General features: G+C 62.6%; 59 protein-coding genes. 11 read left to right on the forward strand and 48 right to left on the reverse strand.

Annotated elements, in window-relative coordinates:
* Positions 1-281 precede the first annotated feature (281 nt).
* From NKH04_RS25040 to NKH04_RS25135, 20 genes are all read right to left on the reverse strand, one after another.
* Positions 282-1,778: a sugar ABC transporter ATP-binding protein gene (locus NKH04_RS25040; protein WP_353023483.1), complete on the reverse strand. Its 1,497-nt coding sequence runs from the start codon at positions 1,776-1,778 to the stop codon at positions 282-284.
* Entirely contained in the window at positions 1,778-2,836 is a 1,059-nt protein-coding gene (locus NKH04_RS25045; RefSeq protein ID WP_353023481.1) for a hypothetical protein, read from the reverse strand. The genes NKH04_RS25040 and NKH04_RS25045 overlap by 1 nt, the downstream gene beginning before the upstream one ends.
* Entirely contained in the window at positions 2,833-4,956 is a 2,124-nt protein-coding gene (locus tag NKH04_RS25050; protein WP_352819337.1) for an ABC transporter permease, read from the reverse strand. The genes NKH04_RS25045 and NKH04_RS25050 overlap by 4 nt, the downstream gene beginning before the upstream one ends.
* 217 nt (positions 4,957-5,173) lie before the next feature.
* A complete protein-coding gene (locus NKH04_RS25055; protein ID WP_352503657.1) occupies positions 5,174-6,199 on the reverse strand; it encodes a sugar ABC transporter substrate-binding protein in 1,026 nt (341 codons plus the stop codon).
* Between the two features lie 57 nt (positions 6,200-6,256).
* Positions 6,257-7,243, reverse strand: coding sequence for an ABC transporter permease (locus NKH04_RS25060; protein WP_352819336.1), 987 nt, complete (start codon positions 7,241-7,243; stop codon positions 6,257-6,259).
* A gap of 280 nt (positions 7,244-7,523) precedes the next feature.
* Positions 7,524-8,966, reverse strand: coding sequence for a DHA2 family efflux MFS transporter permease subunit (locus NKH04_RS25065; RefSeq protein ID WP_352819967.1), 1,443 nt, complete (start codon positions 8,964-8,966; stop codon positions 7,524-7,526).
* 226 nt (positions 8,967-9,192) lie between these two features.
* Positions 9,193-9,993 carry a 3-methyl-2-oxobutanoate hydroxymethyltransferase gene (locus tag NKH04_RS25070; protein WP_023675787.1) on the reverse strand — a complete coding sequence of 267 codons (801 nt, stop codon included), beginning with the start codon at positions 9,991-9,993 and terminating at the stop codon, positions 9,193-9,195.
* 37 nt (positions 9,994-10,030) lie between these two features.
* Positions 10,031-10,345 carry a MocE family 2Fe-2S type ferredoxin gene (locus NKH04_RS25075; protein WP_023675786.1) on the reverse strand — a complete coding sequence of 105 codons (315 nt, stop codon included), beginning with the start codon at positions 10,343-10,345 and terminating at the stop codon, positions 10,031-10,033.
* Positions 10,346-10,389: 44 nt separating this feature from the next.
* The gene (locus NKH04_RS25080) at positions 10,390-11,478 is read right to left on the reverse strand and encodes a fatty acid desaturase family protein (protein ID WP_352452737.1); all 1,089 of its coding nucleotides are present in this window, start codon (positions 11,476-11,478) and stop codon (positions 10,390-10,392) included.
* Between the two features lie 91 nt (positions 11,479-11,569).
* Positions 11,570-12,751 carry an aldose 1-epimerase family protein gene (locus NKH04_RS25085; RefSeq protein WP_352686245.1) on the reverse strand — a complete coding sequence of 394 codons (1,182 nt, stop codon included), beginning with the start codon at positions 12,749-12,751 and terminating at the stop codon, positions 11,570-11,572.
* A gap of 34 nt (positions 12,752-12,785) precedes the next feature.
* Positions 12,786-13,568: an ATP-binding cassette domain-containing protein gene (locus NKH04_RS25090; RefSeq protein WP_353045159.1), complete on the reverse strand. Its 783-nt coding sequence runs from the start codon at positions 13,566-13,568 to the stop codon at positions 12,786-12,788.
* A complete protein-coding gene (locus NKH04_RS25095; protein WP_352922148.1) occupies positions 13,565-14,569 on the reverse strand; it encodes an ABC transporter permease in 1,005 nt (334 codons plus the stop codon). The genes NKH04_RS25090 and NKH04_RS25095 overlap by 4 nt, the downstream gene beginning before the upstream one ends.
* 61 nt (positions 14,570-14,630) lie before the next feature.
* Positions 14,631-15,572, reverse strand: a complete 942-nt coding sequence (locus NKH04_RS25100) for a sugar ABC transporter substrate-binding protein (RefSeq protein WP_352922150.1) — start codon at positions 15,570-15,572, stop codon at positions 14,631-14,633.
* A 37-nt stretch (positions 15,573-15,609) separates the two neighbouring features.
* Positions 15,610-16,524 (reverse strand): sugar phosphate isomerase/epimerase family protein, encoded by a 915-nt coding sequence (locus NKH04_RS25105; protein ID WP_352772987.1) that lies wholly within the window; start codon positions 16,522-16,524, stop codon positions 15,610-15,612.
* Between the two features lie 26 nt (positions 16,525-16,550).
* A complete protein-coding gene (locus NKH04_RS25110; RefSeq protein WP_353045160.1) occupies positions 16,551-17,639 on the reverse strand; it encodes a Gfo/Idh/MocA family protein in 1,089 nt (362 codons plus the stop codon).
* A gap of 50 nt (positions 17,640-17,689) precedes the next feature.
* The gene (locus NKH04_RS25115; protein WP_352836241.1) at positions 17,690-18,751 is read right to left on the reverse strand and encodes an ABC transporter ATP-binding protein; all 1,062 of its coding nucleotides are present in this window, start codon (positions 18,749-18,751) and stop codon (positions 17,690-17,692) included.
* A gap of 1 nt (position 18,752) precedes the next feature.
* Positions 18,753-19,844, reverse strand: coding sequence for an ABC transporter ATP-binding protein (locus tag NKH04_RS25120; protein WP_352686258.1), 1,092 nt, complete (start codon positions 19,842-19,844; stop codon positions 18,753-18,755).
* Positions 19,841-20,800, reverse strand: a complete 960-nt coding sequence (locus NKH04_RS25125) for a carbohydrate ABC transporter permease (protein ID WP_352836236.1) — start codon at positions 20,798-20,800, stop codon at positions 19,841-19,843. The genes NKH04_RS25120 and NKH04_RS25125 overlap by 4 nt, the downstream gene beginning before the upstream one ends.
* Positions 20,797-21,657: a carbohydrate ABC transporter permease gene (locus NKH04_RS25130; RefSeq protein ID WP_353045154.1), complete on the reverse strand. Its 861-nt coding sequence runs from the start codon at positions 21,655-21,657 to the stop codon at positions 20,797-20,799. The genes NKH04_RS25125 and NKH04_RS25130 overlap by 4 nt, the downstream gene beginning before the upstream one ends.
* A 78-nt stretch (positions 21,658-21,735) precedes the next feature.
* Positions 21,736-23,349, reverse strand: coding sequence for an extracellular solute-binding protein (locus NKH04_RS25135; RefSeq protein WP_352771393.1), 1,614 nt, complete (start codon positions 23,347-23,349; stop codon positions 21,736-21,738).
* Positions 23,350-23,722: 373 nt separating this feature from the next.
* On the opposite strand from NKH04_RS25135, the gene NKH04_RS25140 reads away from it, so the two are divergent.
* From NKH04_RS25140 to NKH04_RS25150, 3 genes are all read left to right on the forward strand, one after another.
* Complete coding sequence (locus NKH04_RS25140) at positions 23,723-24,754, forward strand: LacI family DNA-binding transcriptional regulator (protein ID WP_352772999.1); 1,032 nt, start codon at positions 23,723-23,725, stop codon at positions 24,752-24,754.
* Positions 24,755-24,995: 241 nt separating this feature from the next.
* Positions 24,996-27,128, forward strand: coding sequence for a TonB-dependent hemoglobin/transferrin/lactoferrin family receptor (locus tag NKH04_RS25145; RefSeq protein ID WP_352771395.1), 2,133 nt, complete (start codon positions 24,996-24,998; stop codon positions 27,126-27,128).
* A 2-nt stretch (positions 27,129-27,130) separates the two neighbouring features.
* The gene (locus NKH04_RS25150; protein WP_352541118.1) at positions 27,131-28,213 is read left to right on the forward strand and encodes an SIP domain-containing protein; all 1,083 of its coding nucleotides are present in this window, start codon (positions 27,131-27,133) and stop codon (positions 28,211-28,213) included.
* Here NKH04_RS25150 and NKH04_RS25155 read toward each other — a convergent pair.
* The 3 genes from NKH04_RS25155 to NKH04_RS25165 form a co-directional block, all read right to left on the reverse strand.
* Positions 28,210-28,632, reverse strand: coding sequence for an aconitase X swivel domain-containing protein (locus NKH04_RS25155; protein ID WP_352474226.1), 423 nt, complete (start codon positions 28,630-28,632; stop codon positions 28,210-28,212). The genes NKH04_RS25150 and NKH04_RS25155 overlap by 4 nt on opposite strands.
* Positions 28,629-29,879: an aconitase X gene (locus NKH04_RS25160; RefSeq protein WP_352922163.1), complete on the reverse strand. Its 1,251-nt coding sequence runs from the start codon at positions 29,877-29,879 to the stop codon at positions 28,629-28,631. The genes NKH04_RS25155 and NKH04_RS25160 overlap by 4 nt, the downstream gene beginning before the upstream one ends.
* A gap of 200 nt (positions 29,880-30,079) precedes the next feature.
* Positions 30,080-30,334: a hypothetical protein gene (locus NKH04_RS25165; protein WP_352474222.1), complete on the reverse strand. Its 255-nt coding sequence runs from the start codon at positions 30,332-30,334 to the stop codon at positions 30,080-30,082.
* A 275-nt stretch (positions 30,335-30,609) separates the two neighbouring features.
* Here NKH04_RS25165 and NKH04_RS25170 point away from each other — a divergent pair, with 275 nt between their 5' ends.
* The gene (locus NKH04_RS25170) at positions 30,610-30,942 is read left to right on the forward strand and encodes a hypothetical protein (RefSeq protein ID WP_352922165.1); all 333 of its coding nucleotides are present in this window, start codon (positions 30,610-30,612) and stop codon (positions 30,940-30,942) included.
* Positions 30,943-31,083: 141 nt separating this feature from the next.
* Here the strand turns inward: NKH04_RS25170 and NKH04_RS25175 are convergent, their stop codons facing one another.
* Positions 31,084-31,830 carry a hypothetical protein gene (locus tag NKH04_RS25175; protein WP_502896519.1) on the reverse strand — a complete coding sequence of 249 codons (747 nt, stop codon included), beginning with the start codon at positions 31,828-31,830 and terminating at the stop codon, positions 31,084-31,086.
* A gap of 380 nt (positions 31,831-32,210) precedes the next feature.
* Here NKH04_RS25175 and NKH04_RS25180 point away from each other — a divergent pair, with 380 nt between their 5' ends.
* Positions 32,211-32,525, forward strand: coding sequence for a hypothetical protein (locus NKH04_RS25180; protein WP_352922166.1), 315 nt, complete (start codon positions 32,211-32,213; stop codon positions 32,523-32,525).
* Between the two features lie 137 nt (positions 32,526-32,662).
* On the opposite strand, the gene NKH04_RS25185 is transcribed toward NKH04_RS25180, so the two are convergent.
* From NKH04_RS25185 to NKH04_RS25200, 4 genes are all read right to left on the reverse strand, one after another.
* The gene (locus tag NKH04_RS25185) at positions 32,663-32,890 is read right to left on the reverse strand and encodes a DUF2934 domain-containing protein (protein WP_352474214.1); all 228 of its coding nucleotides are present in this window, start codon (positions 32,888-32,890) and stop codon (positions 32,663-32,665) included.
* Positions 32,891-32,976: 86 nt separating this feature from the next.
* A complete protein-coding gene (locus NKH04_RS25190) occupies positions 32,977-33,189 on the reverse strand; it encodes a hypothetical protein (protein WP_352452715.1) in 213 nt (70 codons plus the stop codon).
* A 124-nt stretch (positions 33,190-33,313) separates the two neighbouring features.
* Positions 33,314-33,619 carry a DUF1236 domain-containing protein gene (locus NKH04_RS25195; RefSeq protein ID WP_352474210.1) on the reverse strand — a complete coding sequence of 102 codons (306 nt, stop codon included), beginning with the start codon at positions 33,617-33,619 and terminating at the stop codon, positions 33,314-33,316.
* A gap of 343 nt (positions 33,620-33,962) precedes the next feature.
* Positions 33,963-34,259, reverse strand: coding sequence for a hypothetical protein (locus tag NKH04_RS25200; RefSeq protein ID WP_352474209.1), 297 nt, complete (start codon positions 34,257-34,259; stop codon positions 33,963-33,965).
* A 168-nt stretch (positions 34,260-34,427) separates the two neighbouring features.
* Here NKH04_RS25200 and NKH04_RS25205 point away from each other — a divergent pair, with 168 nt between their 5' ends.
* Positions 34,428-34,703 (forward strand): hypothetical protein, encoded by a 276-nt coding sequence (locus NKH04_RS25205; RefSeq protein WP_352474207.1) that lies wholly within the window; start codon positions 34,428-34,430, stop codon positions 34,701-34,703.
* A 14-nt stretch (positions 34,704-34,717) separates the two neighbouring features.
* Here the strand turns inward: NKH04_RS25205 and NKH04_RS25210 are convergent, their stop codons facing one another.
* The 6 genes from NKH04_RS25210 to NKH04_RS25235 all read right to left on the reverse strand — a co-directional run bounded on the left by NKH04_RS25210 (position 34,718) and on the right by NKH04_RS25235 (position 36,980).
* Positions 34,718-35,017 (reverse strand): hypothetical protein, encoded by a 300-nt coding sequence (locus NKH04_RS25210; protein WP_352474206.1) that lies wholly within the window; start codon positions 35,015-35,017, stop codon positions 34,718-34,720.
* Between the two features lie 171 nt (positions 35,018-35,188).
* Positions 35,189-35,512, reverse strand: coding sequence for a hypothetical protein (locus NKH04_RS25215; protein ID WP_036245970.1), 324 nt, complete (start codon positions 35,510-35,512; stop codon positions 35,189-35,191).
* Positions 35,512-35,715, reverse strand: coding sequence for a hypothetical protein (locus NKH04_RS25220; RefSeq protein ID WP_352491004.1), 204 nt, complete (start codon positions 35,713-35,715; stop codon positions 35,512-35,514). Before NKH04_RS25220 ends, NKH04_RS25215 begins: the two co-directional genes overlap by 1 nt.
* Positions 35,700-35,969: a hypothetical protein gene (locus NKH04_RS25225; RefSeq protein ID WP_352773023.1), complete on the reverse strand. Its 270-nt coding sequence runs from the start codon at positions 35,967-35,969 to the stop codon at positions 35,700-35,702. Before NKH04_RS25225 ends, NKH04_RS25220 begins: the two co-directional genes overlap by 16 nt.
* The gene (locus NKH04_RS25230; RefSeq protein ID WP_352474200.1) at positions 35,969-36,181 is read right to left on the reverse strand and encodes a hypothetical protein; all 213 of its coding nucleotides are present in this window, start codon (positions 36,179-36,181) and stop codon (positions 35,969-35,971) included. The genes NKH04_RS25225 and NKH04_RS25230 overlap by 1 nt, the downstream gene beginning before the upstream one ends.
* 1 nt (position 36,182) lies before the next feature.
* The gene (locus NKH04_RS25235) at positions 36,183-36,980 is read right to left on the reverse strand and encodes an N-acetylmuramidase family protein (protein WP_352922170.1); all 798 of its coding nucleotides are present in this window, start codon (positions 36,978-36,980) and stop codon (positions 36,183-36,185) included.
* Between the two features lie 152 nt (positions 36,981-37,132).
* On the opposite strand from NKH04_RS25235, the gene NKH04_RS25240 reads away from it, so the two are divergent.
* The 5 genes from NKH04_RS25240 to NKH04_RS25260 all read left to right on the forward strand — a co-directional run bounded on the left by NKH04_RS25240 (position 37,133) and on the right by NKH04_RS25260 (position 39,335).
* Positions 37,133-37,318, forward strand: a complete 186-nt coding sequence (locus NKH04_RS25240) for a hypothetical protein (RefSeq protein WP_352474196.1) — start codon at positions 37,133-37,135, stop codon at positions 37,316-37,318.
* A 133-nt stretch (positions 37,319-37,451) separates the two neighbouring features.
* Complete coding sequence (locus NKH04_RS25245; protein WP_352491000.1) at positions 37,452-37,634, forward strand: hypothetical protein; 183 nt, start codon at positions 37,452-37,454, stop codon at positions 37,632-37,634.
* Positions 37,635-37,812: 178 nt separating this feature from the next.
* The gene (locus tag NKH04_RS25250; protein WP_352922172.1) at positions 37,813-37,980 is read left to right on the forward strand and encodes a hypothetical protein; all 168 of its coding nucleotides are present in this window, start codon (positions 37,813-37,815) and stop codon (positions 37,978-37,980) included.
* Between the two features lie 153 nt (positions 37,981-38,133).
* On the forward strand, positions 38,134-38,307 hold the full coding sequence (locus NKH04_RS25255; RefSeq protein ID WP_352452704.1) for a hypothetical protein: 174 nt from the start codon (positions 38,134-38,136) through the stop codon (positions 38,305-38,307).
* 476 nt (positions 38,308-38,783) lie between these two features.
* Positions 38,784-39,335: an acyltransferase gene (locus NKH04_RS25260; protein WP_353045155.1), complete on the forward strand. Its 552-nt coding sequence runs from the start codon at positions 38,784-38,786 to the stop codon at positions 39,333-39,335.
* Here the strand turns inward: NKH04_RS25260 and NKH04_RS25265 are convergent.
* From NKH04_RS25265 to NKH04_RS25330, 14 genes are all read right to left on the reverse strand, one after another.
* On the reverse strand, positions 39,324-40,037 hold the full coding sequence (locus NKH04_RS25265) for a class I SAM-dependent methyltransferase (protein WP_352819314.1): 714 nt from the start codon (positions 40,035-40,037) through the stop codon (positions 39,324-39,326). The genes NKH04_RS25260 and NKH04_RS25265 overlap by 12 nt on opposite strands.
* A gap of 185 nt (positions 40,038-40,222) precedes the next feature.
* A complete protein-coding gene (locus NKH04_RS25270; RefSeq protein ID WP_352922176.1) occupies positions 40,223-43,426 on the reverse strand; it encodes an SGNH/GDSL hydrolase family protein in 3,204 nt (1,067 codons plus the stop codon).
* Between the two features lie 156 nt (positions 43,427-43,582).
* A complete protein-coding gene (locus tag NKH04_RS25275; RefSeq protein ID WP_352541126.1) occupies positions 43,583-43,933 on the reverse strand; it encodes a hypothetical protein in 351 nt (116 codons plus the stop codon).
* 1,113 nt (positions 43,934-45,046) lie between these two features.
* The gene (locus NKH04_RS25280) at positions 45,047-45,421 is read right to left on the reverse strand and encodes a hypothetical protein (protein ID WP_353045156.1); all 375 of its coding nucleotides are present in this window, start codon (positions 45,419-45,421) and stop codon (positions 45,047-45,049) included.
* 153 nt (positions 45,422-45,574) lie between these two features.
* Positions 45,575-45,871: a hypothetical protein gene (locus tag NKH04_RS25285; protein ID WP_352472061.1), complete on the reverse strand. Its 297-nt coding sequence runs from the start codon at positions 45,869-45,871 to the stop codon at positions 45,575-45,577.
* A gap of 3 nt (positions 45,872-45,874) precedes the next feature.
* Positions 45,875-47,602 carry a hypothetical protein gene (locus NKH04_RS25290; protein ID WP_352922178.1) on the reverse strand — a complete coding sequence of 576 codons (1,728 nt, stop codon included), beginning with the start codon at positions 47,600-47,602 and terminating at the stop codon, positions 45,875-45,877.
* 184 nt (positions 47,603-47,786) lie between these two features.
* Complete coding sequence (locus NKH04_RS25295; protein WP_352922181.1) at positions 47,787-48,500, reverse strand: hypothetical protein; 714 nt, start codon at positions 48,498-48,500, stop codon at positions 47,787-47,789.
* Complete coding sequence (locus NKH04_RS25300; protein ID WP_352922183.1) at positions 48,500-48,991, reverse strand: hypothetical protein; 492 nt, start codon at positions 48,989-48,991, stop codon at positions 48,500-48,502. Before NKH04_RS25300 ends, NKH04_RS25295 begins: the two co-directional genes overlap by 1 nt.
* Positions 48,992-48,993: 2 nt before the next feature.
* Positions 48,994-49,662, reverse strand: a complete 669-nt coding sequence (locus NKH04_RS25305; protein WP_352922186.1) for a hypothetical protein — start codon at positions 49,660-49,662, stop codon at positions 48,994-48,996.
* 205 nt (positions 49,663-49,867) lie between these two features.
* Positions 49,868-52,321 (reverse strand): phage tail protein, encoded by a 2,454-nt coding sequence (locus tag NKH04_RS25310; protein ID WP_352922189.1) that lies wholly within the window; start codon positions 52,319-52,321, stop codon positions 49,868-49,870.
* Positions 52,318-52,920, reverse strand: coding sequence for a phage connector family protein (locus NKH04_RS25315; protein WP_352922192.1), 603 nt, complete (start codon positions 52,918-52,920; stop codon positions 52,318-52,320). The genes NKH04_RS25310 and NKH04_RS25315 overlap by 4 nt, the downstream gene beginning before the upstream one ends.
* A gap of 284 nt (positions 52,921-53,204) precedes the next feature.
* Positions 53,205-53,450, reverse strand: coding sequence for a hypothetical protein (locus tag NKH04_RS25320; protein WP_352750282.1), 246 nt, complete (start codon positions 53,448-53,450; stop codon positions 53,205-53,207).
* 210 nt (positions 53,451-53,660) lie between these two features.
* On the reverse strand, positions 53,661-54,650 hold the full coding sequence (locus tag NKH04_RS25325; RefSeq protein ID WP_353045157.1) for a Coat protein: 990 nt from the start codon (positions 54,648-54,650) through the stop codon (positions 53,661-53,663).
* A 23-nt stretch (positions 54,651-54,673) separates the two neighbouring features.
* On the reverse strand, positions 54,674-54,976 hold the full coding sequence (locus NKH04_RS25330; RefSeq protein ID WP_353045158.1) for a hypothetical protein: 303 nt from the start codon (positions 54,974-54,976) through the stop codon (positions 54,674-54,676).
* Between the last annotated feature and the right edge of the window lie 95 nt (positions 54,977-55,071).

Here is a 55,071-nt window from a genome sequence, read left to right on the forward strand (position 1 = left end):
CTTGTTTGAGATCTCAACGAACTCATTCTGGCACATCCGATGCCGTCGGGCGCCGTCCACCCCATCATGCCGTGACATTAGCCGAGGGGTGCAGCGGAGCAGGATGCTGCACCGCTGCAGCGCTCTGATGTAGCGGCATGGATCCTGGGATCTGCGCCGCGTCGCTTCGCTCCTTGCTTCGCCCCAGGATGACGAAACGACGGGCGCCTCGGCCAATCTCCAAAGTGTACGATCCGCCGGCGCAAAAACCGTCCAAATGTCAACCTTCCGCGCCCGGGAACCTAATGCACCGCAGCGTACATGATCTTCTCCTCCGTCGCCTCGGCAGGCGAGAACTCCTCGACGATGCGGCCTTGCCGGCAGACCAGGATGCGGTCGGACAGGTTCATGATCTCCGGCAGGTAGGACGAGATGACGACGACGGCGAGGCCCTCGTCGGCCAGCCGGTTGATGATCTGGTGGATCTCGGCGATGGCGCCGACATCGACGCCGCGCGTCGGCTCGTCGAAGATGACGATGCGCGGCTTTTGCACCAGCCCCTTGCCGATCACCACCTTCTGCTGGTTGCCTCCGGAAAGCTCGACCACGCGCGCATTATCGTTGATCGCCTTGACGTTCAGCGTCCTGGTCCATTCGGCAGACAGCGCCCGCATCTCCTGCGCGTTGATTACCCAGCTCTTTTCCCGCCCCGCCGCTAAAAAGCCGCCGAACAGGTTCTCGGCGACGTCCATCGTCTCGAAAATCCCCTCGCTCTTGCGATCTTCGGTGACATAGACGATGCCGTCCGCCACCGCCTCGCTCGGCACGAGATAGCGCACCGGCCGGTCGTCCAGCTCGATGGTGCCGCCGCGCAGGAAATCGCGCTTGTAGATGCCGGAGACGATCTTGAATGTCTCGGTGCGGCCCGAGCCGATCAGCCCGAACACGCCGGTGATCTGGCCCTCGAAGATCGAGAAGGAATTGTTGCGCACGACATTGCTCATCGAGATGTCCTGCACCGACAGCACCTTCTTGCCGGCCTTGCGCAGCCTGGTCTCGTCGCGCTGGCTGTAGAGCTGCCCCGACAGCGTGCGCCCGACCATCGCAGCGACGATCCTGTCGCGATCGAAGGCGGCGGTATCGTCGGTGATCACCAGCTCGCCGTCGCGCAGGATGGTGATGCGGTCGGCGATATCAAGCGCCTCCTCGAGCGCATGGCTGATGAAGACGATCGACACGCCCCTTGCCTTGAGCCGGCGGATCAGCGCGAAGAAGTGCCGCTTTTCCTCTGGCGTCAGCGTCGCCGTCGGCTCGTCGAAGATGATGATCTCGGCATTGTGGTGGACGGCGCGCGCGATCTCGACCATCTGCCGCTTGGCCGCGCCCAGCGTCGCCACCATGGCATTGGGGTCGACGGGAAAATTCAGCGACTGCAGGAACTGCTGCGCCGAGATGTAGGTGCCGCGCAGCCGGTTGAGAAAGCTCTCCGTGCCGAGATAGAGGTTCTGCGCCACCGTCATCGACGGCACCAGGCTGGTTTCCTGGAACACCATGGCGATGCCGGCTTCAAGTGCCGCATGCGGCGAGGCGTAGGCGATCTCCTGACCCTTGTGGAACATCTTTCCCGATGTCGCGTCGACAACGCCGGCGATGATCTTGGTCAGCGTCGATTTTCCGGCACCGTTCTCGCCGAGCAGCGCGTGGATCTCGCCCTTGCGCAGTTCGAAGCTGACATTCTTCACCGCGGGCACGCCGCGATAGGTCTTGGTCACGTTCTCCAGGCGGACGATCGGTTCCATCAGCGATGCCCTCCTGAAGTCAGGTCGATGGCCAGCAGGCAATCGCCGCCTTTCGAGGCAATGAACAGGCGACCGTCTGTCTCCGCCACGCTGCAGATGCCGTGGCGCGTGCCGTTGGCGCGGCTGTGCAGGCTGAATTGCGGCCGCATCTCCCGATCGAGCCTGACCACCAGCCCGTAGGAGCGGCTCGGCGACCACGGCTTGTGGATGCCCATAGTGCGGATGCCGCCGCATTGCAGCGGCTCGAGGAAGCTGCGGTTGGAGGCGAGTGCCGGCGCGATCCAGTGTTGCGGAGACACTTGCGCCAGCATGTCGTTCCGATAGTGCGTTTCCTGCAGCACGAATTCGATCAGACGGTTGCGGGGCGCAAACAGCGCCAGCCAGGCACCGCCATCGGCGGCGGGCGATAGCCGCGCGGGATAGCCGGGCAGATGCGCCAGCACCGTCGAGCGGCTGCCTGTCGCGCCGTCGAAGCGGACGAGTTGGTGCCGCCAGCTCTCGCCGACCAGCACGTCCTTGCCGGTTGGATGCAGCCCATAGGGAAAGGCGATGTCACCGGCGAGCTTGCGGAATTCGCTGCCTGCCGGATCGCGCTTCCACAGCGAACCCGACGCACCCTTCTTCATCAGATCGGCGGCCCATTCCGACGGCACGTGTTCGGCCGAGCCATTGGCCAGCCAAAGCGTGCCATCTTCCGCGTAGGCGAGTGCTGTTATGCAGCGGATCTCGGCCGGCAGGGCGGCCTCCTTGCCTGCAATCAGCAGCCTGCCGCTTTCGAGCCCGACCGTCAGTTCGCTGGCGGGCGAGCGCGCGAGCGCTGTGGCCACGGCCGGAAATGTCTCGACCAGAACAGGCGCGCCACCGGCGGCGAGCGCGTAGAGGGCATTGCCGCTGGACGCCAGCAGCCGGCCGTCGGCGACCAGCAGATTGTCGGGCTCGGGCAGTTCGGCGAAGGCCGCAACATCGTCCAGCAGCGTGTTCGGCCTGAAGGCACCGTCGAGCGGCGGGATGGTAACCGCCTTGCCGCGGAAGATGTCGAGGATCGGGTCCAGCATCATGGCTTGGCACCCCAGTAGGAAGCGGGGCTGGTCCAGTTCGGGTCGGCGCCGGCAATCCTGTAGCGGCCGATCCGGTTGTTGAGGATGCCGCCGACGAACAGAAAACCCTTATGCTCGCGCATCGAAGTCACCATCGGATGCGCGGCGCCCGACAGGTCGCCCATCGCCTCGACGATGCCGCCGTTCTCGTTGAATTTTACCACACCGCCGGTGTTGATGTTGGGAAAAAGCCATTCGTCCTGCGGCAGCCGGCGCGTCATGCGCTTGCGCATGTCGGGATGGCGCAGCGACAGGTCGAAGCTCGGCGTGCGCATGCCGAGCCAGGCCATCCAGTAATTGCCGTCGGAGGCACGGTTGATGTTGTCGGGGTAGCCCGGCATGTCGCGGATGACGCATTCGGCAACGCCCGCCTTCGGCCCTTCCAGCCAGTAGCGGTGCACGCGGCAGGCCCAGCTTTCGGCGAAGAACAGCGACTTCCCGTCATGCGCCATGCACACGCCATTGGTGTAACGGTAGCCGTCGAGCAGCGTTCTCGTCGAGCCGTCCCTCGGGTCATAGACAAGCAGCCGCCCGGTGGCGCGGTTCTCGATCGAGTCCAGCGCCCAGTCGTGCGCGTCATAGCGCTTGGTGGAATCGGTGAAGTAGATGCGGCCGTCCGGCGCGATGTCGCAATCATTTGGGTCGCGCAGCCGCGCATCGTCGACGATCGAGGTCCAGGAGCGCGACGTTTCCGCCGAAAGCCGCTTCACCTCGCGCTGCGGCGAAACCGAATAAAGCCCCATCGCGCCGACGCAGCTGATCAGATTGCCTGTCTTGTCGAAGGCCAGGCCGAGTGGAAAGCCGCCAATATGCGCAAAGACCTCCGAGCGTTTGTAGTCCGGCGCGAAGAAGCGGACGATCTCGCCATGCCTGGTGCCGCAATAGAGATGGTCGTCGCGGTCGAGGATGACGTCTTCCGGCCCTTCCAGCTCGCCGAGCCCGATATGGTCAGCCCCAGACAGCCGGTTGTCGAGCTCGTAGGGGGTGCCCGAGCCCGGTGCGGCCGACTGCGTTGCGCCCATTTTCAGATAGACCGGTGCGACGTAGACCTCGTCCAGCACCTTGTGTCGGTTCTTCAGCCAGCGAATGTCGATGGTGACGGCGACGGCCAGCATGATGCCCAGCACCATCTGGTTGGTGCCGGTGCCATAGCCCAGCCGGATCAGCCCGTTGGTCATCGTCAGCACGATGATTGCGCCCATCAGCCCCTTGATCACCGAACCGCGGCCGCCGCCCAGGCTGACGCCGCCGACGACCGCCGCTGTCAGTGCCATGACCTCGAGGTTGAGGCCTGTGCCCGGCCCTGCCCCGCTCAGCCGGCAGGCAATGAGGAAGCCGCCTAGCGAGGCGCAGAAGCCGGAGAACACATAAGTCATGAACACGGTGCGGCGTACGCGGATGCCGGCATTGTGAGCCGATCGCCGCGACCCGCCCACCGCCTGCACATGCCAGCCGGGCCGCGAGCGCGTCAGCGCGACATGCGTAATAATCGCCAGGATAATCGCCGCCCACACCGCAACCGACAGGCCCCAGAAGGTGTCGTCGCCGATGAAGTCCAGCACATCCGATGTGGCATCGGAAAGCTGGACGTCGGCGGCATAGGTGGTGACCAGTATGTCGAACAGCGCCCGCCCGAAGATGAAGGTGACCAGTGTCGTCAGGAAAGCGCGCAGCCTGAAATAGCCGATCAGGTAACCGTTGATCGCGCCGAACAGCAGGCCGGTGGCGATCGAGGCGGCCAGCGCCAGCCACACCGATTGTTCGAGGATGAAGAAGACGAAGACGGCGGAAAAGCAGGACAGCGCGAAGATCGAGCCGACCGAAAGGTCGATGCCGCCGCCAAGCATGACCACCGTCATGCCGGTGACTACCAGCGAGAACTCGCCGAGCTGGCGGGTCGATTCCTGTAGCGACATCGGCTTGAAGAAGCCGGGAATGATCGAACCGAACACGCCGAGCGTCGCCACCAGCGCCAGGAAGGGAATGGCGTTGTCGGTCCAGCGTTTGCTCAATATCTCGCCGACGAGATGGTCGGGCACGAGATTGTAGCGCCAGGACTGGAGGCGTTCGCGAAAGGACATCGGTTGCTGCTATTCGAGAGAAAAGGGAAAAAGGGGCCGGGCTATCCGCAGAACAATCGCCTCAGGTTTGCGCTGCCCCTCACCCTTACCCTCTCCCCGTATAGAGACGGGGAGAGGGGGTCGCCAGCGTTGGAGCGTATCCCTTCTCACCGTCACTATACGGGGAGAAGGTGCCGGCAGGCGGATGAGGGGCAGCGCGAAGCTCAGGAAAGCCGGCCTACTTGGCCGCAGCTTGGGCTTGCAGTGCTTTCAAGTCCCAGCAGCTGTCCGGCTTGAGGTCGGCCTTGGTTGTCGCCTTCTCCAGCGTGTAGATGTAGGTGTGCGAGGTGCCGGCCGGCTGGCCACTCTGCAACAGGAACTTGATGACGGCGTTCATGTCACCCGACTGGCGGGCAAGGTCGGTCATCACCACCGCGCCATAGGTGCCGTCCTGCAGCTTGTCGCAGTCGGCGGTCTTTTCGCCACCGCCGGTGGTGACCAGAAAGACTTTGCCCTCGAGCTTGGCATCGCGGATCGCAGCCGATGCGCCGGTCGCGTCACCATCCCAGAAATCGATGATGGCGCAGATGTCGGGGTTCTGCTGCAGCATCGTCGTCGTCACGTTGCGCGAGGTCGTCGCATCCCAGTTGGAGTCCGGCTTGGCCACGACCTTGAAGTCGGGGTTCTTGTCCAGCACCTTCATGATGCCGGCATACTGGTAGAGGCTCGACGAGTTGGCCTGGTCGCCCTGCACCAGCCCGATCTTCTTGGAGGAGTTCGGCCCACAACCCTTGATCGCCGCTTCGGCTTCCAGCTGGCCGAGCCGATCCCAGTCGCTGCCGACAAAGGCATCGGCCGGGAAGTTCGCCGGATTGTCGACCAAAAGCACATAGGTGCCGGCCGCCTGCGCCTTCTTCATCAGCTTGGCATAGGAGTTGAGGTCCGGCGAGTGGATGATCAGCACGTCCGGCCTGGCGTCCGACGAGATTGCGTCGGTTATCGCCTGCGCGCCGGCATCGACCACCCAGTTCGGGTCACGCGTCTCGAACACGCCGCCCCAGGCCTCGACCTCCGTCTTCAGGTAATGCGCCCAGCCCTGTGCCAGGTCGAAGCCCATCGCCATCGGCACCAGCATCACACGCTTGCCCTTGAGCGCTTGCGAATAGGCGGCCGGACCCGGATCTTCTGCAGCGAAGCCCGGCGCCACGAAGGCGGAGATGGCAAGCGCTGCCGCGGCAGCCATAAATGTCCTGATGATTTTCATGTCACATCCTCTGGTTTGGTATGTCGTTCGCGGCCGGCCCCAACCGTTCGCGTCAGTCTAAATGTCGCCCTGCTGCGCGGTCTGCTCGTCGCGCGGATTGATGAACCCATCGACGATGATCGCCGCCAGCAGGATCGCGGCCTTGATCAGGTTCTGATAGAGCAGCGGAATGTCGATGATGGTCATGGCGTTGAGCAGGATGCCGATCAGCGCGGCACCCACCAGCACGTTGCGCACCCCGCCCCGCCCGCCAGACAGACCGATGCCGCCGATCACCGCCACCAGCACGATGTCGTAGAGCAGCGTGGAATTGACGATGCGGGTGTTGATTGAATGCAGGCTGGCCGCAGTGAGCAGGCCGGCAACCAGCGAGACCAGGGCCGACAGCACGTAGCGCAGCACCAGCATCGGGCGCACTGGAATGCCGATATTGCGCGCCGCGACCGGGTTGTCGCCGGCGAAATAGACGTAGCGGCCCCATTTGGTGTAGCGCAGGAACAGAAAGAAGGCGAAAGCCAGCCCGGCGAAGACAAACACCTCGACCGGGACGTCGAGGAAACGCAGCCCGCCCAGAAGCTCGACCCAATGGCCGGGCGGCACCGGCACGGCGTCCTGCGTGATCAATTGTGAACGCACATAGCCGAAGACGAAGGACGCGGTCGCCAGCGTCACGAAGATCGCCGGGACCTCGGCGTAGGCGACCAGGATTCCGTTCAACAGCCCGATGGCGAGAACACCGGCGAGCACATAGGCGAAGGCCAGCCCGTCGGGCATCCCCGAATTCAGCAGTTGCAGATACCACGCGACCGACATCGCCATGATCGCCACCGCCGACAGGTCGATGCCCCTGCCGATGATGACGACCGCCATGCCGAGCGCCAAGATGCCCAGCACCGAGACCGAGCGCACGATGGCAACGAGATTGTTCGAATTGATAAACCCGGGCAGTCCGATGGCGGCGGCAATGAACAGCACAACCGCGATGGCAAAGACAATGCCCTCCTGGTTAAGGCTTCTCCAGTTTCGCCAGCCGGTCGCGTTCATTGCCCGCTTTCACCCGCGATGGCTACGCCCTGCTCCCTCTGCGGCCATCGGAACGAAAGCTAATCGGCTCAAGACCAATTCGTCAAATGAATCCGCGCATTGCAGGCCGGCTTGCGAGGAAATTCCGCGCTTGGATGCACCGATTGGCGAGGCTGGCGCAATGCCGGGAACTCAAGCTGTTTTGCAATTGATCGCGCCGATCGAAGCGCCGGCAAAGGTTTGCTCCGGAACGAGCGAAGCAGGCATAATTTATGTCCGCGATTGCCGCTGGATTCCTGTGTCAAATCCGCAAAACATGGCCCGAGACCTCGGCGCCGGCAGCCTTCGGCAACGCCAGGAAGCGACACGAGGCGACGAGCCCGATTGCGCCGATCGCCACGAAGGCAAGTCGGAAGTCGACGAGATCGAGCGCCGCAGCGCCCCTGGCGATCTGCGACAGGTTGAGCAGTGCCGCGGCGACCGCTACGCCGAACAGCATCGCCATCTGCTGCAGCATGCTGGACAGCGTCGCCGCCGAGCTGCGCTGCGGTGAGGCCACATCGGCGAAGGCCAGTGTGTTGAGCGCGGTGAACTGCATCGAGCGCGAAAGGCCGGCGATCAGCATCAGCACCACCACCAACGCTTGCGGCGTCTGCGGCGAAAGCGCCGCGCAGGCCATGATCGATAAAGAGGCGATCACCCCGTTGACGATCAGCACCGAACGGAAGCCGAAGCGCCTCAGCATCGGCGTCGTCACCGCCTTCATGCCGAGATTGCCGAGGAAATAGGCCAGGATCATCATGCCCGCATCGACCGGGCTCAGGCCGAAGCCGACCTGGAACAAAAGCGGCAGCAGGAATGGAGTGGCGTTGATGGCGATGCGGAAGATCGTGCCGGCCGAAAGCGTCGAGATGGCAAAGGTCTGCACCTTGAAAGCTGTGAGGTCGAGCAGCGGATGGTTGGCGCGTTGCAGATGCCGCACCGCCAGCCAGCCGACCAAAATGCCCGTGCCGAGCAGTGCCACGGTCGGCAACACACCCTCTTCCGGATGCGCGATGCGCTCGAGGCCATAGAGCATCGCGGCGAGCCCCACCGAGGTCAGCAGGAAGCCCGGCCAGTCGAGCGGCTTGGCTCCGGCTTCGCGGTCGCCGGGAATGAAGCGGGCGACCAGTGCCAAACCGGCAACGCCAAGCGGGATGTTGATGAAGAAATTCCAGTGCCAGGAGAGATAAGTGGTGATGAAGCCGCCAAGCACCGGCCCGACCACCGGCGCAAACAGCGCCGGCCAGGTGATCAGCGCCGTGGCGTTGAGAAGCTCGGATTTCGGCGCGTTGCGCAATACCAGGATGCGGCCGACCGGCGTCATCAGCGCGCTGCCCAGGCCCTGAACCGCGCGTGCGGCGACGAACTCGGCCAAGTTCTGTGAGATGCCGCAAACGAGCGAGGCCAGCGTGAACAGGGCGATCGCCACGAGGAAGATGTTGCGCGCGCCAAAACGGTCGGCAAGCCAGCCGGACAGCGGCACGAACACCGCCATGGTCAGCATATAAACGGTGATGCCGATGCTCATCGCCACCGCCGGCACGCCGAAGGATTCTCCCATCTGCGGCAGCGAGGTCGAGATGATGGTCGAATCCAGAAGCTGCATGAAAAAGGCGACGGCGACGATCAGCGCCACCCGCCGAGCTTGCCGCGCCGCCGGCGCGGTTTCGGGCAAGGCTTTGTTTTCGGGAATGGCGGTCATGCACAGAACTGTCCGAAGGGGAATTTTCACCCGCTCCATCGGCAACCGCACAATTATCCGGCAAACCGATGACCCACCGGTTTCAACAGTATCTGGCCGGTGCCGTCCAGACCTGGTCCAACAAACTTTCGTGTGGCATCGCAGCCGGCCATGCGATGACCCGGCGCTGGCGCCGAACCGGCCTTTTACGATCCGCGATGACGCTTCGTGCCGCTGCCGGGGCGTCTCATGCGGCTTCGATCTTCTCCAGGAACAGGCTGAGCTGGTCCGGGTCCATGTGCACGACGTGCCTGTCTTCGGGATAGGCCAGGCTGTTCACATCGGCGACATATTCGGAGAAGGCAGCGATTCGTTCGGCCTGCAGGCGATCGTATTCGGCGGCGAAATTGCGATAGACCTTGGAATGGCGCGGCATGTGGCCACGGTTCTGGCCGAGGATGTCGTCGGCGAACAGATACTGCGCGTCACAGCCGGTGCCCGCTCCCATCGACAGCATGATCAGCGACGTGCGTTCCGAAATCGCCTTGGCCACCTCGACCGGCACCACCTCGATCTCGGCGCCGATCGCGCCGGCGGCCTCCAGTTGCTTCACCGCCTCGAACACCTGCATGGCGGTATCGGCGGTCTTGCCGACAGCCTTGAAGCCGCCCGTCCAGGTGGCGCGTGACGGGATGAGGCCGACATGGCCGATCACCGGAATGGCATCGTCGGCCATCCGCTTGATGGTGGCGTACCCGGCGCTGCAATAGACCGCATCGGCGCTGGCCTTGTAGAGCCGGAACGCCCAGCGGACGAAATCATCGGCGGTGCCGATTTCGAAGAAATTCTCGCCCGGCATGGTGAACAGGCTGGGTGCCGCATCGCGGTATTGCGGATTGAGTACCAGCTCCGGCGGCACCGAGACGATATCGACGCCGGCGCGTTCGGCGGCCTCGGCCTCGTCCATCGTCAGCACGCGCAGCATCGTCAGCTGCCGCTTGCCCTTCATGGCACGCAGGTCTGCGACGGTCGGTCTTTTCCGGCTCATGGATTTTGGTCCCCTTTGCTACGTGACAGAAGGCCGGTCAGGCGATCTGGATCATCACCTTGCCAGCTTCGACCTTGACTGGATAGGTCGCGAGATTGACGCAAACGGGAGCGCCCTTCGCCTGCCCGGTCTTATAATTGAAGCGGCCATTGTGCTTGGGGCATTCGATGATGTCGTCCATCACAAGCCCATCGGCCAGATGCGCCTTCTCATGCGTACAAAACCCATCGGTGGCGAAGAATTCATCGTCCGGCGAACGGTAGATCGCGAAGGTGCGGCCGCCATGGTCGAAGCGGATGACATCTTCCTCTTCGACATCGTCCACGGCGCACGCTTCGACCCAATCGGCCATCTCTATCTCTCCTGAAATTTCTGCGTTGCGCTTGTGCGCAGTACCTACTCAGCCGCTGCCGACATGTTCACTTCGTGGAATTCGCCACGATAGGGCCGTGCGGTTGGCGGCAGTTCGCGCTTGAGGAAATAATCCTCGTATTTGAGCTGCCTGAGCAGGACAGGCCAGACCTCGCGATAGGCATGCCATATCGACGGGTTCGGCTCCGGCAGATCGTGCTTGATCAATTCATGCAGCCTGGGCAGCGCGTGATAGGGCACCATCGGAAACATGTGGTGCTCGACGTGGTAGTTCATGTTCCAGTAGATGAACCGGCTGATCGGGTTCATGTACACGGTACGGGTGTTGAGCCGGTGATCGACGACGTTGTCGGCCAGACCGATGTGCTGCAGCAGGCCGGTCATCACCATGTGCCAGGTGCCGTAAAGGCGCGGCACGCCGATGAGCACCACCGGCACCCACGACTGCATGAAAAGGGCGAGTGCTATTGTGGCGATGTAGATGGCAATATGCCAGCGCGCCGCGATGACGGCCTTGTGCTGTTCCATCTCGGGAACGTAGCTTTTCTCGTCGGGCGTCAGCTTGCCGAACGCCTGGCGTACCAGTGCCGGAAGCGAATAGCGAAAATCGAGGATGCCGGTGAAAGCCAGCGCCGCACGCAAAAGGTCCGGCGGGCGCATCACGGCGATCTCGGCGTCGCGGCCGACGATGATGGTATCGGTGTGGTGACGGGCATGGCTCCAGCGCCAGGTCACCGGGTTGCGCATCAGCATGAAGCTGGCGATCTGGTAGACGACATCGTTCATCCAGCGCGTGCGGAAGGCAGTGCCATGGCCGCATTCGTGCCAGCGCGAGTCGCTGGACGAGCCGTAGAGCACGCCGTAGACGAAGAAGAACGGCACGCACCACCAGGTACCCCAGAAATAGATGGCGCCGGCGGCGGAGCCGAGGATGGCGACGATCCAGATGATCGTGTCGCGGATCGCCGGACCGTCTGAGCGCTGCATCAACTCCTTGATCGCCTTGCGGGGGACATCCGTGTGGTACCACTCCGCCGAGGCCAGTCCCGTCTCGATCGCCCTGCGCGTGCTTTCGCCGACCAGGCTGTAATCGCGCTTTACCGTGCCAGCCATTGTGACCTCCAATTCCCGATCGGCCGCGAACCCTCCCCGCTCCGGCCGGAACCAGCCTCCCAACTGGTGTCCCGTATCGTCTTCGCCATTATCACGACCTGCCTCCAAGAACAGGAAAACGGCCCGACGGCTGCGGATAATCCTGCTGCGGCTGCCTGGCGATTGCAGCGATCCGGCTTTCGGCGGCGGCGATCTCGCCGGCGCCGTCGAGGACCCGGAACGCCGCATCGTAGGAGCGGCTCTCGCCATGCTCCAGCCAGATCATCTCGCCGCGTTCGCGCGCCGCCAGATTGCCCAGCACATGATGCGTCGACGGCTCGATGCCCAGCGCGTACTGCCCGGCCTGGAAATTCTGCCATTCATAGGCGCAAGGCAACTGGTCCTTGCGCGTGACCACCTCGAAGCCAAGGCCGAGCCTGTCGTTGACCACCGCCACCGGGACTTCGCCGGTGCTGTCGGCGCCGAGTTCATGCTGCCAGACCTGTTCCTTGAATCCCGGTTGCGGCGCCGGCACCGTGCGGTAGCCGACCTTCTGCGCTTCATAGCGCTCGCCGGCATGCCCGGCCCAGACGACGTCGCGGATCGGCGCCAGGTAGCGCGATCCCTCGTCGAGCACCGGATGACTGACATTGATGTGGTAGAAATACATATGCGGCGTACGGTTGAAACCGTGATTGACGACACGGTCCGAAAGCCGGATCTCGTTGCCGCCGACATCGGCCTCGATCCGCCGCAGCAGGTGCAGATCCTCGCCGAATACAGTCGATTGCTGGACGATGCCTTCGGCCCACAACACGCAGCGGTCGCCGTCCCAGGTCTCGCCATAGCCGGTCAGCCGCGCTGGAATGGTGCTGACACGGCCGTGCAGCGAATGGCGTACCGTCTTCTTCGGCGGGTAGTTGTAGGTGTCGGCGGGTACCTCGTTCATGAACAATATATGGTCGAGGCCGCAGGTCAGCAGAAGGCCGGAAAACGACCGCGCCCACGCCAATCCCTCCTCGCCTTCATATTCGTGCAGGCCGGGATGGCGAAAACCGCTCGGCGAGTGCCAGCCGATCGCCTGGCCCCTGAAGTCGCAATCGGCGATATCGAGCGCCCGGTCGACCAGCGCGGTGAAGCGCAGGCCGGAGCCGGTGCGGAATTCGAGCATGCGGATGCCGCGCTCGACGCCGTCGCCAAGCGTCATCAGCCGCACGCCGGCGAACTGCGACAGCATGCCCGAGCGTTCCGAGACCTGCCGGCGCGACAGCGTCTTGCCGTAAAGCTCTACCATGTGACGGCCAGTTCTCTCACTTTGCTCCGGTCCTTCACTTCGCTCTCGTCTCCTTGAGCAGGGCCGATATGTCGGCACCGGTGATGATGCTTTCCACGGTCAGCAGATCGGTATCGGCGACCGTCTGCTCGGCGACGATCTCGCCGCGGCGCATGACGATGATGCGATCGGCGACCTGGAAGACGTGATGGATGTTGTGGGTGATCAAAAGCACCGAGTGACCGGCGTCGCGCACTTCCTTGACGAAGCGCAGCACGCCGTGCGTTTCCTCGACGCCGAGATTGTTGGTCGGCTCGTCGAGGATGATGACCTTGGCGGCAAATTGCATGGCACGCGAAATGGCGATCGATTGGCGCTCGCCGCCCGACAATGTGCTGACCAGCGCATCGGCGTCGAGTTTTTTCGAGATGCCGACGCGCTTCAATAGAGCCGACGCAGCATCGCGCAATCGAGCGAGATCGAGCGGCGCGAACACGCCGAGCCATTTGAGATTGACCGGCTCGCGGCCGAGGAAAAGATTGCGCGCGATGCTGAGGTCGGGCGCCAGCGAGGTGTCCTGGTGGATGGTCTCGATGCCGAGATCCATCGCGTCGCGCGTCGAGCGGATGGAGACCTTCTGGCCGCGCACATAGATCTCGCCGCGATCGACCGGAAACACGCCCGAGATCGCCTTGATCAGCGTCGATTTGCCGGCGCCGTTGTCACCGAGCAAGGCCACCACTTCGCCCTCGTTGAGCGCGAAGGACGCGTTCTTCAGGGCGCGGACGCTGCCGAAGGATTTTTGCAAATTCTGCAGCCGAAGCACTTCCATGATCAGCTCCTGGCGGCGTTCTTCTGCAGCAAAGCGTGCAGGATGAGCATGGCAAGGATGATGACGCCGACGAAGATGTTATAGGCGAGCCCAGGCACGCCGATCAGCACGATGCCGTTGCGGATGCTGCGCAGCATCAGCGCGCCGACGATGGTGCCTAAAATGGTGCCGCGTCCACCGGTCAGCGCGGTGCCGCCAACCACCACCATGGCGATCACTTCGAGCTCGTAGCCGGTGCCGGCCACCGGCGAGGCGGCAGAGATGCGGAAGGCGCTGATCATGCCGGCGAGACCGGCAAGCACCGAGGTCAGGATGAACAGCCAGATCTTGACCGCATCGGCCGGCACACCACGCGCCACGGCAGCGTTACGGTTCGAGCCGATAGCGCTGATCCAGTTGCCGAGCTTGGCGTAGTGCAGCACATAGATCGCCAGTAGCGACAGGCCGATGAACCACCACAGCGAGGTATAGAAACGGAACGTTCCGATATTGAAGCTGCCGGCCAGCAGCGTCACGAAGAAGCCTGGCTGGTTCCAGGATTTCAGCGGAAAGCCTTGGGTGATGTAAAGCGCTGCCCCGCGTACCACCAGTAGCATCGACAGCGTCACCAGGAAGGAGGAGATGCCGATCTTGGTGACGATCAGCCCGTTGATCGCACCGATCGCTATGCAGATCAGCAGGCCGGCCAGCAGCGCGACACCAATATCAAAGCCGCCGTTCTGCACCAGCAGCATGACCACGACCGGCGCCAGCCCGAACACGGCACCGACCGAAAGGTCGAACTCGCCCGCCGTCAGAAGCAGCGTCATGCCGAGGGCGATGATGCCGAGCTCGGGCAGGAACGCCATCATGTTGGAGATGTTGACCGGCGACAGGAAATTGGCGTCGGCGATCGCGAACACCGCCAGCAGGACAATCAGGATGACGAGCGAAGAGAACTGCGGCGAGCGCATCAGGCTCGACCTGCGTTTGGCACGCGGCATTTCCTCTTCTGCGGCAATTGTCATGACTGTTTCGACCATATCTCAGGGTGACGCCCGCCGCCTGCGCGGCGAGCGTCAGTTCCAATCACTTGTTGTAGAGTTTCAGGATCGGTTCGACGCTCGAGGCGTCGTAGAGACTGAACGTGTGGATGTCGTAGCCGATCGGTTCGCCAGCGGCGGCCAACCCGAGCAGCGCCACCGGCATGAAGCCCTGCGCTGACGGGAACTGCCAGGCAGCCGCGTTGATGAACCCAGACTTCACTGACTCGGCCGTTTCCTTCGAATTGCCCCAGCCGACGACCGGGATTTTGCCGGCCGGCACGCCGGCGCCGTCGAACACCCGCTTGACGCTGGCCGCGACGGAATCGCCGAGCGCGATGATCGCCGGCGGGTTGTTGGCGACTATGTAGTCGGTCATCTTGGCGATGATGCCGGCCGGATCGGTGCCGCAATCGACCACATCATATTTGATGCCGAGCGGATCGAAGACGCTGGCGATGCCTTCGGTCTCGAGCTGCTGGTAGCTGGCGCCCGGCACTTCGACCGGCAGGAACACTTTGTCGCCCTGCTTCACCATCTTGTGGTCGACCAGATATTTCGCCCAGATGACACCGGCTTCCTTAAGGTCGGCGCCGATATAGGCCTGCCGGCCGGTTGCCGGATCGTCGGTATTGAAGAACACGATCGGGATGCCGGCCGCCTTGGCTGCCTTGACCTCCTCGGTCCACAGGCCGGGCTGCGCCGAGGTGGTGGCGATGCCGTCCGGTTTGGCGGCAAGGGCCGAGTTGAAGGCCTCCTTCTGCGCCGCCATGTCGCCGCCGCTGAACGAGATCTTGCAGGTCACCTTGAGCTGGTCGCAGGCCTTGGTCGCGCCGGCATTCCAGTCGATCCAGAAGGCATCCGACGGGCCGCCATGCGACAGCAGGTAGAACGTCTTCTGGGCGTCCTGCGCCAGCGCCGGCGTACCCAGCGCCACACCGGCGAGAACGGTCGCCGCGGCAGCGATTTTCAACGCGAATTTCAACATTTCTCTTCCTCCCTTGTTTCGTAGCCGAACCGCGCCATCACAGTCCGTTGGCGCGGAATTTCCCGTCGAGGAATTTCTTGGCGCGCGGCACGTCGTCTTCCGAAAGATGCTCGATGATGACCGGGATGTTCGGGTGCTTTTCGGCCAGCCGCTTGAGATAGAGGTCGTAGTTCAGCGAACCGAGACCGGGCGCCGGCAGCTCGATCTCGCCGACGCCGCGGAAAGTGTGGCTCTCCAGCGCGTCCTCGTCGCCGATGTCGGCGTGCTTCTCCGACTTGTCGCCGCCGGAGCGTTTGACGTCCTTGGCGTGGGCTATCTTGATCTTGTCGGTCAGCGTGTCGAACACCTGGTTCAGGATCTGGTCCATCCTGTCGATGTTGTGCGTTTCGAAATAGTTGGTCGGGTCCATCAGCAGGCCGAGGCCTGGGTGGTCGACCTGCGCGAACATCCTCACCGTCTCCTCGACCGAGCCGACGACATTGTTGACATAGGTCTCGAGCAGGAAGACCGCGCCGTGGTCATAGGCGGTCTGGGCAAGGTCGGCGATGACCTTGCGGCATTCCTCAAAACCTTCCTCGGTCTTGTTCTTCGGGTGATGCACCCAGTCGGACTCGGTGTTGTAGGTACCGGTTTCCGAGATCACGTAAGGGGTGCCGAAATGGCGTGCGTTGCGGATGATCTCCTTCAAATAGCCGACGCGCCTCTCGCGCTCGCCCATATCCGGATGGATGATGTTGGTGTAGCCCGATACGCAGCAGATCGGCAGATTGTGGTCGCGGAACGTATCGCGGACAGTCTTGGCCTTGTCCTTGGTGATCTGTCCGGCGGAAAGGTCGATATCCCTGAAATGCAGGTCGAGCTGCACGGTGTTGAAATCGAGCGCACGGATCTTCTGCGCGGTCTCCTTGAGGCCATACGGGAAATAACCCGTGAAAATACCTGCCTGCATCATGGTGTGAAGTCCTCCCTGTAAGTGATTCAGTCAGTTGATATTTCGGAAAGTTTGACTGTCCGGCCCTTGTCGATCGAACGATAGCCGGCTTCGACCAGCGCCATAGTCTTGACGTTGTCGGCGACCGACAGCGCCGGCGGCTCGCCCGTCTTGACCGCGTGCTGGAGCTGCTCCATGACGCCGATGAAGGCATGCGGGAACCACATCGTGTCCCAGCTGGGTGTCACCCATTCACCACCGGTGGTCTCGGTCGAGGCGTAGGTCAGCGTCGAGGCAGCGCCAGTCGGCCAGCCGATGGTGCCCTTGGCGACGCCCTTCGTGCCGTCGACGCGCCAATTGATGTGCTGGTCGTCCTTGTAGCCCTCCTGGCGCGGACCGGACCAGACATCCTCAAGCGATACGGCGAGCACGCCCGACGGGAACTTTATCGTCGACACGGTGATGCCGTCCGAATGATCGAAGCGGGTGCGCGGGTCCTTGCGAGTCAGGGTGGTAATCTCGTCCGGATCGCCGAACAGAAAACGCAGTACGTCGAGATGGTGGACGCTCATATTGGCGAGCGTCAGCCGGTCATAGTCCTCGAGGAAGCTCTGCCAGTGCGGGATCGCATGCATGTCGATCTGGGCGAAAACGATGTCGCCGAGCGCGCCGCTGTCGATGATCTGCTTCAAGACGCGCATCGACTGGTCGTAACGCATGTTCTGGTTGACCGAGAGGATCTTGCCTGCCTTGGCCGCCTCGTCGCGAAGTTTGACGGCCTCTTCAAGGGACAGCGCCAATGGCTTCTGCGCCAGGATCGCCTTGATATGTGCCTGCTTCAGAGCATGGCGGATCAGCGCCGGCTGCTGGTCGGGCGGAAAGGCAAGGTCGATGATCTCGACGTTCTTGTCCTCGATGAGCTGTTCCGGCGTGTCGTGGACGGTTGGGATATCCCAGCGTTTGGCGACCTTCTCGGCGCTGGCCTTGGTCCGCGAGGCAATCGCCACCACGGGGAAACCGGCTTCCTTGTAGGCGGCAAGGTGACATTCGGCCATGATCATGCCGGCGCCGACGCAGCCGATCCTGTATTCCCTGGTGCGGACTTTAACGTCCGGCTCGAAGCCGTTGCCCACCATTTCTTGGCTTGCCATATGTTCCTCCCGAAGCTCGTTCCTTGCAGCCGCCGTCATCGTGCCAAGGCTCCCCCGCTCTGTCCGAAATAATGCACCCTGCCCGGCTCGCAGGATATCACCACCATCGCGTCCGGCCTGACGTCCGGCTGGCCGCGTAACAGCGCCCGCAGACGCGTCTTTCCGGCGGCGAGCGTCACCACGGTGTAGCCGCCGAGCGGCTCGACCTCGAACACTCGCGCCGGGCGGCCCGCGCCCTCCTCCGACCAGGCCTTAACCTTGATGTCTTCCGGCCTGAGCCCGATCTCGACGGCATCGGCCGGCGCAGCCTTGTCCGCGATGCGGATCGTGCCTTCCGCCGCCTCCACGCCTTCCGCGCCGTGCACCGACTTCAATATATTCATCATCGGCGACCCGAGCAGCCGCGCCACATAAGTGCTGGTCGGCCGGTCATAGATCTCGGCCGGCGCGCCGATCTGCCTGATCTTGCCGTTCTCCAGTATGGCCATGCGGTCGGCGATCGACATCGCCTCTTCCTGGTCGTGCGTGACATAGATCAGCGTCTTGCCAAGCTCGCGCTGGATGCGCTTGAGCTCGACGCGCGTCTCCTCGCGCAGCCGGGCGTCGAGCGCCGAAATCGGGTCATCCATCAGATAGGCGGCCGGGTCGCGCACCAGCGCGCGGGCAATCGCCACGCGCTGCCGCTCGCCGCCCGAAAGCTGCGCCGGCGGCTTGTGCAGGATATGGCCGATATGCAGCTTGGCCGCGACGTCGGCGACGCGCTTTTCGATCTCGGCTTCGGCGACCCGGCGTTCGACCAGCGGAAAGCGGATGTTGTCGCGCGCGCTCATATGCGGAAACAGCGCCAAATTCTGGAACACCATGGCGACGTTGCGCTCGGCCGGCGACACCGTGTTGACCGGCTTTCCGCCGATCAGGATCTCGCCCGCGTCCGGGGTTTCCAGCCCGAGCACCAGACGCAGTATCGTCGACTTGCCCGACAGCGGCGGCCCGAAGAAGCAGAAGAACTCGTTGTCGTCGACCGCGAATGACGCATCGTCGACGGCCAGCGTGTTGCCGTAGCGTTTTGTCACATTATGGAAAACGATATCGGCCATCTCAACCTGCTCTCAATGCAAGACCGGTGGCGGCGTCGAAGACGCGCACCGCCTCCGCCGCCGGCGCGACGACAGCTGTCTGCCCGATCGCCAGCCCGACATCATTGTCGAACACCGCCTTCACCGCAGTCTCGCCGTCGCCAAGGTGGATGATGGTGCGCGCGCCGATCCGCTCGACGAAACTCACCGGCATGGACAGGCCACGGCCACCTTCAGCCAGCGTCACCTGCTCCGGTCGAAAGCCATAAAACACCTCGCCGCGCATCCTGCGTACGGCATCGGCGATCTCGACCGGCAGCGGCGGTGTCACGCCGAGCGGGCCGAGATCGATGACCAGACCACGGTCGCTTTCCGCCGGCCTGCCCTTGAGCAGGTTCATGCCCGGCGCGCCGATAAAGCGGGCGACGAAGACATTGGCCGGATTGTTATAGACCTCGAGCGGCGTGCCGACCTGCTGCAGCACGCCGTGGTCCATCACCGCGATGCGGTCGGCCATGGTCATCGCTTCGAGCTGGTCGTGGGTGACGTAGACCATGGTCTGCCGGAACTGCCGCTGCAACTGCTTCAATTCGGTCCGCATCACCGCCCGGAAAGCGGCATCGACATTGGACAGCGGCTCGTCGAGCAGGAAGATCGCCGGCTCCATGATCGCCGAACGGCCGATCGCCACCCGCTGCAATATGTTGACCGACAGTCTGTCCGCCTTGCGGTCGAGCAGCGGCGTCAGTTGCAGCATCTCGGCAATGGCGCCGACACGGCGGCCGATCTCGGCCTTTGGTGCGCCGCGCATTTTCGGCCCGTAGGCGAGGTTCTGCCGCACGCTCATATGAGTGAAGATCGCATAGTTCTGGAAGACGAAGCCGACGCCGCGCCGCCCCATCGGCACGCCGGCCATGTCGCGCTCGCCAAACAGGATCTTGCCGCTGGTCGGCCCTTCCATGCCGGCGATCATGTTCATCGTCGTCGACTTGCCGCAGCCCGAGGGTCCGAGCAGCGCCATGAACTCGCCGTCGGCAATGGCCAGGTCCATCGTCTTCAGCGCGGTGAAGTCGCCGAATTTCTTGACCAGGTTCTGCAGGTGGATGGTGCTCATGCCGCCACCTCGCGTACCCGGGCCATGCGTTTCATGGCAAACACCGCAGCGATGGACAGCACGATCAGTATGGCCAGCGCGATTGCCGCCACATAGCCCCAGATCAGGTCCTGGGTGGTGAGCTTGTAGATGTAGACGGAGATGGTTTCGGTAGCGACGCCGGGACCGCCGCCGGTCATGATGTAAAGCGTGTCGAATATCTTGAAGTTCTCGATCACCCTGATCGCCAGCGCGATGACGATGATGGTCTTCATCTTCGGCAGCACGATGGTGATGAAGCGCTGCCTAGGGTTGGCACCGAGCAGCGTCGCCGCCTTGATCTGGTCCTCAGGCACGCCGACCAGGCCGGCAAGCAGGATCAGGAACATCAGCGGCGTCCACTGCCAGATATCGGCGACCATGACGGCGATGAGCGCCAGCGTCGGGTCCGACAGCCAGGCGATGGTGACGGGAAAGCCTGAGATCGCCGACAGGATGTCGTTGACCGGGCCGCCTGACTGAAACAGCATGAAGAACATGTAGCCGGCCACCGCCGGCACCACCATCATCGGCATCAAGAGGATCGAGTAGAAGATCCGCTTGCCGGGGAACTCGTCGGCAAACAGTGTCGCGAGCGCCAAGCCGAGCAGGAACTCCGCCGGCACGCAGACGATCATGACGATGGCCGTGCGCTTCAGCGCACTCCAGAAGCGCGCATCGGCGGCAAGGTCGGTGTAGTTGGCGAAACTGTTCCACATCGACCAGGCGTTCCACCAGCCGGTGCCCGACAGCGGCGACCAGTCGGTCAGGCTGATGTAGAGCTGCATCAGGAGCGGGAAGACGGCGATGAACAGCACCAGGATCTGCGCCGGCAGCGTCAGCCGGAAGCCGAGCTTTGCGCCCTCGTCCGGCAGCACCGACGCCGCTTTGGAGGCTTGCATGTCGCCCTCCGAAATCGTCGCAGTCACCGCGCTCATTGCTTGAGCGCCCCGAAGGTCAGCCCGCGCACCAGATGGCGCTGGATGGCGATGCCCATGATGACAGGCGGCACTGCGGCTATCAGGCCGAGGGCTGCCTTGGCGCCGTAGAGTTGGCCGGTCATCGAGGAGGACAGCGAGGCCATGTAGACAGGGACCGTCACCCATTCGCGCGTCGTCAGAAGCAGCGCAATCAGATAGTCCGACCAGTTGAGGATGAAGACGAACAGCGCGGCACTGGCCAGCGGCGCGCGCATCATCGGCAGCGTGATGCGGATGAAGACGCGCCACCGCGAACAGCCCTCGACCAGTGCCGCCTCCTCGATCTCGCGCGGCATGTCGTCGAAGAAGGTCTTCATCAGCCAGAAGGCGAAAGGCAGCGTGACGATGCCGTAGATCAACGACAGCCCCCACCAGCTGTCGGTGAAATTGAGGAAGGCCCACATGATCATCACCGGGGTCATGACCGCCATCGGCGGAAACAGGCGAAGCTGGATCAGCACCAGCGGCAGGTTCTGGCCCGAGCCGAAGCGCGACAGCCCGTAGGCCGCCGCGGTGCCCGCCGACATGGCGATTGCCGTACCGAATGTGGCCGACAGCAGCGACGACAGGATCGGCTTCAAAGCTGTGCGGTCGAGGGCGACGATCAGATTGTTGGTCGATTCACCGAAGACGAAGCGGAAATTGCTGAGTGTCGGGTTCTTCGGCCACCATGTCAGGTCGGCGCCGGTCGCCGACCATTCGGCGATCGGCTTGAACGCCATCGACACCATCCACAGGATCGGCACCAGCGTCACCGCCATCGCCGCAAGGATCGCGGCATAGCGGAATATCTCGAAAGGAACTGAACGCTTCATCTTGCGGCTTTGCTGGGCCCTTCGTTGCCGAGGGGAAGAGCGACCGCTCCTCCCCTTCTTGGTAGGATCCTGGAAGGATCAGGCGATCGGATCGAGGACGGTCGGCCAGGCCTCCTTGTTGGTCTTGATGGCTTCGAGAAGCTTCTCCTCGCCGGTGCGGCGGGCAATCTTCTTCCACTCGGCCTCGGTGTCGGCCATCGCCTGCTCGGCTGTCTTGGCCTTGGTCAGCGCGGCGACGAGGTTCTCGTCCAGCGCGTTGTGGAAGGCGGTAGCGCCGGGATAGTTGATGGTGGGCACGGTGCGGGCGACCGTCTCTCGCACCACGTCCATGTGGTAGGCGTGATAGGTCTGGCGAACCAGCGGATCCGAGAAATCCGATAGCCGGAACGGATCGAAGTAGCCGCCCGGATTGGCAGTCATCCAGGCGTAGATGCGGCTTGAGCCCAGCCACTGCAGGAACAGGTAGCAGGCCTCCGGATTCTTGGCTTGCGAGGACACCGACGCCGACAGATTGAGCCACAGCACCGACCGGCTGACCAGCTTGCCGTCGATTTCGCGGCCGGGCGGCAGCATCGAGCCGATCTTGCCGGTGACAGCTGAATCCTTGTTGCCGGCATTGTCGAGGAATTTCGGCAGATTGGAGAAGGCGCAGGTCATGGCCGCGCCGCCCTTGGCGAAATTGCCGTACTGCTCCGGCCAGCCCCAGGAGATCGCATCCGGCGAATGGTGCGAAAGCGACGCGATGTACTCGCTGGTCGCCGCGATACCTTGCTCCGAATTGATCAGCGGCTTGCCGGTATCGTCGAACAAGAACTGATTGGGCGAAGCCATTGAGACATAACGCTGATACCAGTTGGTGTAGCCCCAGCCCTGGTTGCGCAGATCGGTCGAGCCGAACAGGCCCTTGTCCGGGCGCTGGAAGAAAGCCGCGATCTCGTCATGCTGCTTCCAGGTCTTCGGCGCCGCCAGTTCATAGCCGTATTTGTCGGAGAAAGCCTTCTTCTCGGCTGCGTCGCCGAACAGATCGGTGCGGTAGACCCAGGTCTGGAAATCGCCATCCAGCGACACGCCGTAGGTCGAGCCGCGATACTGGTTGAGCAGCGAGACGCCCTTGGCGCCGTCGACATAGCCGCGCTCGGGATCGTCCCATTCCGGCTTGTATTGCGCGACGAAGTCGTCGAGCTTGAGGATGCCGCCGGTTTCGGCGAGGTCGCCAAGACGGTTCCATTCGACCGCGTAGATGTCATACGCCCCACCCTTGGTGGAGATGTCCTGCATCGTCTTGGTGAATTCCTGGCCGTTTGGCACACCGACGATTTCCAACGGAATGCCGGTTTCCTTCTCCCAGAGATCCTTGATCGACGGCGCGCCGGCCGGAAACGGCTGGGTCAACTGGCCGATCGAGCCGTCGGACAGGCCAAGTACGATCTTGGCCGGCGCCTTACCGGCGCCCTTCATCGCCTTGGCCGCCTCGATGGCGCGGCCCTCCGGCGTATCGGCACCATATTGATAGCGCTCCGAACCGTCGAAACCCGTCGGGCCACCGATCATGCCGGGCGCCAGGGCATCGGCCGCATAGGCACGGCTCGGGCGAATGAATTTCGGTGCAATACCTGCGGCGGCAACAAGGACTGCCGCCTTTCCACCGGACGCCAGCAAACGGCGCCGCGACACGCGGATCAAATTCGACATTGGAACTCCTCCCTCAGGGCCTTGTTTCCTCCACGGCCCTTATGATGGATATTGACGGCACTATACGAAGCCTGTCAACATCATAAATAATCAAAATACATCATAACATCTCACGGGAGGGGAAGAATGGCGTTTGTAAAGGCTCTCATACTGAAGCCGGTGCTTGAATTTGAGGGAGCCCGGCTGCCCACCTCCCCGCTTTGGTCTGCTTGGGCACTCTGGTGTAGCGCAACGGCTTGCGCATCGGCCAAGGCCGGTTACATCATTTCCCATCAGAATCGCGGACGGCGATGAAGCCGCTCTCCGACGGTGGACCCATGAAATGCGTGATCTCGATGCGCCCCTGGCGCGTTTTGGAATGAGGTGATCGACAGTGCGGTCCACCCTGACAGACATAGCCCGGGAGGCCGGCGTTTCGGCCGCCACGGTCGACCGTGTGCTCAACAACCGCGCCGGGGTCAGGGCGCGCACCCGTGAGGTCGTGCTCGAAACGGCACAGCGGCTTGGCTATATCGCTGAAAATTCGAATAATCCGAGCTCGCTCAACGCGGTTACTGGCGAGGTCATACGGCTGGATTTCGCCCTGCCCGCCGGCACCAATTCCTTCATCAAGATGCTGCACCGCCAGATCGAGGCGCAGGCGCAGGCGCGGCCCGACCTCGACGTCCGTGTCGCTACTATCGAAGGCTTCAATCCGGACCGGCTTGCGCGTCTGCTGCAGGAACTGCACGGGCAGACGCAGGGCGTCGGTGTGATCGCGCTCGACCATCCGACGGTCCGCGAGGCGATCCGCTCGCTTTCGGCCAGCGGCGTCAAGGTCGTCACCATCGCTTCCGACATCCTGCATGTGCCGAGGGTTGCCTATATCGGCATCGACAACCGCGCCGCCGGCCGGCTCGCCGGCTATCTGCTCAACCGCTTCATGGGTGCCGGGCGTCCGGGCAAGGTCGCGCTGTTCGCAGGTTCGCTCTCCTATCGCGGCCACGAGGAGCGCGAGATGGGCTTCCGCCACATACTGACGGAAGAATCGCCCAATCTGCAGATCGTCGAGATGCGCGAAATGCTCGACGACCGGGAAAAAGCCTATTCGGAGGCCTCCGCCCTGCTCGACCGGCACCCGGACCTGGCCGCCATCTACAATGTCGGCGCCGGCAACACCGGCATCGCCCGCGCCCTCAAGGAGCGCGGGCGTGCGCTGTCGACGGTCTTTCTCGGCCATGAGGTGACGGAAGGCACCAAGGAGCTTCTGCTCGACGGCACGCTGGACGCGGTCATCGACCAGAACCCGCGCGTAGAGGCCCGCGAGGCGCTCAACACCTTGACCCATGCGGTCAGGGGCTTGCCTTACGAACTGCACCAGCCACGGCTGCAAGTGATCTTCAGGGAAAGCATCCCGGAGATCTGAACCAGGTGAAGAAGCACGGGTGCGTCACAAATTCATAATCGCTCGGGCGAGATTTTGGCGGCCAGATCAAGGGTCCGACCGAGAATCTTCGATCAGGCTCAGACCTGCAAAATTAAATTGACTATTATCATCATGTTTTAATAAGTATCCCTGCCCGGCCCGTGTGTCGAGGCTTCTCCATCATGCCAGCCAGGGCCAACGGCCGCCGCCAGCAATCTTTGCTTTTCCCGGGGCTGCACGCATGAAACAGACAAGCAACAAGACCTTGATGGCGAGCACCGCGCTCGCCTTCGCGCTCGGCCTGTGTGCCGCGCCGCTGGCCGCCGCGCAGAAGCCGGAGAAGAACGGCGCCGCCGCCAAGGCCGACCGGCCGGTCAAGGTCGCCCAGCAGGCTAGAACTGGGCAGAACGAGCCGACCGTGCTCGACCTGATCACCATCTCGGCGACGATGATCAAGACGGCGATTATCGAATCGATGGCCGCCATCAGCGCCGTCGATCAGGAAGAGCTCGAACGCATCCAGCCTGACACCGCCGCCGACATGTTCCGCACCACGCCCGGCGTTGCCGCTTCGATGAACGGCGACGATCCGGCAACCGCCATCAACATTCGCGGCCTCGAACAATATGGCCGCGTGGTGGTGACGCTCGACGGCGCCCGCCAGGATTACTGGCGCGTCGGCCACGGCTCGGGCTCGTTCTATGTCGAGCCGGAACTAATCAAGGAAGCGACCGTCATTCGCGGCCCGGTCTCGAACGCCTATGGCTCGGGCGGCATCGGCGGCGTTGTCTCCTTCGAAACCAGGGATGCCGGCGATTTCCTCAAGCAGGAGGAGCGCTGGGCGCTGAGCGAGAAGCTGGGCAATGAGGATAATGGCGACGGCTTCACCACCAGCACCACCGGCGCCTACCGTTTCAGCGACGACGCCGACATCATCGGCAACCTCATTTATCGCGACCGCGACAGCTACACCGATGGCAATGGCGACGCCGTGCCATGGACCGGCGAGAGCATCACCAGCGGCTATATGAAGGCGACCCTGCGGCCGGCCGACGGCCACGAGCTCAAGCTCGGCGCGATCCTGCAGCGCTACAATGACCAGATCACCGGATCGAGCGGCTCGACCTCGCCAACACTGAGCCGCTACGACACCGACACGACCAACCAGACCTACACGGCTGCTTATATGTGGAGGCCGGACGACAACGAACTGATCGACCTCAGTGTCAACGCATACCACAACCGCACGCGCGCCGAGCAGACGCAGGTCTGGCCGGCAACGGCGATCGGCAACTTCCGCTATTACGACGTCGCCACGACCGGCTTCAACCTGAAGAACTCCTCGCGTTTCGACGCCTGGGAGTTGGCACATACCCTCACCTACGGTCTCGACTACTACTATCTGGAGGCCACGTCGGAGGCCGCGCATTTCGGTTCGGGCGAGCAGCAGGGTTATGGCGGCTTCCTGCAATGGCAGGGCGACTACAGCGACTGGCTGCAGCTCATCGCCGCCATGCGCTATGACGGCTACCAGCTCGACGGCAAAACGAAGACCGTGCCGCCGGCGGAAGCCTCGATTTCGGGCGATCGCTGGTCGCCTCGCCTCACCGTCGGCGTGACGCCGTTGGATGGCTTCCAGCTCTACGGCACCTATTCGGAAGGCTACCGGGCACCAGGCCTGCAGGACGTCTATCGCGGCGGCGGCGCGCATGGCGGCGGCGACAGCTACCAGCCTAACCTGCTTCTGCAGCCCGAAACGGCGAAGAACTGGGAAGCCGGGATCAATCTGAGATATGACGATGTGCTGGCCGCAGGCGACCTGTTTCGTGCCAAGGTCAACGTCTTCCACACCGCCGTCGAAGACTATATCGACGTCGACCTCACCGTTTTGCCGCGGATGGCGATCAACATCGGCGACGCGCGGCTGAAGGGCATCGAGGCCGAAGCCGTCTACGACTATGGCTGGGGGTTCGCGAACCTCGCCGGCGCCCTGATCGACGCCAAGGTCGTCAGCGGCGTCTATTCCGGCCAGACGCTGAACAACACGCCGCTCGACCGCTTCTCGGCGACCGTCGGCTTCCGCATGCTGGAAGACCAGCTCACCGTCGGTGCGCAATATCTCAGCGTCGGCAAGATCACCCGGACAAGCCGCACCAATCCCGACGCGCCGGTCGTGGTCGATGACGGCTTCGACCTGGTCAACGTCTTTGCCAACTGGCGCATCAACGACTACGCCAAGCTCGATTTCAGCGTCGATAACGTCTTCAACACCGCCTACACCGACCCGCAAAGCGCCTGGTCGACGACGGCGGCGACGGAACAGGGCAAGGGCCGCACCTTCAAGGTGGCGCTCACAGGCAGGATCGGAGGTTGAGAATGAGGGAAGCTTCAGTGAGCGGACTGGCCTGCGAAGCGCGCTTGAACCTGCGCAACCTGCCGCATTACATCGACCGCATCAGCGACAGGCTGCAGAGCTTCGATGCCGATGCCTCGCGGGAGGGGCAGCGGCTCGACTTCCGCTTCGCCTTCGGCGACGCGTCCCTTGACATGGAGCGGCTGGTGATGCGGGCCAACGCCGCCGACCGCGATGGGCTGGCCCGCATCAAGGACCTGCTGGCCACCGCCGTAGAGGTATATGCCAAGGAAGAAAGTCCCGAGATCGTCTGGACCGGCGATCTCGCCGAAGAAACCCGCCTCGCGCAGTTCCGTGAGATGGTCGTCACCCAAGTCGGCGACCTGACGCGGCATATGCGCCGCATCCGCTTCGCCGGCGAGGATCTCTCTCGTTTTGCGAAATTCGGCGGCATGCATATCCGCATGCTGTTTCCGACCAGGGACGTCCCCGATCCGCTCTGGCCCGTGCTCGGCAGCAATGGCCTCCCGGCATGGCCCTCGGACGACAGGCGCCCGGCAGCGCGCGTCTACACCATCCGGGCCCTCGACGTCGAAATGGGCATCATCGAGGTCGACTTCCTCATCCACCCCGGCGACAGCGTCGGCGCCCGCTGGGCCATGCAGGCGGCGCCCGGCATGAAGATCGGCATGATGGGGCCGGTCGGCCGTCGGGTGCGACCGGCGTCCTGGTATCTCATGGGCGCCGACGAAACCGGCCTGCCGGCGCTGGCTCGCATGCTGGAGACGCTGCCCGCCGAGACCAAAGGCGTGGCCTTCATAGAGATCGCCGACGATGGCGAACGGCAGGTCGTCGACAACGCAACCGGAATAGAGGTGCACTGGCTGCCGAGAAATGGGGTGCCAGCCGGGCTCGACGACAGGCTGGCGCGCGCCATCCGGTCAGTCGCATGGCCGACCGGTTCGGCATTCGGCTGGTTTGCGGCCGAAGCGGCAGCCGCCACGACGGTGCGCGAACACTGGCGCGGCACGCTGGCGCTCGGCCGCAACGAAACACTGGCGGCAGCCTACTGGCGGCGGGGCGCGGCGGGACTGATGGCCGGCTAGAGCTTGCTCACCATCGCTTGCGCATCTTCGCCCAGACCGATTGCGATCCGGTCGCCGGAGACAATGCCTGACACGTCGCAGACAACCAGCGGCATGCTGATTTCGTAGAGGAATTCGGCAACGATGGCGCCGACGGCAAGGATCGGGTCCGGCCGCTCCAGGATAATGCCGGCCGGCGCCGTGCCTCTGCGGATCGCTTCGGCCAGAACCGAAGACGAGGACGACGACCCTCGCCCGCTCGGCATCACCAGGATCTTGCGGGCGATATTGCCGCCCAGGTCCGGATGCGAATGGTCGATGATGTCGCCCGTTTCGACGTCGATCCCGCCCCAGAAGCTGAGCGCCTGCGAAAGCACCAGCGCTGGGCCTTGTGCCGAGCCGGAAAGGTGGAATGTACCGGTTCTGGCCGGCGTCTTCATGGCGCGCCTCGCACGACGCGGCCGGCCGCAGCGGAGCGGACGCAGTCTTCCATGTCACCGAAGGCCACCGAGACACCGATATTGCCAGGTGCGTAATGCGCCCATTTGCCCGAATTGGTCATCACCACGCCATCGAGACGCTCGAGGATCGACGTGACATAGGTGCAGGTGTCGGTGACCGGGACAAGGCCGAAGGCTTCCATGCCGGCCAGTGCGCCTTCGTCCTGCAGCCGCGTCAGCGTCGCGCGCCCTGTGTTGACATAGATCGGGACACCTTTGCCTGGACCGACTTCGCGCAGCAGCGGCAACAGGCGCATCCACTCTTCATGGGAGAAATGCGGCGTGCCTAACGACACGGCTGCGAGCTGCACGCCGTCGGGAACGCTCGACAGCCTGGCCAGCGCATGGTGGATGTCAGCGCGAGAGATCCGGATTTTTTCCTCCGGCGCCAGGCCGTGCAACGCCTCATCCGGCGTCTTCGCCTCCGGCGTGATGCCGACGGCATGAAACAGCGCCACGGCACCCGTCGTTGCCGCCGCCGCCCCCAGCGCCTTCAATTGGTCCTCGTCGCGCGGCTGCGGCAGGCCCGATATGACAGGGATGCGGTCGCCAGCCCTTTGCCCGATGATCAGCCCGACGCCGACAAACAGAGCGTCGCTTGGCTCGAAAGCAGCGTCAGTCAGCTCGAACAGGACCTGGCCTCGTCGATTTTCACTCAGATGCAGCCCCCATGCCGGCGCGCGCCCGGTAATTGCGCAGCACAAATCGATAAAATCGCCATAGCGGTTGGTCCGCGCGCCGATCACCGAATTGGCAAAGACGATGGCGTTGGATTCACCCCAGGCGATCTGCTCGCCGAACCTTGGCCGGAACCGGGTCTGATAGGGTGCGCAGGTGAAGGTCGCCTGGCAGCCGAGTTCCAGATGCGCCTTCATCAGGCGTCGCGCCGGCGTTTCTTGCGACACCGGCATCTTCACCAATCCGGAATGGATGAGGTCGAACGAACCGACATTCAGCGTCGTCGGCACCCGAACGCGGCCGCCGCCCTCGATCAGCCTTTCGACGAAATCGAGGCTGGCCTGGCCGTGATAGAGGCAGCCGTCTATATGGGCACCGGCAATGTCCAGCAACTTGCGCGCGCCGACCGCCTTCGAAAAGGCAACCAGGATCGTCATGGCGGCAGCCGCTGCCGAGCCTTGCTCGCCATGCAGCATCGACTGGTCGCCGGCCGTCAATTCCAGCGTCATCGGCAATATTCCCGAGCCCGCACTATGCCGATCAAGCACTCCCTGATTACGGAGCGTCTGGCAAGACAGAGCTTTGGATCTCTTCTACTTCGCAGCCGTCAGCAGACCAGACGTTCACAGCTCATCGCGAAGCAAGAGAGACGCGAAGCACGGTCGCAGAGCGGGCGATCCGCGGCGGAAACGGCGCTATTCCTTCGGCGCTATTCCTTCTGGGACGGTCCGTCGGCCGCGCTGCGGTCACCATCTGCAGAATGCGGCAGAATGCCGAAATCGCGCGACTTGGTCCCATGCGCCGCCGTCAGGAAACCATCGGCTGTGAGACCTCGCCTCAAAAGCTCACGTACCGCGGCCGACCGGCTCGGCATGTGCTTGTCGAAGCGCCAGTTCTCCAACGCCGCCAGTTCATCGACGGTCAGCATGATCTGCAATCGTTCCGGGCGTTCCAGTTCGGACATCTCGGCCTCCTGTCACACCAGCCTAAATGCAGCTGAGTTAGTGTGTTCCTAATTTTCTGTAGAATTAGGTACGTGAGCAGAATGCGTCAAGGCCTTCGGATCAGCGAGTCATGCAGAAGTCAGATGAAGCGGATCAAGCGTCAGATAGGCAATCAACAAAATATGCTAACTATTTGACATAAAACGAGTTTTTAAGGAATTTCGCTTGCCGATCGCGAATCCTGGGCGCATCGTGGAACATGAGGGACAAACCGCTCCTGAAGGGAAGGTTTTCCATGCGCTACGGATTTTCGGTTCGCCTGCACGAAGACGTCAGTTCCCGAGTTCGGGCTGTATTGCGGTCCGGGATTGCCATCAATCTGACTGCTGTCGCCGAAGCCGCGCGACTGCAGAACCTCGCCGAGAATGTTGCGCGCGAAGACATCGAATGGCTCGTCATGCAAGCAGCCCAGCTCTACGGGGCGGCCATCGAGTTCGACGGCTACGCGGAAACCGATCTGGCGGAGCTTGCGTGCCCTCAGCTGATGCAAAGCAGCCCCGCCGCGGGCTGGGATTCCCTGGAAGACGAAGCGTCCGCTTCGCCGGATCCTGGCCGTCAAACACACTGAGCGCGTGCTCGTGTGAGCCCCCGCCATGCTGACGCCACGTGCTCGGAAAAAAGCCCGCCGCAATGGCGGGCTTTGGACTGCTGGAGCTTTGGTGGACGAAGGCCTCTCGGCCTGGTCCGACATTCATCCGATGTATTCGCCTTAGCGGCGGGCGATCAGCAGGCACAATTGGCGCAGATCGCTGTCGTAAGTGCCTCCGCTGCTGAGCACGTCAACGCAGCGCTTCTTCATCCTGGCCAATTTGTCGCCCGACATGTCGGCAACGACCTGAGGCAAGCTGGGATTGCTGGGGTTGCTGGGATTGGAAGGGCTGCCCGGGTTGGACGGATTGCTCGGATTGGTACCACCGCCGATCCCGACACCGGCGCCGACATTGATGCCGCTGCCGATCCCGACCCCCGCGCCAGCCCTAACGCCGCTGCCGATACCTACCCCCGCGCCGGCAGCAATGCCACCGGAACCGCCGATCGTCGCGCCGGCACCGGCGTTGATGCCGCTTCTGCCCCCGACCGATGCGCCGGCGCCCGCCGCGATTCCGCTGGAACCGCCAACCGTCGCGCCGGCACCGGCGTTGATGCCGCTACTGCCGCCCAACGACGCACCGAGGCCTGCCTTGATGCCGCCGCTGCCGCCAACCGTCGCGCCGGCACCGGCGTTGATGCCGCCACGACCGCCAACCGTCGCGCCGAGGCCGGCTTTGATGCCGCCGATGCCGCCGATGGATGTTCCAACACCAACGGCAATTCCGTCCGCGGCATTCACGGGCATCGAGAGCATGAAAATAACTGCGCTGCCTGCCACCGCATCGGTGATTGTTTTGATTAAGGTGGTCATAACACTCTCCTTGCTGTAGTTGCGCTGAACAGCCCGCGACGTCGCCGGTTGCATACCTACTAATTTGCAAGAAGATGATCGGTTTCGTTGCCGATCAGCTCGCTGGCCTCATGGTATATTTTCAAATAACAGCCGCGTGAAATTTGTACTGAAATTTTCCGAAAGTTTTACTTTGGGATGGCCTCTACCAATTGAAGCGATGCGAGACTCAGCTGATGGCGCCGCAACAGACGAACGTTGCGACGGTCGGCGGCCAAAGAAGGCGAATTCCTAATCAGCAAACCACAACATCAAACCTACCTACGGTAATAGAACAAGGGGGGCCGAGAAGATCCGCGCTGCGCGGGTTTGCTTCACTGTGCTGCGTCATTTTTGCCGGAACCTTTCCATCACCCGGGTTGTTTTTTCTGTAGTCGCCACATGATGATAACCCAATGATGGAGATCAACATGCTTACGAAAATCGTGACAGCTTCCATACTTGCAGCCGGTCTGGCGACCGCGGCGATGGCCCAGAACGCCGGGTCGGACAACAATGCGCCTGGCAGCGAGAAGAGCATCGTCGTCCAGCCCAAGCCGAACGGTATTGACCCTGGCACGACCCGCAGCACGATGGGCACGACGGGTACCATGAACTCCAATGGGGATGAAAACTGCCCTGCAACCCCGCAAGGAGCTCAACCCGATGCATCCAACAAGCCTGCCGGGACGGTTTCACCGACTGTCAACGACAACAATTGCGGTAAGTAGTTAGCCGCGCCAATCGGGCTTGCCATCGCGGGCTTGCGGCAGCAGGACCGGTCAGGACTGATTTTGCTGCCGATCATGGAACGATGTATGGGCCGACCACCCGCGAGATCCAGCGTTGGAATCAAATCCGCTTGCGTTCACGCTTTACGTGGTCGCGCCTTGGATTTGCTTCCGTCCTTGCTGGCGGCCGGCTTAGGCTGGCGTGCTTTCGGCTTCGGTCGGCTGGCGGTCTCCGGCGCGGCGGTTTCTGCGTCGATTTCGGCGGTAGCCTGATCCCAATGCTGCTGATGCGCCCCGTCGGGCCTGCCTGCCTGTTCCCAGATCGCGTGTGCTCGCTGGCGAATCCGTTCCTGCCTGTCCGTCACTGATACCTCCGTCGGCTCGGTTGATGCGTAAGCAACCTTGTTCTAGCTGAAATTTCGACCGGCGTCTTGAGCGGCAGGCGACACCGTCATTGAACCTCTCTGTCACACAGGACGGCGACCCCGAGGAGCGCCGCCTTCTTGATGATCAGCCCTTCAAGGTCCGCGTCCGAGCGCTCGGTTCCGGTGCGTTCGCGCAACAGTGCTATCGCCGCCTTCATCGACAGCAGGCCATCGCCTCGTTCAGCAAGCAGTTTGTCGACGGCTGCGGCCACGTTGACCGGCTCGACATGCGGCAGCATGGGAATGGCTCCTTTCCTTGTTTCGAGACGACAGCGGCTCCATCCCGATCCCTCGGGATGGAGCTCTCATTTGATAATTTAGGCCATGACCTTCCAAATCCGGTTCGCGGTTTGGCAACGCCGATCACTCGATGACCTGCACGATCTTGCGGGTGTCTGGGTCGACGAGCACGGTGCGATTGCCGACGACGACGTATCTGTACCGCACGTCTGGAACATCGATCGGTTGCAGCTCGACCGTATCGGGCAACGTGGAACCGATATTGAGCTCCACCCCCAGAAGACTGATCGACGCCAGCGGGTGCTTGTGGACGTATTCGCGGATGACCGTCTGCTGTTTGGGCGTGACAATCACCTGGTCCGCGGTGGCCACGCCGACGCCGGCAAGCAACGCCAATCCCGCCGCAGCAGGAACAAGGTGGATTTTCATCGTCTACTCCTGTTGTTACGGGCCTCGCCCTTACAATTGCGACGCGGCATTCCGGTCGAAGCGGCGAACCCTCTAGGCAAACGCCCACGCCACCTTGTTGTTCCGTAAGTGGCGGCTAATCGAACAGCGGTGAAGTGCCCGCGCGATGCGGCGAATGGACTGCGAATGAGCTTGCGGTGGCCCGCGTCGCAAGACGCGGGCCGATCGGTTTCCCGATCAGCAGCGATACCGGAGGGGGGTGATATCTACTGCGTCTGAAATAACATTTAGGACAAGCTAATGTTCCTCAGCGAGTGCAACAAACCTGCCGGCGCGAGCGGCGCGAAGTTGCCGCTCGTCGCTGCTACTGCTTTGGCGGCTGTGGCGGCACCTCGCCGGGCTTGATCACCGGGGTCTTGCCCTCATCCGGCGGTGGCGCCGCCATGCCCTGATCGCCCGTTGGCGGCGGCTTCAGGACCCCACCGCATGGCTCGAGCGTATCGGACAAATTGTTGCCGGCCGGCTTCTGCTGTTGGCTGTTCTGGTCCGGCGGCTCGACTTTGCAGCGGTCGGATTGCGCCTGTTCGCCCGGCTGCGCGGCCGCCGGCACCGCCAGCAGCAGCGCACCTAACATGTACGGCAAGAAAATGAGCGGTCTCATGTCGAGCTCCTTTCGCGCCAGTATCTTCTGAATGTGAAGGCGGGCCGGCGCGATTGGTTCCGTCGTGCGGCAATGCGCGCGGACCGCAGCGGCCCGGAACCGGCTGCCAGACTTATGAGTTCAACCACTGAGCCAATTCGGGGCCGCTGACATTATGGAGAACCGGCGATGGAACCGCGCAGCAAAGAACGAACCGACGACGAGACGGAGAGCCCGACGATCCAGCAGCAGGACTGGGATGCCATCCGGAGCGGGAGAATCCTCCCTGACGGCGTGCCGCAAAACGGCGATATTCGCTATGACGTCGAGAAGAGCGGCGAACTGCCGGAGGAGGACGACGACAACGCTTACCAGGACAGCGACGAGGCCTTGCCGGACGATACGGATGAACGTGTCATTTCGCGCGATCTCGCACGCGAAGGTGGCCCTTTCGACGAGGAATGAGCCGCCGCCTGCTTTCAATTCGGGAGGTCGAAGAGCGGCTCCTGGCAGCGATAGACCAGACATTGACCGTCACGCGTCTTGATATACGCGGCGCGCGGCACCTGCGGCCAGTCGCATTCATTGCCGAATTGGCGGACGTAACGGTCGTAGGTGTTCTGGCCGGTGGTGAGCACGACAGAGCGATGCCTCTGGATCAGAAGCTGCGTCTGTTCGCATGTCATCGCGCGGCTGTCCGGCCGCGCGTCGGCCGTTGCGGCAAACAGAAGCGCCCCGGCTGTCAGGACTGCCGCTTGTGTCTGGACCTTGGCAAGCATGACACCATCTCCCATGCCTAACGCGCATCTTGGTCGGGCAGCGCCGGATCGAGCCGCCCTGTCGCGAAAGAAAGATCGTACAGAATGCGAGCAAAAATGCAAAAAGCCCGCCGCACCTTTCGGCGCGGCGGGCTCCAACTGAACGTCACTATTTCGGCGGGCTTGGGCGGCTTATTCCTCCTTCACCGGCCCGAACCGGCGCACGATAACCTCGAAGACGATGTCCGAGATCCACATCGCCGAGACGCCGATGAGGAACGCCGCGGCCAGCGTCGTGGTGTCGTCGTCCGGAGAAGGAATGGGCAGGCCGGCGGCGCGGAAATAATGCACGACCGGCAGCGTCAGATAGGCCGCCGCCAGCGCGCCGCAGATCGGCGAGGCCACCATTTCGCGGACCTTGTAGCGATGGCGCGACAAGGCCCGCAAAATGCCGCCGGACAGGCCGGCGACCAACACCGGCGCCTTGATGCCCAGGACGTCGAGCAATTCGTGCATCATGGCGTCCACCCGCACCATCTGGCGCCCTGCCCGTTGAAGGCGTTCATCTCGTCGAGCTCGGGCCGGCTCATGGCGGCAACGACCGGGGAGGATGGCCGGCGCGGCTGGTTGTGGTCGCACCAGACCTGGCGCGGATTGCCGGCCGGCGCGGTTGTCGTGCAGCCGGCGAGCACCACGCAGAGGATCAGCGCCTTGCCCATTTCTCAGCCTCCGCCCTTGCTGCCGCATCGGCCATGCCGGCGGCCTTGCGCTCTTCGGCGGCGGCCTCGCGCCTCATTTCCAGACGATCCTCGGCGGCCGCGACTTTTGCCTCTGCCTGTTTGACCGCCTCCTTCCTCGCCCGGTTGATGCCGCCGGCAACGTAAAGGCCGATGCCGCCCGCCACAGCAGCGAATGCCGTCATGACGACCCTGTTGCCGATGATGGCGCTGAGAATGCTGAGAAGCGCTGCCATCACAAGTCCTCCGCGCGGCGGCGGCGCAGGAACTCGGTCAAAACGCCGTTGATCACAAGAAACCAGGGGAACCATTCCCCCGGAACGACCGGCGAAAGAACCTGCGGGTCGACATAGGTGACGATAGTCGCGATGACGCCGATGGCCGCCTGAAGCCGCGCCCAGAATATTGTCTCGCTGTCGCGGAAAAAGCTCTTGATCCGGGTCCACATGTCATTTCCTTCCGAATAGCTTGAGGATGGCTGATAATTTGAGGATGGCGGCGATCAGCGCTGCCCAGAAGCCGGGCTTGGCGACAGCCACGGGAGGTACAGAGGGCGTAGCGGTCGCTTGGGGAACGGCAATTGGCTTAGCGGGCTCTGGCGGGACTGCAGGGGTGACCGCCGATGACACCGGACCGGCAGACGGCCAGGGCGTGTCCTTGATGCGCGACCATTTGCGATAGGCCTCGGCAAGCCTGGTATCGTAGGCGTTCTTGCGATAGCCGGCGCCGTTGTAGCCCTTGGCGAATGCCGACCAGTCATGATTGCGCAGATTGTCGTCGAGCCGCTTCTCGACGATGAAATCGATCGCCGCGCCGAGCTGCAGCGCCTCGTCCGCCATCATCGCCTCGGCCATCGCCTGCACGGTAAGGAAGCCTGCCGCCATGAAATTCTCGCCGAGAACCTGGCCCAAGCCCCACGAAGCGGATTTGAGCGCCGCGGTTTCGTCGATCGCACAAGCTGCTCTGAGCCGTGGGTAGCTATCCCTGGGATAGGGCTTTGCGCCCCACTTCGGATAGGCGAGGCCGGCGGCTACCGCTTGTGCCCGCTTGGCACCCGACAGGTTGCGGTAGAAGACGTGCGGTTCGAACAAGATGACCGGCCGGCCAACGGCGTCGAAGCCGTGCCCGCTGGTTTCAACATCGAGGAACGCGTGCATCTCGTCCTCGCCGACGCCGATCCGGGCGCCGAGTTTCGGCAAGTCTATATCATCGAGGCGCCTGGCGGCGCCCCTGAACGTCATGTCCATGGGCAGTCCTTTCCGCCCTTGCGGGCAAGGTTTTGAGGTTGAAAAAGCAGATGCGCGGCGGCAAAGCAGAATTTGGCGGCAGCCCGCGCCGATGTGGCAAGCAAGGTTGATGTTTTCGACCCGCCGTGTGAAATGGCCGCGGGATGGTGCACATGTCTGATGATGAACAAACCGCTGCGGCACGCTGGTCGGTGAAGTCCGAGCTCCGCGCCGTCGCTCGCGACAAGCCGTTGCTCGCGGTGCTGGCGGCGATCCTCTGTCTCTATTGTGCGTTTATCGCCGGACCGATCGTCTATGCGGTGCTGGCCATCAACGGCATTGCGGATTTCTTCAAATGAAGCCGGTTCCGGCGATATCGCTGCGGTCAGGCGCGCTGCGTTTTCGGCCCCGAAATTGCTCGGGCTGAATGAAATTGCCTAGCCGGGATGAAACTGTTCCCGTCTATCGTTCGTAGCTTTAGCGGGAGGACACGTGACGATAAGAATCAGGCTTCCGGGCGGCACCTTGAAGATCAAGAAAAGGAGCGAGCTGCGGCGCCGCGAGCAGAACCGCGAGGTGCCGGTTTGGCAGGTCGGCAATTACTTCGTCATCTGGTGGCCGAGCGGCGTGTCCGATCGCCCATCCTCGCCCAGAAAATCCTCGCCCAGGAAATAGCCCGCGCACCCGACGATCCCGACTGGCACTGGCGCCCCCGTGCGGGATCGGGAACCGCCGCGTGCGCCCAAACCTCAAGACCGCTCGACTAGTCCCAGAAATAGTCAGCGGGCAGGCATTGACTCTTCCGCAGCGGAAGGTCTCTGATGCTGCATTGCACAATGGGGTGGCGGAATCGATGGCGGTGCGTATCAGGATGCCTGGCGGCACACTGAAGGTGAAGGTGTACCGCGAATTGCGCGACCGCGAACGCGCCCGCCGCATACCCGTCTTCAAGATCGGCCGGATCTATTTCACCTGGTGGTCGAACCGCCAGCGCCTGATTGATGATCAGTCGCCAGGATGAAGCTCCTTCGGCCGGCCCTGCCCGCCTGGCACCGCGAAGCCTCCGCAGCTCGCAAAATAAGTTGATGATCCTGCTGTTGACTCTTCCGCAACGGAAGGTCTCTACTTACCGCATTGCACACAATTGCTGCGTTGCACAACGGGAGTTGAACCGATGGCAGTGCGTATCAGGTTGCCTGGCGGCACTCTGAAGATGAAGACCTATCGTGAGTTGCGGGCCAGGGAACGCGACCGCCGCGTGCCTGTGATGAAGATGGGCTCGCTGTATTTTGTCTGGTGGTCGAAAAGCCAGGACCCTCACCAGAAGCCGCAGGACAGCAGACGGTAGCCCGCCGGCGCGGTGGGTCTGCGTCGGCGATGAACCCTGACAATTCCGAAATACCGCCCAGTTGTAGGATTTCTGGTCGGCCTGCTGTGCCATTGTTGGTGCGCACAGCATCCCGAGCGGCCCTCGCAGAGCAATTCTTCTGACGTCTTTTCGGCGATTTAAAACGGCGTCCAGACTGGCGGCCGCGGGCGTTTTGCAAGCTTGCAAACCGCCGCCGCTTGTCGCAATAGCTAGGCCGTGAGGAGTCGCATGGATGATGGAGACTGACCTGCTTATTGCGAACAGCCAACTTCGGCTGTCGGTTCAGTTAGCCGAAGGGCAACTAATCCCACCCATAATCCCTGATACTGACCTCGAAGACGCGGCGCCGGCATTCTTCGAAGGGGTACACCAACATTGGAAGCATTTCAGATTCTTTGAGCAATCGCAGCCTTTCGCTGAGAGGTTGTCCAAGCCGCACTTCGACCGTAACTGATATGCCATTCGTTCCATCATTCCTCTACCGCCTAGCCGGCATCAACTCCGGTCCCGCGACGAAGCTAAGTTTGCGGAGCGTCCGCAGTTTGCGGCGAGGCAAGCATGCGATCGGCGAAGAATGCATCATCAACGGCGTCTTTTCCTTCGATCGCGCTGATGCAAAGATCACCGTGGGAAAAAGATCCTATATCGGCAAGAGCCACCTCGTCGCGGCTGAGAGGATCGAAATCGGGGATGACGTGATCATTAGTTGGGGTACCACAGTCGTCGATCACAACTCACACGCGACGGGTTGGCAAGACCGCAAGGAAGATATCGCCGACTGGCATCAGAGAAAAAAGGACTGGTCAAAGATCACCATTGCGCCAGTGAAGATTGAAGACAGCGTCTTTATCGGCTTCAACGTCATCATTCTCAAGGGCGTAACGATCGGCAAGGGATCGGTCGTTGGTGCGGGGTCTGTCGTCACAAAAGACGTGCCGCCCTTTAGTATGGTTGGCGGTAATCCTGCAAAGCAAATCGGCGGCGCTGCCGCTAGATCAGCGACTTAAGCACAGAGCTCCGGCCATGTAGGCCATGCTGCGCATCGCCATCTTGGGTGCAAACCTGAGAAATTCGGTCCGCAGTCTGTGTTTTACCCATCCTTTTTTTTCGCCAGCCAGGTGCTGTTCATAGGCGAGGTCGTGCGCAAAAACCTTTAGCCGTTCGACCTTCAGCCCGGACGTTTTGAGAAGGTTTTCAAACGTTTGGGTTGTGTAGAAGTTGATATGCCCATACGGCCCTGACATCCGAATGGCCTTGCTGAGATCTCGCGTATGCTCCAAAGGCACTTCGATATACAGCTTCTTGCAGACCCGAGCCGCCTCCCTGAGAAACATCCGTTCGTGTTCGACGTGTTCGACGACGTGAATGGCAAGCCCGAGATCGAACGACTTGTCGGGATGAGGGATGTGATAGCCGTCGAATACGTCGATGCTGGCCAGTTTGGCGATTTTTCTTGCCTTGATAGCCTCGACGCCGCTCTTCGAAATCTCGACGGCGCCAAGCTTCTTACCGAGCCCCTTCCTGTTCAGCTTATCCAGCACCGCACCTTCGCCCGCCCCGATGTCAAGAATCCTGTCGAAGAACTGGCCTTGAATGATCGCTTCGATGTGCCCGACCGACTGGTTCGAAGCTATGTCCCGTTTTGCGGCTACTTTTCCATCGGCGTAATAGTCATCATAGATGTCGATGATGCTGCCGGCATGCGCCATGGGACAATCCTCCAAGGATAGCCCCCGCCGACCTCATCCTGCCATTGCCTGCGAACGGCGTCCAGCGTCGACTACGGCGCCGCCTGCCCAGACCTCAATGAGACCCTCAATGTCGCCGTCAGGAACCGGGATTTCACGGCTGCGTGCCGATTTCGCCCTTGTGCTGAATAGCAGATGGCATTGGGCTATCCCCGCTCCGCAACTTGTTCGATGAAGCGCAGCGCATTGCCGTCATGGCCGGCATCGTTGAAATGCAACCCCTCTTGGTAGTTCCCAGAGTTGATGTAATCGAAGCCGTCGATCGGGATGGTCAGCACGTTCCGGGACCTGTAGGTCTGTCGGATTGCGCCGAGAGCGGCGTCATAAGTTCGGCCGCCGGTGTAGCTTGCATCCCATGCCGCCGAAGGCCGCGTCGGCGGCATGACAAGGATACGCGGTGCAGCGGCCGCTTCCAGCGCGTTGATGATTGTTGCGATGTTTGCCGATATCGTGGCTGGCGGCGTGCCAAAGCTGTCATTGATGCCGAGCGCCAGGATGGGCACGATCTTGCCGCCGGCGTAGCCGCATTGAGCGGCGGCCGATGTAAGACGCGCAGTGTTGAATGACGAGAAGGCATAGCTGCCGTGTGCCGCGCGCAAGGTGCGCAGGCGCGGACGCGAGCCGGCCGCCTTGACGCCAAGCCTGATGAGCCCGGTAATCTCGACAGGACCGCCGACAGCCGTAAGAGTGTAATTGCCGCTTGCCGCCTGCGCGGTGAGCGACGGCCCCGAATATCGGTCAAGCGCCAGGGCGCCGGCGCAATTGACGGTTTTATAGGCCGCGCCGCCGTCGAAGGCAAAGGCAAGTGAGCCCTGGGCTGCGTCCTGGGTGTAGTGGACGTCGACCTGTTCATAGGCGCCGGTGAACGACAGGGTCGCGCCGGCCGCTAGGATGATGCTCTCGCCGATCGGCCCGCGCGACCCTGTCGACACGCTGCCGGCGACAGTGACGCCATAGAAGGTCGGAACGTAGGTAGAGCTTGGCCGCAAAGCAGTCATGCCCGGTTCATCGTCGGCAATGCCGATATTGGCAAAGCGGGTAACCAGGTTGAACCAGTGTTTCGGCCCGTCGCTGGCAAGTGCCCAAAGGCCGATGCTATCGGCGATCAGGCAGAACACATCGTTGTTGGCAATATGTTCGGCCATCTTCGCGCGAAAGCCGTCATAAAGATTTTGCAGCGACGGCTGGCGCGGAATGAAGAAGCGCTTACCGTTGACGGCCGGCTTGCCAGGTCCCCAAAAACCGTCGCCAGATGCAGGAATGGCCGTCAAAGCGAAATTCCCAGGCGGCACATAGGGATTAGGATGAGCGGCGGTCGCCGACGCAAACAGCGCGGTCGCATCAACGACGCCATTCGGATCTGCGCCAGCCAGCAGATTCATGCCGTCATTACCGCCGCCCCGGGTCAAGGCGCGGTCGGCATCGGCGAGCAGACCGGTTTTGATCGTAAAGCGAAGCTCATATCGATGCTGGGCGGACGATGCTACGGTCGCGCCAAGCGACAGTGCGCCTGCCTTGATCCATGCCGGGATGCCTTGCGGGTTGACGCTGTTTTGAAACTTGTAGGCGCCGCCGCTGATCGCCGGATATTTGCCGGCTGGGATTGGGATACCCAGCGGAATATGGGCGACCCCGTTGATCAGCGTCACCGCATATGTGCTTAGGACGTTGACCACCAACCCGCCGAGATAGTCCACTACATGAATGAGCGCAGCGCCGGCGCCAGCGCCAGCGCCAACTTCGACCGCTGTAATATAGCCGTCGGCCGGCGCTGGCGTCTGCATGATGACGCTGTAGCTGCCCGGAACGTCCGACCCGGTGTTGACCAGCGCCGGCCAGCCGATTTCCTGGCTAATGCCGACAGCGGAGACGAGACCGTTTGCCGTGGAATAGGCAGCGCGCGCCTTGACGGCGACTTCGCCGGTGAAGGTCGCCTTCCACTGCGGGCCATTTGCCGCGCCTATGGTCTTGGCAGTATGCGAGGTCGGTACCACCGCTGTGAACCACTCGACTCCACCGTTCGGAATTGCCCCGGCAGTATAGTACCAGCTGCCAACTCCAGTGCGCTGGACGCCCATGACGCTCCCGGCCGGCTTCAGAATCGCGAGTCCCGAAACAACTGACGACGGGCCGGCTGGAACGGATATCGTTTGCTCGGAAACAAGGCTAAGCGTCCCGTCGCCCTCGAGGTGGGCGAAGACAATATGGGCTGTCCCTGGCACGGCGCCGAATCCAAGCTCCAAGGTCGAGAGATATTCATCGGCCGCAGACACCGATCCAGGCCAGAAATAGACGCTGTCGTTGGTAATCAGCGTGCCGCCGACAGAACCAGTGATCGGAACCGGCCCAATCGCCCGCGAGCTGATCAGGGCAATTTCCGCCGGTGACGCACGAATACCCGTATCGACGGCAATCGGGCCTGTCCCGACGCTGTGAAGCCCCACAATGCCGGCGCTGACCTCCGTCCAGAAATACTCGCCGACATCGACATTCCTGCCCAGCACCGCCGCTGCGGCGGCGCCGGCGAGCCCTGCCGACGCCGCAAAACTGAACGTCGGCGCCACTGTGTAGGAGCCCGGCGCCGTGATCAGTATCTGCGTCAGCGCCCCGCCCGCCACCACGAAGCGGCCGGCGGCGCCCGAACCGGTCCCGCCGGTAAACGCCAGGTCGAACGTGCCGTTGGCGCCGCCGGAGCCTGGCGTGATCGCACCGTTGCCGGCGACGCCGAAGCCGATTGCCGCCGCAGTCGTCGGGAAAATGCCCTTGCCGTAGAGCGAAGCGTCGCGTGCAGCCTGAGCGCTGATGACGGCGGCCGCGGCCGCGACGGCATCGGAATTGGTGGCAGCCCGGTCGGCTGTGGTTTGTCCGGCATTCGCGGCGGAAGCGGCGGCACTGTCGGATGCCTGGCCGGCGCTGGCTGCGGCAGCATCCTTCAGCGCCTGGGTTTCATCGCGCAGCGCTTCGACCTCTTCGACCACATCGGCGATGTCGGGCGGAACGGATGCGGCGATGGTGATGGCATCGGCGCCGATGGCCGGCTCGTCGGCCGTGAACTCGAACACGCGGTCGGCGTTGACCGACCCGACCTGGGTGTGAACGGTCGTGCCCTTCTGCAGGGTGCGCGTAGAACGGGCGTCGGCGGCGCGGAACCAGTCGCCTTCGCTCGCCGTGTAGATGCCGTTCTGCGTCGGGTCGGCCTGGTCCTTGACCAGCACGCGGTCGCCGATTTCGGTCGGCACGCCGTCGATGGCCTGCAGGCCGTGCAGGAGGATGTCGGCCGTGGTTGCGAGGCGCACGGGTTCGCGTTCGCCGGTCAGGAGACGAACGGCGGCAGTTGCAGGTCGGGACATGAGGGCTTGCTCCATAAAAAAAGCCCCGCATAAGCGAGGCTGGAAGGGGGTTCGGTGCTGTCGGTGGGAGACTTAAGCTACGCGGCCGGACACCGCGCTATCCGGCGCAGCCGGCGATTTACATTTTCCGGACGGAGAGCGGCAACGCGGTCGAGACTACAGCAGCCCGCCAATGAGCCTTCTTGTGCCCCTCATGGCCGCCAGCCCGCAGGCCATGCCGGCGCAGTCGGCGACCCAGTCGAGGATATCCATATCGCGCGCGATCAGCTGCACGCCCTGAAGCAGCTCGATCGCCGCGCCGGTAATGGCAAGGAGCACGACCAGCCTCGTCTTGTGTTCCGGCCAGCCGAGGCTTCCAAGCGCCGCCAGCACCGCGAACGCCGCGGCGTGGTTGAGCTTGTCGTGCTGGAAGGTGAAGCCCATGTCCAACTCCTGCAGGAAGCGCACCGGCGAAAGCGCGAGCAGGAGGACGCCGGCCAAGGTGAGCAGAAAAACGATCCTTGCCATGGTCGAAAAAGAGTCCGTGCGCAACAGGTCAATCCTTCATCTGAAACAGGAGGCGATCCAGGAGGCACCGCCAAACTGACCGCTCGGCGGTTAGCAGGCCATAAGCCAGGATCGTGACCACAATCAGACCGCCGGCACGTTGCGTGCCTGGTCGCCATTTCCGGCGTGCGCACTCACCAGTGATTGCGCCAGTGCTGATCCGGTCGAACCGAGTGCCGGGCTTGCATCCGCGACGAGCCACGGAGCACGCCAGTACATCACTTCGGGAGCAACGAAAGCACGTTCTCGTCAAGGAACTGACGGCGCTTGCCGACAAGCGGCAGCCGATCACTCTCGAAGTTCCGGCAACACCCTTTCGTCGAGAAATTTGAGACGGCTATCCAACATTTCGGCGTTGGCTGGGCTAGGCGGCACGTTGACCGGGATTAGATCTGCCACCGAGTCCCCCGTCGCGCAGCTTCGACCCACTCTTCCATGGCGCCGATATATCCATCCAGCGCCTCGTATGGAGTCTTGGCGTCTACCGCCGGCAGATATGTCGGGGGCACATCGCCGACGATTACCCATATCCATGGGTCAACTTCCGGCCTGCCCGGAACAATCTCGAAGAGAAAAATATAGGTTATGCCGTCGGCCCCGTATCCAAGGTATTCCCCCTTGATGTCTGAAACCCAATCATAGAAATCAAGATATTTTCAGGGCTTCCAGACGTGCAGCATCAAGCTCTTCATCGCCTGTGCTTTTGTCAGTCGACGGCAAGCGGGTGACGCTGGTCAAGTCGGGTTTGACGTCGCTATAATTTCTCTCGACCACTTGTGTTCCCTTTCATTTCTTGCTTGAGCCATCTTCTTCTTGCCCAGCGAGCATAGTCTCCTGCATCGCCATGGTGTTTAATATGATCTGCTCTCGCACGATGCGTGATGTTTGAGAGGTGATCTGCCCCCCGTCGGCCAGCGCTTTCTCGTGAGACACATCCATATTCCGGCCCGTGGGCTGATTGGTCCTTGCCAGAACGCTCCGTGCGAAGTGACGCCCCGGTTTCTTGCACCGCTGTCGGCTCCGCCGCTCAGCGTCGCAATCACCCATGTCAACCGTTACAATTGGAAGTCGAAACTAACTCCGCTCCGATTCTGGGTGTTCGTCGAGGGTTTTGCCTCGCCTCCATGGCGAGGTTTTTGTCTCGCGCCAAGCATACCAGCCGTAAGGTAAATCAGCCAACTGCATAATAGTCTTGTCTTTTTCAACCATATTTTTCAGGCTTATGATCATAATATCGCTTTCATCGAAATCTTCGGATTCATCCGCGTGAAACTGCCATGATCCGTCATCATCATCATGCACGACGCGAGCAACCCACCTACCATTGCGTATAGCTTTCCTGTTTACAAAAACAGCTACGTTCTGGGGGTCTTCAAACTTCCATTTAGTCATCACAGCGCCTATTTGTTCCACTTTCTCTGTTTCGAATTCTTGCAACCATCCTTGCATTGGTGTAACTATTCGATCCGGGAGTCTTTGTCGGATCAACTGGAATAAGCGGATCGATGTGATCAAACTGTGATTCGTTGGCGGAGGAGTAACACCTTTTTTTACTTTCACCGGGTCAAAGCAGAGTAAACTCCGCTACCATTCAGAATGTGTTTAGGTGATTTTGTCGCGCTTCCATGGCGAAGACTTTGTATCGCGCCACGCACGCCAGCCTAACGGCAAATCCGCCAACTGTGCAACAGTTCCATCAAGCTCGACCACCTCGACCAAGGCCACTAAAATTAGGTCATCTTGATCAACTTCAGCTTCATTTCCGTAGAATTGCCACGACTCATTATCGTCGCCGTCATCATCATGTGACACATACGCAATCCAGCCGCCCCCCCTAAATATCTTCCGAGTCGAAATAACGGCTGTGTTTTTTGGGTTTTCGAACTTCCATTCGGTCATATGTCACCTATTTGTTCGATTTTCTATATTCTCAAACCCAGCCGTAAGACGAAGATTTTTATAGCTATTTGATCCTGACGATTTTGTCTTGTCAGCGGGATTAACCGGATCTATGTGACCGATATGAGCTTCGTTTTTTGGAGGAGTTACGCCTCTTTTGCTTTTCTTTGCTGGAATTATTTCTATACCACTCTCATCCGATCTCAAAATTCCATCATTCACCCTTTTATTTTCCTCGAAAATAGCTATCCTCTGCTTCTTTGTTGGATCCTTGCCGGACGCAACGTTGGGAGGATCTTCCAAATGCGTATAGGGCCTCCTTATTTCTCGGGCCTTGCCGGTCGAGATCGGAATCTCTTCTGCATTGACAGAAACCGGGGGAGCCCCACTATCCAGTACGATATCAGGTTTAGCATTCGCAGAACGCCCGGCAAGCCTTGCCAACACCTGGCTGCCAACTGCACTGAGCCCTTCGGCAAGGACATTGCCGCCCGCCCCCCAAAGCGCGCCGTTGGCAATTCCCCAGGGGACGCTCTGTCCTGTGTTGAAGGCGTATGCCCCGCCATAAGTGCCACCCGCCACACCCCCGACGCCAGTTCGGGCAGCAAGACCGATCAAGCCGTTCTCTGCCGCCGCGCCAACGCTTGCCCGGCCCAGCAAACCGAACAAACTCTCCGCCAGGCCATATCCGCTTAAGCCGGTGCCGAGGGCTTCCGCCGCCCAACCGGCCGAACCGGCCCGGTCCTCGGCGTCCTCGGTCTTGGCCTGTTCATCTTCGAGGAGGTTCTGGTAGTTTCCTCCGGACCAAGCGGAGTCCAGCCCGGCGGAGATCGCATCCGCACCGCCGGCGGCCGCGCCCTTAGCCGTGAGGCGGCCGACATCCGAGAACGCCAAGCCGAATTGCTGTAGCCACGGCATGGTGCTGTACTGGGCTTGGGCCGGATGTTCCCCGATCCACGCCAGCCTGTTCTTGAGCACTGCAACCTGGGCTTCCAACGACTCTGGCGCGACGTTCGGATCTTGGGCGGCCTTGGCTCGCCACTGGGCTTCCGCCGCCACAGAAATCTGTTGGGTTGTCGCCTTGCGGGCATCAGGATCGCGAACCGCCAGGACGATCGAACTCAACTTGGCAAGGCGCTTTTCGAACGGCACGCCTTGGTCGATGTATTTCGCCGCCTGCTGGCCAGCTACAGCCCAGGGCATTGGCAGTATTCGGTCGAAGCCCAACTCCTGCTGAGCAGCGACGGCCCAGGTGACGGCAGCCTTATAATCCTCAGGAGCTGTGATCTTATCCCAGTCCGGAGCATGGTTCGGGAACAGTTGGCCGACGTAACCGGCGGGATCGGCGCGCCTGGCACCCAGCACCAATTGCGCGGCGCCGGCCCTTATCTCATATTGCTCCCGCTCTTCCGGCGAGCCGTAGGGGCCGGGTTCAAAATCCCGAATCTGGGCGTGTATCGCCTGGTTCGGGACGGGTCGCATGTCGAAAACCGCGCGGCCGATATCAGCCGTTATGTCGAAGGCTTGGAGACGCTTGCCGCCATCTTCGGCGCCGTACACGGCAGTGAAGTCTTCGGCACCCGGTGTCTTGCCAGAATAGCTGCCGGTATTGGCAATGGCAGCCGGCGCGTTCTGCAAGGCGATGTCGATGTTCGTGCGCGCATCGACCAGGCTTGCCACAGTCGCTACCTGCGCCTTCTGGCCGAGACCCTGAACCGTGTCCGGCGACAAGTCGGCAATCCAGGGTCCTGCGGCAGCCCAAGCCGTATTTCCGACGGGCCCCACGGAACCCGTGCGGATAGGTGTTTCGTCGGACGGAAGGCCACCTACGGGCGCTTCGCGCGTCGCCAGCACGCTGGACCCACTCGCCCGAGGCCCACTCACAGCCTCGACGGTATCGTCCTTGGTCCTGCCGTCAGTCGCTCCCGACCGCCCCACCCAGCACCTCCGCGGCACCCTTCGGGTCCTTGGCGATCATCGCCTGGGCGAGCGCCTTTGCCGTGTTGGCGCGCCAGGCGGCCTCGGCGGCCTGCCGGGCCACCGGGTTGCCCATCTTGCCGATCAGCTCGAGCCCGCTCTGCCTGATGGCATCGAATGTTTCTGTGTCGTCCGGGTCGCTTTGCGCGATGGCGCTGGTATAGCCGTCCTCGACCTTGCTCCACTCGGCCTGCTCATAATTCTGGCGCCGCGCGTGCTGCTGCGCCGCCATGCGTGCCGAGCCGGCGAGCCGCAGAGCCTGCTTTTGGGCGAGGAAATTGGCGCGTTCGCCCTCCGGCACTTTCGCCACGGTGTCGTCGAAGATCTGGTCGAACAGGCCGGGCTTGACGACGCCGTCGCTGCGCGGATCGAGCTGGCCATACATGAAGTCGTGCAGGCCGCCGCCGTCGGCCGGCGCGGTCTGCACCGCCACGGCCTCGGCATGCGCTATGCGTGCGTTCAGCTCGCGGCCGATAATGTCGGCATCGAAAGCGTCCTGCTGCTGCTTCTGTTGCTTGAAGCGCTCGGCAATCGCCGAGAGCTCGTCGCCAAAGCCTTGCATGGCGGCGCCCACCGGCGAGCCGCTGGGATAGGAGGCCACAGTGCCGGTATCGAGGCGGCGCTGGGCAAGCTGGAGCGGGATGGTGGCCATCAGTAGAGGCCTCCACCCGGCGCCGGCGGGAAGGCGCTTCTGCCGAACGTCACCGCCTTGGCCGGGTCGTAGAGGCCGGAGATGCCCGACACGAGGTTGCCGCCTGCCTTGAAGATCGAGGCGCCGACCGCCTGCCTGCCGGAAAAGCGCGCGATCGCCGCTTGCGTGGCGAGACCGTTCTGGCGCAGCTGCGAGCCGTACTGGATCGCCTTGAGGTCGAGCTGGCCCTGCCTCGCATTGGCCGCCAGCACCTCGGTCGGCGAACCAGAAATAGCGACGCCCGAAGCGCCGGCCTGGGCACGCGCCTGCGCCTGCAGCAGATCCTGCTTGTGGCGCTCCTGGCCCTGCTCGAAGGCCGAGCTTTGGGCGTCGGCCCGCGCCTGCTGTTCATAGGCTTTGGCCTGGTACTCGGCCATCTGCTTGGACTGCTGGCCTTCCGCCAGCGCGCCGCCGACCGAAAGCGCCGTACCGATAAGAGCTAGTGTGCACATGGTCAGCCTCGTTCGCCGGCGGGAATGAATTTGCTTTTGATGCCGTCGACCGGCGCACCGATCGAAGGCCGCCGGTCGAGCACGCCGCCCGGGCTGAGGAAGGACAAAAGCAGTCGGTCGGCCTGGATCGCCGGCCGGCTGAGACGCGATGGCGCGGCGGCGCGCGGGCCGGCCATGGCAGTGCGCCGGATGGTGGTCAGGTTGACTCTGACCCCGGCAGCGCCGTCGGCATCGAACATGCCGTTGGCGATGATGGCGCGGCTCAAGGCATCGGCCGCGAACAGTTCCTGGCGCAGCTGTTCGATCAGCCAGTGGATCGTGCGCCAGCGCTCGCCGAGCGCCTCGGCGTTTGTCCTGACCTCGTCGCCCGGCGCGGGCGTGGCGGCGACGGCTTCGGCGGGGGGTTCGTCCAGGGGGGCGCCAATGCGGCGCTCGTCCGCGTCCTCGATGGTTTTCTCGATCAGCGCGATTTCAGCGTTGCAGTCGTCCAATGCGGCACGCGCCGCCGTCAAATTGCCGGCGCCGAAGATCGCGTCAAACTTTTCCGTTTCCAGCTCGCCCTTGCGGGCGATCGCATCGTTGAGGTCGGTGTCGAGCAAGGCGCGGATGGCAGCGAAATCGGCAGCCGTCCGCGCCCAGCCGAGGTCTTCGGCATGGGGGAGTTGAGTCACGGGTGGGTTCCTTGGTTGGGGAAGCGATGGAAGACGGAGCGGGTGATCTCCCCCCTCGAGGGGGAGATGGCCGGTAGGCCAGAGGGGGTCGTCTCGCGTGGAGCTCCAACCCCCTCAGTTTGCGATAGGAGGCCGCGTCAGGACGAACCGACCCCTCTGTCGCCTTCGGCGACATCTCCCCCTCGAGGGGGGAGATCAGCAGTTTCTAAGGCTCGGCGTCGAACACCGGTGTCATCGCCCTGATCGTGCAGGGCGTTGGATTGACGTGGCGGATCTTCACCCGCCCCTGCCCTTCCCAGCTATCGTCGATCGGCACCTCGACATTGCCGGTGAACAATTTCGCCATGCCGTCGGGTGCAACCACAGACGGAATGCGAACCTGCTCCCAGCGGCCGCGGATGAACGACTGGACCTGAAGCCCGGTTGTGTCGGTTTCCAGCAGCGAAAGAATGAGCTTGGCCACCTTCTTGCGCCGCCCGACGATCGATCCGTCGCGACCGCCGACGTCGAGCTCCAGCGTGTTGGCTTCGGACTGGTAGCCGAGCCCGACCTGCCATTTGGCTGCCTTAGCCCCACCGGGCAGCGAGACCGCGCCAGCGGCCACAGCAAGGCCCTTGTAGACCTTGCCATCGGCCAGGACGTCGGCTGTTTCTCCGTTGAGATGATCAAGCCCCGAGACCGTGCCCACAGCGACGCCGCCATAGGTCAGGCCGCAGTCGACTTCGAATGCATCGCCGATCCCGCCATACTCAAACGGCGCGGTCTTGATTTCGATATAGCGCCTGGTCACGCCGCCGATCGTGCGCTTGACGATCAGCCAGAGATCGTCGTTGCCGTCCTGGCCGGGCGTCACCACGGCGCTTTCGACAACGGCCCAGTTCGATCCTGCGAAGCTTCCGGCGATCTGGTGGATGTGCATGCCGCGAACGTCCTGCGACGGCTGGTGCGTGTAGCCGCCGAGTTCGCCATCCCCGAGCGGGAACCAGAGCAGCGGATCGGGGTCGGTCTGGAAGGCGAGTTCGACGACGCCTTTCTTGGGAATGTGCTCCGATATCTGACCGACATCGTCGGAGGTGAAGCGGCCGGTGGCGTTTTGCGTCAGCTCGGCGATCGATTTCCGCGAGCGGGTGACATAGAGGAACGACTGCCCCGCATCGACGGGACGCAGCGGGGCACAACCGAAAGTCCGCGACCGGCGGTTCTTGAACGAGGACGGCGTCAGCGCCTCGTCGATGCCGGAACCCGACAGCGCCCTCACCCCGCCAAGCGTCCCGATGATCAGCGCGCCGTCCGATTCCGCCACCCACGTAATGTCGTTGGCCTGGCCGCCACCTGCCTGCACGAATTCCAGCGCGTCGGTGTCTTTCTCACCGGTGGCGAAGTTGTCGAAATCGCCGGTTTGCGAGGCATAGACCGAGAATTTTCGGCTGAACGCCAGGCGCTCCTCGTAAAGCGAACCGCTCTGGACATACTTGCCGGGCACGAACGTGCCGAGACGCCAGCGAATGATCGGGCTGAGATCGGGCAGAGCATGCCCGTACAACTGGACCGTGACCACCGTCGTGCTGGTCCGGGCAACGACCTTGGCCCAGCGCCAGAAGCCATCCGCGCCAAGCAGACGAATGGCGCGGCCGATATCGCTGGTCTGGAAGCCGATGCCGTCGTTGATGCCGACGATCGAGGAGGCCGAGAGATCGAACGGCGTTTGCGACGGCGCGTATTCGTGCAGGGCCAGTTCGGCGATAGCGGTTCCATCGCTGCCGCCACCTGAAAACAGTAGCTGATAATATTCGTAGGCAACCGTGTTGTTGAAGCCGTCGAAGAAGCGGGTTTCCGACTTGGACCAGCCGGTCTCTCCGTCGCGGCTGTCGAGCGTCGTCCAGTCGGTGCCGTTGTGCGAGGCCTGGAATTGCCACTGGGTCGGCGATGCAGTGTCAGAGTGATCATTCGTGGCGGTAATCCAGTAGGCGTCGACCGTCTTGGCCCCGCCGCCGAACTGGTAGCGCAGATACCCGCTCGGAAAGCCCGCTATGTTCTCCCCCTTCTGCTTGTCGCCATCGAACACCTGCCACACGTCGGATGAGCCGTTGCTGTTGCTGACCGTGCCGCTTGGCAGCGTATTCGAGGCCATGACCGGCATGGCGTTGCCGGTTGCGGCCGGCGTTAGCGTCGTGGCCGTGGTGTTGATCTTGTCGTAAGGGCCGTCGAGAAAGACGAAATCGGCCAGCGTCCAGGTCGTGTGCGCGGTGCGCGTCAGCACTTTGACCGGATGATCCTTGTGGGTGATCCACATCTGGTCTGCCGACTGGACGAATTGCAGGTCGAACAGATCGGGCTCGGGATAAGGCGAAACGACTTCGACCGTGCCGACACGCGCGCCATAGGCGTAGACGCGGATGTAACGATCGCCGAATTCGAGCGCATAGGCCTGGTCGGCCGAGAAGATGAACGGGATCAGCCGTGTCGCCTTTGACGGAGCCTTCACCTGGGCGCAAAAATACGTGCCGCCGCGCTTCCTGATGCCGCCATGCGGCAGCGTGACGAAATTCATGCATTTGGACAGCGCCGCCCGGTAAAGATCGAGCGAGGCGCGAGCATGCAAGCGGGGAGAAATCTCGCCGCGGATGAAAGCATCTTGGACCGGATAGAGCGTGGTCATCGGCCGACGCCCCGGCTGTCGCCGCGCTGGAAAGCCCAGGACGTCGTCGAAAATCTGCCGCCGCGCTGGATGGCATTGGCTGAATAGGCGGCGTCCAGCGCCCTGTCATAGGCGCTGCGTGCGACGTCGATCATGCTGGCCTTGTGGGTCAACGGATGCGCGATCTTGATGGCGAGCGCCGCCACCAGCACTTCGGTGAACAGCGCGTCCCAGTCGTTGGGGTCGGTCAGGTTGGCGACATAGCGGATGATGCGCGGCCCGGCCTGATCGGAATAGACCAACCCGGCCTCCTGCCGCCATGAGAGCGGCACGCCGTCCGGCTCGCCGCTATGGGTCAGCGGCAAGGGCCGCAGGCAATCGGCGGGAAGCTCATAGGCGAAGTTCAGCGTGCCAGCGCCGCTGCCGGTGTCGAAGCCGGCGACCGAGGCCGCCAGGATGGCGAAGACAAAGGCGTGCTTGGTCAATTCGGCCTCGCGGGTCAGGTCAAAATGCAGATTGAGCAGGCGCGCCGGCTTGGCGTCCTGGTCGAGGCTGTCGATCGGCGCCTCGTCGAGCACGGCGAGCGCCATGTTGGCGATGTAGAGCGGGGTGATGGCCATGGCTCAGGCCTCTGTCTGTATGGTTGGTCGGAGAAAACGGGGCATGGTGCCTCCACGGCAAAAAGCCGCTTCGAAGCGGCTGGGGATTTTTTGTGATTTGTGGCTTGGGCAGAACGTTGCACGTCTCGTGCATAGAGCGTCACAACGCCAACCGCCCCGTCAGGACACGGGTGGCAGGCGCTGCGTGATCCGTCTCTTTTCCGGTCGAAGCAAGGAAGCAATGCTTCGGCTATTGCGGTTCACGACACCGCCGCGCAACGCGGCGATGTCTTGCCTGAATTGTGTCAGCCGATGCATGCGCCGGTCGAGATCCCTGTTTCAGCTGACTTGGCAAAGACGCTTGCTTTCACCCTTCCGGCACCTCCCGCCAAAGCCAAGCCCCTGTCCAGGGCGTCCTGAAGACTTGGCGTGTAGTAGGCGGTGTCTTCCAGGCCGCTGAAGAAGTTTATGCGATGAACTTCCCCCTTCTTACTCATGACAATGCCCGCTTTTCGGAGCACTTCCTGAACTGTTTTGTACTTCATGTTCATGGTGACCTCCCTTACCAAGACAAGGCAGCATCGCCCTTTCTTGTAACTGTTTGGTGCCGTCGATTGGCCAAAGGGCAACATGAATGTTGTAGCGAACGCCAAAATTCACATCACTCCGACGCAGCGCAGCGGGTGAACTTGCGGGTCGCCACGGTGGCCGACCTGGCGTCCAGAAGGGGCGGGACGTCTGATGCCCGCCCCTTCGCCCGATCAGGCCTCGGTCGTCTTCAGCGCGATGAACGTCATGTGCTTGACGCTCGACGCCGTGCGGTCCCAGTTTGCCGCGAGTGCCAGCTCGGCATCGGTGGCGAATTCGCCGGCCGAGGACGCGTCGAGAAAGCGGGTGCCCGGCACATGCGGCACGAAATGCCGGCGGCCGACCATTTCGGTGACACCACCGCCATGGCCCTGCCGCGGCTTGCGGTCGAACTCGAGCGGCCCGCCTTCGGTGTTGACCGGCAGCTCGTTCCACAGGATCGCCTTGTCCTTGAACATGAACGCCGTGTAGACGCCGCCGGCAACCGGAATGTCGTCGTCGACGACGGCCCTGAGCCCCATGTAATAGGGGATCAGCGGCCCGCCCTGCTCGGACGACGGCACATAGTCGATGAGGTCGGCGAGCTTCAGCGCCTTCATCTGTTTCGAATGCATCCAGATCGTCTTGAACTTGTCGGCGCGGTCGCCCATCAGATAGGCGGCCTCGATGATGTCGGTGTCGACGATGGAGGCGCCGGTGACGCGCACCAGGTCACTGCCGTCATTGGCGATGTTGTCGGCCAGCACGCCTTTCAGTATGCCCAGCAGCGTCAGCTTGTTGGCGCGCTGCCGGTAGTCGGTCTGGCGGCGCACGATAAGCTTCTGCGGATCGTCGCCGGCAAGGATCGAGGTCAGATCCGGGATGCCCCAGGCCTGCGCACGCACATTGCGGGCCGCGACTTCGCGGCGCGCGCCGATCTTCTTCATCTCGATCGAGTCGGCCGGGTCGTCGTTGACCGGCTCGGACGGATCGTTGCCGAGGTCCTTCCAGCCGGGCATGTCGACGGAACGTCCGCCCAGGCTGAGCTTCGAGGCGATCGACGGGTCGGAAAACAGGATCCCGGCCTGGTAAATCTCCAGCGACTGGACGTGCTCCTCGAACGAGTATTGCGCATAGACGGACGGAACGATCGCGTCCGCGATACGGGTATAGACGTCTGCCATTTTTGTCTTCCTTCAGGTTTGGGTTAAAGAGGATTGTTGGGCATCCACAGGTCGGGATTTTCGCCGGCCTCGCGTGCCAGCCGCCGGGCGCGGGCGGGGTCGCTTTTGACGAGCGCCGAGATGCCAGTCAGGTTGCGCTCGCCGGCGGCATTGCGCTTGAAGGGATTGCCTCCGCTCAAGGCAGCATTGCCGTCGATCGTGTCTTCGCGGAACATCGCCTCGCCGATGGCGTGGAACGCCTTGGCGATCTGCGGGTCGGTCAAGGCGCCGTCCGGCAGAAGGATACCCTTCGCCTTGTAGGCATTGACCAGTCCGAGCTTTTTCATCGCCCGGTTGGCGACCTCGAGCTTCTGGCGAAAGCCATCGCTGCCGGTCGGTCCCCAATCCCTTGGCCTGCTCGGCCATGTAGCCGACGAAGCGG

The sequence above is a fragment of the Mesorhizobium sp. M1365 genome, assembly GCF_040317865.1.
GTDB lineage: Bacteria > Pseudomonadota > Alphaproteobacteria > Rhizobiales > Rhizobiaceae > Mesorhizobium.

What these genes read in the sequence shown, in the direction of transcription:
- NKH04_RS25040 (WP_353023483.1), bottom strand. Translation starts at nt 1,778, where the DNA reads ATGGAACCGATCGTCCGCCTGGAGAACGTGACCAAGACCTATCGCGGC.
- NKH04_RS25045 (WP_353023481.1), bottom strand. Translation starts at nt 2,836, where the DNA reads ATGATGCTGGACCCGATCCTCGACATCTTCCGCGGCAAGGCGGTTACC.
- NKH04_RS25050 (WP_352819337.1), bottom strand. Translation starts at nt 4,956, where the DNA reads ATGTCCTTTCGCGAACGCCTCCAGTCCTGGCGCTACAATCTCGTGCCC.
- NKH04_RS25055 (WP_352503657.1), bottom strand. Translation starts at nt 6,199, where the DNA reads ATGAAAATCATCAGGACATTTATGGCTGCCGCGGCAGCGCTTGCCATC.
- NKH04_RS25060 (WP_352819336.1), bottom strand. Translation starts at nt 7,243, where the DNA reads ATGAACGCGACCGGCTGGCGAAACTGGAGAAGCCTTAACCAGGAGGGC.
- NKH04_RS25065 (WP_352819967.1), bottom strand. Translation starts at nt 8,966, where the DNA reads ATGACCGCCATTCCCGAAAACAAAGCCTTGCCCGAAACCGCGCCGGCG.
- NKH04_RS25070 (WP_023675787.1), bottom strand. Translation starts at nt 9,993, where the DNA reads ATGAGCCGGAAAAGACCGACCGTCGCAGACCTGCGTGCCATGAAGGGC.
- NKH04_RS25075 (WP_023675786.1), bottom strand. Translation starts at nt 10,345, where the DNA reads ATGGCCGATTGGGTCGAAGCGTGCGCCGTGGACGATGTCGAAGAGGAA.
- NKH04_RS25080 (WP_352452737.1), bottom strand. Translation starts at nt 11,478, where the DNA reads ATGGCTGGCACGGTAAAGCGCGATTACAGCCTGGTCGGCGAAAGCACG.
- NKH04_RS25085 (WP_352686245.1), bottom strand. Translation starts at nt 12,751, where the DNA reads ATGGTAGAGCTTTACGGCAAGACGCTGTCGCGCCGGCAGGTCTCGGAA.
- NKH04_RS25095 (WP_352922148.1), bottom strand. Translation starts at nt 14,569, where the DNA reads ATGACAATTGCCGCAGAAGAGGAAATGCCGCGTGCCAAACGCAGGTCG.
- NKH04_RS25100 (WP_352922150.1), bottom strand. Translation starts at nt 15,572, where the DNA reads ATGTTGAAATTCGCGTTGAAAATCGCTGCCGCGGCGACCGTTCTCGCC.
- NKH04_RS25105 (WP_352772987.1), bottom strand. Translation starts at nt 16,524, where the DNA reads ATGATGCAGGCAGGTATTTTCACGGGTTATTTCCCGTATGGCCTCAAG.
- NKH04_RS25110 (WP_353045160.1), bottom strand. Translation starts at nt 17,639, where the DNA reads ATGGTGGGCAACGGCTTCGAGCCGGACGTTAAAGTCCGCACCAGGGAA.
- NKH04_RS25115 (WP_352836241.1), bottom strand. Translation starts at nt 18,751, where the DNA reads ATGGCCGATATCGTTTTCCATAATGTGACAAAACGCTACGGCAACACG.
- NKH04_RS25120 (WP_352686258.1), bottom strand. Translation starts at nt 19,844, where the DNA reads ATGAGCACCATCCACCTGCAGAACCTGGTCAAGAAATTCGGCGACTTC.
- NKH04_RS25125 (WP_352836236.1), bottom strand. Translation starts at nt 20,800, where the DNA reads ATGAGCGCGGTGACTGCGACGATTTCGGAGGGCGACATGCAAGCCTCC.
- NKH04_RS25130 (WP_353045154.1), bottom strand. Translation starts at nt 21,657, where the DNA reads ATGAAGCGTTCAGTTCCTTTCGAGATATTCCGCTATGCCGCGATCCTT.
- NKH04_RS25135 (WP_352771393.1), bottom strand. Translation starts at nt 23,349, where the DNA reads ATGTCGAATTTGATCCGCGTGTCGCGGCGCCGTTTGCTGGCGTCCGGT.
- NKH04_RS25145 (WP_352771395.1), top strand. Translation starts at nt 24,996, where the DNA reads ATGAAACAGACAAGCAACAAGACCTTGATGGCGAGCACCGCGCTCGCC.
- NKH04_RS25150 (WP_352541118.1), top strand. Translation starts at nt 27,131, where the DNA reads ATGAGGGAAGCTTCAGTGAGCGGACTGGCCTGCGAAGCGCGCTTGAAC.
- NKH04_RS25155 (WP_352474226.1), bottom strand. Translation starts at nt 28,632, where the DNA reads ATGAAGACGCCGGCCAGAACCGGTACATTCCACCTTTCCGGCTCGGCA.
- NKH04_RS25160 (WP_352922163.1), bottom strand. Translation starts at nt 29,879, where the DNA reads ATGACGCTGGAATTGACGGCCGGCGACCAGTCGATGCTGCATGGCGAG.
- NKH04_RS25165 (WP_352474222.1), bottom strand. Translation starts at nt 30,334, where the DNA reads ATGTCCGAACTGGAACGCCCGGAACGATTGCAGATCATGCTGACCGTC.
- NKH04_RS25170 (WP_352922165.1), top strand. Translation starts at nt 30,610, where the DNA reads ATGCGCTACGGATTTTCGGTTCGCCTGCACGAAGACGTCAGTTCCCGA.
- NKH04_RS25175 (WP_502896519.1), bottom strand. Translation starts at nt 31,830, where the DNA reads ATGCAACCGGCGACGTCGCGGGCTGTTCAGCGCAACTACAGCAAGGAG.
- NKH04_RS25180 (WP_352922166.1), top strand. Translation starts at nt 32,211, where the DNA reads ATGATGGAGATCAACATGCTTACGAAAATCGTGACAGCTTCCATACTT.
- NKH04_RS25190 (WP_352452715.1), bottom strand. Translation starts at nt 33,189, where the DNA reads ATGCTGCCGCATGTCGAGCCGGTCAACGTGGCCGCAGCCGTCGACAAA.
- NKH04_RS25195 (WP_352474210.1), bottom strand. Translation starts at nt 33,619, where the DNA reads ATGAAAATCCACCTTGTTCCTGCTGCGGCGGGATTGGCGTTGCTTGCC.
- NKH04_RS25200 (WP_352474209.1), bottom strand. Translation starts at nt 34,259, where the DNA reads ATGAGACCGCTCATTTTCTTGCCGTACATGTTAGGTGCGCTGCTGCTG.
- NKH04_RS25205 (WP_352474207.1), top strand. Translation starts at nt 34,428, where the DNA reads ATGGAACCGCGCAGCAAAGAACGAACCGACGACGAGACGGAGAGCCCG.
- NKH04_RS25210 (WP_352474206.1), bottom strand. Translation starts at nt 35,017, where the DNA reads ATGCTTGCCAAGGTCCAGACACAAGCGGCAGTCCTGACAGCCGGGGCG.
- NKH04_RS25215 (WP_036245970.1), bottom strand. Translation starts at nt 35,512, where the DNA reads ATGCACGAATTGCTCGACGTCCTGGGCATCAAGGCGCCGGTGTTGGTC.
- NKH04_RS25220 (WP_352491004.1), bottom strand. Translation starts at nt 35,715, where the DNA reads ATGGGCAAGGCGCTGATCCTCTGCGTGGTGCTCGCCGGCTGCACGACA.
- NKH04_RS25225 (WP_352773023.1), bottom strand. Translation starts at nt 35,969, where the DNA reads ATGGCAGCGCTTCTCAGCATTCTCAGCGCCATCATCGGCAACAGGGTC.
- NKH04_RS25230 (WP_352474200.1), bottom strand. Translation starts at nt 36,181, where the DNA reads ATGTGGACCCGGATCAAGAGCTTTTTCCGCGACAGCGAGACAATATTC.
- NKH04_RS25235 (WP_352922170.1), bottom strand. Translation starts at nt 36,980, where the DNA reads ATGGACATGACGTTCAGGGGCGCCGCCAGGCGCCTCGATGATATAGAC.
- NKH04_RS25240 (WP_352474196.1), top strand. Translation starts at nt 37,133, where the DNA reads ATGTCTGATGATGAACAAACCGCTGCGGCACGCTGGTCGGTGAAGTCC.
- NKH04_RS25250 (WP_352922172.1), top strand. Translation starts at nt 37,813, where the DNA reads ATGGCGGTGCGTATCAGGATGCCTGGCGGCACACTGAAGGTGAAGGTG.
- NKH04_RS25255 (WP_352452704.1), top strand. Translation starts at nt 38,134, where the DNA reads ATGGCAGTGCGTATCAGGTTGCCTGGCGGCACTCTGAAGATGAAGACC.
- NKH04_RS25260 (WP_353045155.1), top strand. Translation starts at nt 38,784, where the DNA reads ATGCCATTCGTTCCATCATTCCTCTACCGCCTAGCCGGCATCAACTCC.
- NKH04_RS25265 (WP_352819314.1), bottom strand. Translation starts at nt 40,037, where the DNA reads ATGGCGCATGCCGGCAGCATCATCGACATCTATGATGACTATTACGCC.
- NKH04_RS25270 (WP_352922176.1), bottom strand. Translation starts at nt 43,426, where the DNA reads ATGTCCCGACCTGCAACTGCCGCCGTTCGTCTCCTGACCGGCGAACGC.
- NKH04_RS25275 (WP_352541126.1), bottom strand. Translation starts at nt 43,933, where the DNA reads ATGGCAAGGATCGTTTTTCTGCTCACCTTGGCCGGCGTCCTCCTGCTC.
- NKH04_RS25280 (WP_353045156.1), bottom strand. Translation starts at nt 45,421, where the DNA reads ATGCAAGGATGGTTGCAAGAATTCGAAACAGAGAAAGTGGAACAAATA.
- NKH04_RS25285 (WP_352472061.1), bottom strand. Translation starts at nt 45,871, where the DNA reads ATGACCGAATGGAAGTTCGAAAACCCAAAAAACACAGCCGTTATTTCG.
- NKH04_RS25295 (WP_352922181.1), bottom strand. Translation starts at nt 48,500, where the DNA reads ATGGCCACCATCCCGCTCCAGCTTGCCCAGCGCCGCCTCGATACCGGC.
- NKH04_RS25300 (WP_352922183.1), bottom strand. Translation starts at nt 48,991, where the DNA reads ATGTGCACACTAGCTCTTATCGGTACGGCGCTTTCGGTCGGCGGCGCG.
- NKH04_RS25310 (WP_352922189.1), bottom strand. Translation starts at nt 52,321, where the DNA reads ATGACCACGCTCTATCCGGTCCAAGATGCTTTCATCCGCGGCGAGATT.
- NKH04_RS25315 (WP_352922192.1), bottom strand. Translation starts at nt 52,920, where the DNA reads ATGGCCATCACCCCGCTCTACATCGCCAACATGGCGCTCGCCGTGCTC.
- NKH04_RS25320 (WP_352750282.1), bottom strand. Translation starts at nt 53,450, where the DNA reads ATGAACATGAAGTACAAAACAGTTCAGGAAGTGCTCCGAAAAGCGGGC.
- NKH04_RS25325 (WP_353045157.1), bottom strand. Translation starts at nt 54,650, where the DNA reads ATGGCAGACGTCTATACCCGTATCGCGGACGCGATCGTTCCGTCCGTC.
- NKH04_RS25330 (WP_353045158.1), bottom strand. Translation starts at nt 54,976, where the DNA reads ATGAAAAAGCTCGGACTGGTCAATGCCTACAAGGCGAAGGGTATCCTT.